At 68.6% G+C, this 57,034-nt stretch carries 56 protein-coding genes and 1 tRNA gene (1 of these 57 only partly in view); 8 read left to right on the top strand and 49 right to left on the bottom strand.

Annotation, left to right across the window (positions count from 1 at the left end):
* Positions 1-100: 100 nt before the first annotated feature.
* Positions 101-1,129: an LLM class flavin-dependent oxidoreductase gene (locus tag QNO09_RS24680; protein WP_283972422.1), complete on the top strand. Its 1,029-nt coding sequence runs from the start codon at positions 101-103 to the stop codon at positions 1,127-1,129.
* Positions 1,130-1,210: 81 nt separating this feature from the next.
* On the opposite strand, the gene QNO09_RS24675 is transcribed toward QNO09_RS24680, so the two are convergent.
* Positions 1,211-1,603 (bottom strand): SCO5389 family protein, encoded by a 393-nt coding sequence (locus QNO09_RS24675; RefSeq protein WP_030246492.1) that lies wholly within the window; start codon positions 1,601-1,603, stop codon positions 1,211-1,213.
* Positions 1,604-1,853: 250 nt separating this feature from the next.
* Here QNO09_RS24675 and nucS point away from each other — a divergent pair, with 250 nt between their 5' ends.
* Positions 1,854-2,525 carry an endonuclease NucS gene (gene nucS / locus QNO09_RS24670; RefSeq protein WP_283972421.1) on the top strand — a complete coding sequence of 224 codons (672 nt, stop codon included), beginning with the start codon at positions 1,854-1,856 and terminating at the stop codon, positions 2,523-2,525.
* Between the two features lie 67 nt (positions 2,526-2,592).
* Here the strand turns inward: nucS and QNO09_RS24665 are convergent, their stop codons facing one another.
* The 3 genes from QNO09_RS24665 to QNO09_RS24655 form a co-directional block, all read right to left on the bottom strand.
* On the bottom strand, positions 2,593-5,100 hold the full coding sequence (locus tag QNO09_RS24665) for an ATP-binding protein (protein ID WP_283972420.1): 2,508 nt from the start codon (positions 5,098-5,100) through the stop codon (positions 2,593-2,595).
* A 268-nt stretch (positions 5,101-5,368) separates the two neighbouring features.
* Positions 5,369-5,692, bottom strand: coding sequence for an STAS domain-containing protein (locus tag QNO09_RS24660; RefSeq protein WP_186284954.1), 324 nt, complete (start codon positions 5,690-5,692; stop codon positions 5,369-5,371).
* A 149-nt stretch (positions 5,693-5,841) separates the two neighbouring features.
* On the bottom strand, positions 5,842-6,690 hold the full coding sequence (locus QNO09_RS24655) for a 3-hydroxyacyl-CoA dehydrogenase family protein (RefSeq protein WP_283972419.1): 849 nt from the start codon (positions 6,688-6,690) through the stop codon (positions 5,842-5,844).
* 423 nt (positions 6,691-7,113) lie between these two features.
* On the opposite strand from QNO09_RS24655, the gene QNO09_RS24650 reads away from it, so the two are divergent.
* Positions 7,114-7,686 carry a cob(I)yrinic acid a,c-diamide adenosyltransferase gene (locus QNO09_RS24650; RefSeq protein ID WP_283972418.1) on the top strand — a complete coding sequence of 191 codons (573 nt, stop codon included), beginning with the start codon at positions 7,114-7,116 and terminating at the stop codon, positions 7,684-7,686.
* A 69-nt stretch (positions 7,687-7,755) separates the two neighbouring features.
* Here the strand turns inward: QNO09_RS24650 and QNO09_RS24645 are convergent, their stop codons facing one another.
* Positions 7,756-8,334 (bottom strand): hypothetical protein, encoded by a 579-nt coding sequence (locus QNO09_RS24645; protein WP_283972417.1) that lies wholly within the window; start codon positions 8,332-8,334, stop codon positions 7,756-7,758.
* Positions 8,335-8,486: 152 nt separating this feature from the next.
* Here QNO09_RS24645 and QNO09_RS24640 point away from each other — a divergent pair, with 152 nt between their 5' ends.
* From QNO09_RS24640 to QNO09_RS24630, 3 genes are all read left to right on the top strand, one after another.
* Positions 8,487-9,680: a sensor histidine kinase gene (locus tag QNO09_RS24640; RefSeq protein WP_283972416.1), complete on the top strand. Its 1,194-nt coding sequence runs from the start codon at positions 8,487-8,489 to the stop codon at positions 9,678-9,680.
* On the top strand, positions 9,677-10,318 hold the full coding sequence (locus tag QNO09_RS24635) for a response regulator (RefSeq protein WP_283972415.1): 642 nt from the start codon (positions 9,677-9,679) through the stop codon (positions 10,316-10,318). The genes QNO09_RS24640 and QNO09_RS24635 overlap by 4 nt, the downstream gene beginning before the upstream one ends.
* Positions 10,319-10,442: 124 nt before the next feature.
* Positions 10,443-12,269: a glycosyl hydrolase family 18 protein gene (locus QNO09_RS24630; RefSeq protein WP_283972414.1), complete on the top strand. Its 1,827-nt coding sequence runs from the start codon at positions 10,443-10,445 to the stop codon at positions 12,267-12,269.
* 99 nt (positions 12,270-12,368) lie between these two features.
* On the opposite strand, the gene QNO09_RS24625 is transcribed toward QNO09_RS24630, so the two are convergent.
* From QNO09_RS24625 to QNO09_RS24500, 26 genes are all read right to left on the bottom strand, one after another.
* A complete protein-coding gene (locus QNO09_RS24625; RefSeq protein ID WP_031140706.1) occupies positions 12,369-12,815 on the bottom strand; it encodes a DUF2550 domain-containing protein in 447 nt (148 codons plus the stop codon).
* Positions 12,816-12,945: 130 nt separating this feature from the next.
* Positions 12,946-13,323, bottom strand: a complete 378-nt coding sequence (locus QNO09_RS24620) for a F0F1 ATP synthase subunit epsilon (protein WP_283972413.1) — start codon at positions 13,321-13,323, stop codon at positions 12,946-12,948.
* A 112-nt stretch (positions 13,324-13,435) separates the two neighbouring features.
* Entirely contained in the window at positions 13,436-14,872 is a 1,437-nt protein-coding gene (gene atpD, locus QNO09_RS24615) for a F0F1 ATP synthase subunit beta (RefSeq protein ID WP_283972412.1), read from the bottom strand.
* Positions 14,873-15,790: a F0F1 ATP synthase subunit gamma gene (locus tag QNO09_RS24610; protein ID WP_283972411.1), complete on the bottom strand. Its 918-nt coding sequence runs from the start codon at positions 15,788-15,790 to the stop codon at positions 14,873-14,875.
* 20 nt (positions 15,791-15,810) lie between these two features.
* Positions 15,811-17,400, bottom strand: a complete 1,590-nt coding sequence (gene atpA / locus QNO09_RS24605) for a F0F1 ATP synthase subunit alpha (protein ID WP_283972410.1) — start codon at positions 17,398-17,400, stop codon at positions 15,811-15,813.
* A 126-nt stretch (positions 17,401-17,526) separates the two neighbouring features.
* Positions 17,527-18,342: a F0F1 ATP synthase subunit delta gene (locus QNO09_RS24600; protein WP_283972409.1), complete on the bottom strand. Its 816-nt coding sequence runs from the start codon at positions 18,340-18,342 to the stop codon at positions 17,527-17,529.
* Positions 18,339-18,887, bottom strand: a complete 549-nt coding sequence (locus QNO09_RS24595; protein ID WP_030246436.1) for a F0F1 ATP synthase subunit B — start codon at positions 18,885-18,887, stop codon at positions 18,339-18,341. The genes QNO09_RS24600 and QNO09_RS24595 overlap by 4 nt, the downstream gene beginning before the upstream one ends.
* A gap of 39 nt (positions 18,888-18,926) precedes the next feature.
* A complete protein-coding gene (locus tag QNO09_RS24590) occupies positions 18,927-19,163 on the bottom strand; it encodes an ATP synthase subunit C-like protein (protein WP_010040161.1) in 237 nt (78 codons plus the stop codon).
* Between the two features lie 78 nt (positions 19,164-19,241).
* Entirely contained in the window at positions 19,242-20,060 is an 819-nt protein-coding gene (gene atpB / locus QNO09_RS24585; protein ID WP_502962342.1) for a F0F1 ATP synthase subunit A, read from the bottom strand.
* Positions 20,061-20,285: 225 nt separating this feature from the next.
* Positions 20,286-20,723 carry a Cg1360 family ATP-synthase-associated protein gene (locus QNO09_RS24580; RefSeq protein ID WP_283972408.1) on the bottom strand — a complete coding sequence of 146 codons (438 nt, stop codon included), beginning with the start codon at positions 20,721-20,723 and terminating at the stop codon, positions 20,286-20,288.
* Positions 20,724-21,020: 297 nt separating this feature from the next.
* Positions 21,021-22,364: an MraY family glycosyltransferase gene (locus QNO09_RS24575; RefSeq protein ID WP_283972407.1), complete on the bottom strand. Its 1,344-nt coding sequence runs from the start codon at positions 22,362-22,364 to the stop codon at positions 21,021-21,023.
* 129 nt (positions 22,365-22,493) lie between these two features.
* Positions 22,494-23,732: a serine hydroxymethyltransferase gene (gene glyA / locus QNO09_RS24570; RefSeq protein WP_283972406.1), complete on the bottom strand. Its 1,239-nt coding sequence runs from the start codon at positions 23,730-23,732 to the stop codon at positions 22,494-22,496.
* A gap of 68 nt (positions 23,733-23,800) precedes the next feature.
* Positions 23,801-24,481, bottom strand: coding sequence for an arsenate reductase/protein-tyrosine-phosphatase family protein (locus tag QNO09_RS24565; RefSeq protein ID WP_283972405.1), 681 nt, complete (start codon positions 24,479-24,481; stop codon positions 23,801-23,803).
* Positions 24,478-25,125 (bottom strand): L-threonylcarbamoyladenylate synthase, encoded by a 648-nt coding sequence (locus tag QNO09_RS24560; protein WP_283972404.1) that lies wholly within the window; start codon positions 25,123-25,125, stop codon positions 24,478-24,480. The genes QNO09_RS24565 and QNO09_RS24560 overlap by 4 nt, the downstream gene beginning before the upstream one ends.
* Before the next feature lie 70 nt (positions 25,126-25,195).
* Positions 25,196-26,041 carry a peptide chain release factor N(5)-glutamine methyltransferase gene (gene prmC, locus QNO09_RS24555; protein WP_283972403.1) on the bottom strand — a complete coding sequence of 282 codons (846 nt, stop codon included), beginning with the start codon at positions 26,039-26,041 and terminating at the stop codon, positions 25,196-25,198.
* 39 nt (positions 26,042-26,080) lie between these two features.
* Complete coding sequence (gene prfA / locus QNO09_RS24550; RefSeq protein WP_062929083.1) at positions 26,081-27,157, bottom strand: peptide chain release factor 1; 1,077 nt, start codon at positions 27,155-27,157, stop codon at positions 26,081-26,083.
* Between the two features lie 108 nt (positions 27,158-27,265).
* On the bottom strand, positions 27,266-27,487 hold the full coding sequence (gene rpmE / locus QNO09_RS24545) for a 50S ribosomal protein L31 (RefSeq protein WP_031140670.1): 222 nt from the start codon (positions 27,485-27,487) through the stop codon (positions 27,266-27,268).
* A 196-nt stretch (positions 27,488-27,683) separates the two neighbouring features.
* On the bottom strand, positions 27,684-28,820 hold the full coding sequence (locus tag QNO09_RS24540; RefSeq protein WP_283972402.1) for an LCP family protein: 1,137 nt from the start codon (positions 28,818-28,820) through the stop codon (positions 27,684-27,686).
* A 207-nt stretch (positions 28,821-29,027) separates the two neighbouring features.
* Positions 29,028-30,815, bottom strand: coding sequence for a trypsin-like serine protease (locus QNO09_RS24535; protein ID WP_283972473.1), 1,788 nt, complete (start codon positions 30,813-30,815; stop codon positions 29,028-29,030).
* 136 nt (positions 30,816-30,951) lie between these two features.
* Complete coding sequence (gene rho / locus QNO09_RS24530) at positions 30,952-33,003, bottom strand: transcription termination factor Rho (RefSeq protein WP_283972401.1); 2,052 nt, start codon at positions 33,001-33,003, stop codon at positions 30,952-30,954.
* Positions 33,004-33,405: 402 nt separating this feature from the next.
* The gene (gene thrB, locus QNO09_RS24525) at positions 33,406-34,335 is read right to left on the bottom strand and encodes a homoserine kinase (RefSeq protein WP_283972400.1); all 930 of its coding nucleotides are present in this window, start codon (positions 34,333-34,335) and stop codon (positions 33,406-33,408) included.
* 343 nt (positions 34,336-34,678) lie between these two features.
* Positions 34,679-35,737 carry a threonine synthase gene (thrC, locus tag QNO09_RS24520; protein ID WP_283972399.1) on the bottom strand — a complete coding sequence of 353 codons (1,059 nt, stop codon included), beginning with the start codon at positions 35,735-35,737 and terminating at the stop codon, positions 34,679-34,681.
* A 6-nt stretch (positions 35,738-35,743) separates the two neighbouring features.
* Positions 35,744-37,036 carry a homoserine dehydrogenase gene (locus tag QNO09_RS24515; RefSeq protein WP_283972398.1) on the bottom strand — a complete coding sequence of 431 codons (1,293 nt, stop codon included), beginning with the start codon at positions 37,034-37,036 and terminating at the stop codon, positions 35,744-35,746.
* 154 nt (positions 37,037-37,190) lie between these two features.
* The gene (gene lysA, locus QNO09_RS24510; RefSeq protein ID WP_283972397.1) at positions 37,191-38,582 is read right to left on the bottom strand and encodes a diaminopimelate decarboxylase; all 1,392 of its coding nucleotides are present in this window, start codon (positions 38,580-38,582) and stop codon (positions 37,191-37,193) included.
* 16 nt (positions 38,583-38,598) lie between these two features.
* A complete protein-coding gene (gene nrtL / locus QNO09_RS24505; RefSeq protein ID WP_283972396.1) occupies positions 38,599-39,930 on the bottom strand; it encodes an ArgS-related anticodon-binding protein NrtL in 1,332 nt (443 codons plus the stop codon).
* Between the two features lie 103 nt (positions 39,931-40,033).
* The gene (locus QNO09_RS24500) at positions 40,034-40,546 is read right to left on the bottom strand and encodes a response regulator (RefSeq protein WP_283972395.1); all 513 of its coding nucleotides are present in this window, start codon (positions 40,544-40,546) and stop codon (positions 40,034-40,036) included.
* 115 nt (positions 40,547-40,661) lie between these two features.
* Here QNO09_RS24500 and QNO09_RS24495 point away from each other — a divergent pair.
* Positions 40,662-40,733: transfer RNA gene (locus QNO09_RS24495), tRNA-Arg, on the top strand.
* Positions 40,734-40,952: 219 nt separating this feature from the next.
* Here the strand turns inward: QNO09_RS24495 and QNO09_RS24490 are convergent.
* The 14 genes from QNO09_RS24490 to QNO09_RS24425 all read right to left on the bottom strand — a co-directional run bounded on the left by QNO09_RS24490 (position 40,953) and on the right by QNO09_RS24425 (position 50,685).
* Complete coding sequence (locus QNO09_RS24490; protein WP_283972394.1) at positions 40,953-41,807, bottom strand: nuclease-related domain-containing protein; 855 nt, start codon at positions 41,805-41,807, stop codon at positions 40,953-40,955.
* Positions 41,808-41,914: 107 nt separating this feature from the next.
* Positions 41,915-43,288: a tyrosine-type recombinase/integrase gene (locus QNO09_RS24485; protein WP_283972393.1), complete on the bottom strand. Its 1,374-nt coding sequence runs from the start codon at positions 43,286-43,288 to the stop codon at positions 41,915-41,917.
* Positions 43,285-43,479 carry a helix-turn-helix transcriptional regulator gene (locus QNO09_RS24480; RefSeq protein ID WP_030246378.1) on the bottom strand — a complete coding sequence of 65 codons (195 nt, stop codon included), beginning with the start codon at positions 43,477-43,479 and terminating at the stop codon, positions 43,285-43,287. The genes QNO09_RS24485 and QNO09_RS24480 overlap by 4 nt, the downstream gene beginning before the upstream one ends.
* On the bottom strand, positions 43,455-44,777 hold the full coding sequence (locus tag QNO09_RS24475) for a replication initiator (protein WP_283972392.1): 1,323 nt from the start codon (positions 44,775-44,777) through the stop codon (positions 43,455-43,457). Before QNO09_RS24475 ends, QNO09_RS24480 begins: the two co-directional genes overlap by 25 nt.
* Positions 44,778-44,908: 131 nt before the next feature.
* Positions 44,909-45,166 carry a SpdD protein gene (locus QNO09_RS24470; RefSeq protein WP_283972391.1) on the bottom strand — a complete coding sequence of 86 codons (258 nt, stop codon included), beginning with the start codon at positions 45,164-45,166 and terminating at the stop codon, positions 44,909-44,911.
* 27 nt (positions 45,167-45,193) lie between these two features.
* A complete protein-coding gene (locus QNO09_RS24465; RefSeq protein WP_261679803.1) occupies positions 45,194-45,388 on the bottom strand; it encodes a hypothetical protein in 195 nt (64 codons plus the stop codon).
* A 16-nt stretch (positions 45,389-45,404) separates the two neighbouring features.
* Positions 45,405-45,596, bottom strand: coding sequence for a mobile element transfer protein (locus tag QNO09_RS24460; RefSeq protein ID WP_261679804.1), 192 nt, complete (start codon positions 45,594-45,596; stop codon positions 45,405-45,407).
* Positions 45,596-45,787, bottom strand: a complete 192-nt coding sequence (locus QNO09_RS24455; RefSeq protein ID WP_086560771.1) for an RING finger protein — start codon at positions 45,785-45,787, stop codon at positions 45,596-45,598. The genes QNO09_RS24460 and QNO09_RS24455 overlap by 1 nt, the downstream gene beginning before the upstream one ends.
* A gap of 18 nt (positions 45,788-45,805) precedes the next feature.
* Positions 45,806-46,462 carry a DUF2637 domain-containing protein gene (locus QNO09_RS24450; protein WP_502962341.1) on the bottom strand — a complete coding sequence of 219 codons (657 nt, stop codon included), beginning with the start codon at positions 46,460-46,462 and terminating at the stop codon, positions 45,806-45,808.
* A gap of 82 nt (positions 46,463-46,544) precedes the next feature.
* Entirely contained in the window at positions 46,545-47,918 is a 1,374-nt protein-coding gene (locus tag QNO09_RS24445; RefSeq protein ID WP_283972389.1) for an FtsK/SpoIIIE domain-containing protein, read from the bottom strand.
* Between the two features lie 5 nt (positions 47,919-47,923).
* Entirely contained in the window at positions 47,924-48,274 is a 351-nt protein-coding gene (locus QNO09_RS24440) for an SCO3933 family regulatory protein (RefSeq protein ID WP_283972388.1), read from the bottom strand.
* Positions 48,275-48,397: 123 nt separating this feature from the next.
* A complete protein-coding gene (locus QNO09_RS24435; RefSeq protein WP_283972387.1) occupies positions 48,398-49,129 on the bottom strand; it encodes a GntR family transcriptional regulator in 732 nt (243 codons plus the stop codon).
* A gap of 62 nt (positions 49,130-49,191) precedes the next feature.
* Positions 49,192-49,656, bottom strand: coding sequence for an ATP-binding protein (locus tag QNO09_RS24430; RefSeq protein WP_261679809.1), 465 nt, complete (start codon positions 49,654-49,656; stop codon positions 49,192-49,194).
* A gap of 288 nt (positions 49,657-49,944) precedes the next feature.
* Complete coding sequence (locus QNO09_RS24425; protein ID WP_283972386.1) at positions 49,945-50,685, bottom strand: GntR family transcriptional regulator; 741 nt, start codon at positions 50,683-50,685, stop codon at positions 49,945-49,947.
* Between the two features lie 143 nt (positions 50,686-50,828).
* Here QNO09_RS24425 and QNO09_RS24420 point away from each other — a divergent pair, with 143 nt between their 5' ends.
* On the top strand, positions 50,829-51,926 hold the full coding sequence (locus tag QNO09_RS24420; RefSeq protein WP_283972385.1) for a DUF1152 domain-containing protein: 1,098 nt from the start codon (positions 50,829-50,831) through the stop codon (positions 51,924-51,926).
* 498 nt (positions 51,927-52,424) lie between these two features.
* Here QNO09_RS24420 and QNO09_RS24415 read toward each other — a convergent pair whose 3' ends face one another.
* The 4 genes from QNO09_RS24415 to QNO09_RS24400 form a co-directional block, all read right to left on the bottom strand.
* Positions 52,425-53,249 (bottom strand): protein NO VEIN domain-containing protein, encoded by an 825-nt coding sequence (locus QNO09_RS24415; RefSeq protein ID WP_283972384.1) that lies wholly within the window; start codon positions 53,247-53,249, stop codon positions 52,425-52,427.
* Between the two features lie 143 nt (positions 53,250-53,392).
* Entirely contained in the window at positions 53,393-55,354 is a 1,962-nt protein-coding gene (locus tag QNO09_RS24410) for an SNF2-related protein (protein ID WP_283972383.1), read from the bottom strand.
* Positions 55,355-55,357: 3 nt separating this feature from the next.
* Positions 55,358-56,695: a hypothetical protein gene (locus QNO09_RS24405; protein ID WP_283972382.1), complete on the bottom strand. Its 1,338-nt coding sequence runs from the start codon at positions 56,693-56,695 to the stop codon at positions 55,358-55,360.
* Positions 56,696-56,722: 27 nt separating this feature from the next.
* Positions 56,723-57,034: the end of a hypothetical protein gene (locus tag QNO09_RS24400; RefSeq protein ID WP_283972381.1), read on the bottom strand. Its footprint extends 1,359 nt past the window's final position; 312 of the gene's 1,671 nt are visible here — the last part of the coding sequence; its start codon lies off the right edge, out of view; its stop codon occupies positions 56,723-56,725.

Genomic DNA, 57,034 nt, shown 5'->3' with positions numbered 1-57,034 from the left:
CAATCCGCAAAATACTCCGCCCGGCCGTGTCCTCGGCACGTGTCAGGCGGTTATGTCGTGCTGGGGAGCTCCGTGTCGGAGCCAAGGAAGCAGGAAAGCAATGCGCGTTGGAAGTTTCGTGTTGGCGGCCCAGTTCCCCGGCCAGGGCGAGGGGGAGGCACTGCACCGGGCGGTCCGTTCGGCCGAGGTGGCCGAGGAGGCCGGGCTCGACACGGTCTGGCTGGCCGAGCACCACTTCGTGCCGTACGGCACGTGTCCGTCGGCCATCACCCTGGCCGCTCTGCTGCTGGGCCGCACCCGCCGCATCCGGGTCGGGACGGCGGTCAGCGTCCTGCCCACCGTCCACCCGGTGGCCCTCGGCGAACAGGCCGCGTTGCTGCACCACACGAGCGGCGGCCGTTTCACGCTGGGCGTCGGGCGCGGCGGCCCCTGGGTCGACCTGGAGGTGTTCGGGGCGGGTCTGGAGGCGTACGAGAAGGGGTTCCCGGAATCCCTGGAGCTTCTGGTGCGGTGGCTGCGCGATTCGTCCGTGGCCGCCGACGGGGAGCGCTTCCGCTTCCGTGCGGTCCCGGTGGTGCCGCGGCCGTCGGAGGCCCTGACGGAAGGACCGGGCCCCGAGCTCGTCGTCGCCTGCACCTCACCGGCGAGCGTGCGGCTGGCCGCCGAGCGAGGTCTGTCGATGCTGCTCGGCATGCATGTGGGGGACGAGGAGAAGGCCGAGATGATCGCGCTGTGGCGGCAGCACGCGCGCGCGAGCGGACGCTCGGCGCAGGAGATCCACGGCGCGTCCCATGTGTCGGCCGGCGTCTGCCAGATCGCGGACCGGCGGGTCGACGCGGCGGAGACGCTGATGAAGGCCATGCCGGGCTGGCTGAAGCAGGGCCTGGAGGCGCATGTCACGGTCGACGGGCGCACGCGCCGGATGCGTGACCCGCTGGCGTACACCGAACTGCTCTGCGGGCTGCACCCGGTGGGCACACCGCGGCTGTGCGCGGACCGGCTGGCGGCGACCAGCGAGCGGACGGGCATCTCCCGCTTCGCGCTGCTCGTCGAGGGCTCCGGAGACCTGGCGGCGACCGAGGAGAACGTGCGGCGGCTGGGCGCCGAGGTGCTCCCCCAACTCGTCTGAGGGCGCCATGGATTCCTGGGGGCTTGCCGCTCCGGTACAGAACTGCACCTCCCGCGTACGGAGCGGCAAGCAAGCGGTACGTCAGCAGTCCCGGAACTCAGGTGACTGGTTCAGCACCTGACTGCGGACCGAGGTGAAACGACCCAGCTTCTCGTCGACCGAGGAGTCAAGCGGGAACACGGCTACCCGGTGGCAGTTCTGGAAGGCCAGACGCACACCGAAGTGCCGCTGCAGCGCGCCGCGTATCGCGTCACTCGCAAGCGCACGCAGCAGCTGGCCGCGTGCCTGCTCGTCCGGCGGAGGCGTCTGGTTGTCGGCGAACGCACCGCCGTCCACCTTCAGCTGGGCCACCAGGGAGCTGATCATCTCCCACGCATAGGGCAGGGAGGTCCGGACGCAGTCGACGAATTCCGCTTCGTCGACCTCGCCTCGCTCGGCCTGTTCGAGTAGGGCCGGTGAGACGTCGAGCGACATGAGTTCTCCTCTCGCACCCCCAACGAGCAGGGGTTGCCTGACAGATAGGGGAGTTCGCGATACCGGACACGCTGCGTACACGCACCGCGACCCCGTTCCTACGGTAAGCAACGGACGGTGACGGCACCAGGAAAATGCGCAGATGAGACACTCCCGGTGAGCACACCATGCACACAATCGGCCATTACTGAACACGTGTTTTCCAGGGCGAATCGCGTGGACAGGTGCCCGTCGAGTAGCGTTGCCGACCATGCGTCTCGTCATTGCCCGCTGCTCCGTGGACTACGCCGGGCGGCTCACCGCCCACCTTCCCTCGGCCCCGCGCCTGATCCTGGTGAAGGCGGACGGCAGCGTCTCGATCCATGCCGACGACCGGGCCTACAAGCCCCTGAACTGGATGTCGCCGCCGTGCACCCTGAAGGAGGGCACCGGCGAGGGAGAAGGCGTCTGGACCGTCGTCAACAAGGCGGGTGAGAAGCTCATCATCACGATGGAGGAAGTCCTTCACGACTCCTCGCACGAACTGGGCGTCGATCCCGGCCTGATCAAGGACGGCGTGGAAGCACACCTCCAGGAGCTGCTCGCCGACCGCATCGAGACACTCGGCGAGGGCTACACGCTGATCCGCCGCGAGTACCCGACGGCCATCGGGCCGGTCGACATCCTGTGCCGGGACGCCGACGGCAAGACCGTCGCGGTGGAGATCAAGCGGCGCGGTGAGATCGACGGCGTGGAGCAGCTCACCCGCTATCTGGAGCTGCTGAACCGCGACCCCCATCTCGCCCCGGTGCGCGGCGTCTTCGCGGCCCAGGAGATCAAGCCCCAGGCGCGCGTTCTCGCGACGGACCGCGGCATCGGCTGCCAGGTCCTCGACTACAACGCGCTGCGGGGCATCGAGGACGACAAGCTGCGGCTGTTCTGACAGCCCGTACGACGACGAGCAGGGCCGGGTCCGTTGCGCGGACCCGGCCCTGCTGTCCGTAGGGGTGTCAGATCACCGTCTCCGAGCCGCTCGGCGTCCCGGTGGCGCTCTGCGACGCGCTCGCCGTGGTGCTCGTGGGAGCGCTCGGCGCCGGGCCGCTGGCCGAGTCGGAGGTGGACGGACTGGTCGTCGGCGGCTCCGAGGTGGGCGGCTCGGAGGTGGGCGGCTGCGAGGTCGGCGGCTCGGACGTCGGAGGCGTGGACGTCGGCGGCTTCGACGTCGCGGGGGGCTTGGACGTCGTGGGCGGCTTCGATGTGGACGGCGGCTTCGAGGACGACGGCGACTTCGACGGTGACGCGGAGCCGCTCGGGTCCCGCGAACCGCTCGGGGTGTCCGTCGGCGTCGGGTCGTCCGACGTGCCGAGTGTGCCGTCCGGGCCGGGGTCCGTCGGGCGGCTGGTCGCCGCACCGGTGTCGCCGCCGCCGTCGTCGTTGGCCGCCGGATCGGCACCCAGGCTGCCGTCACCGACGTCCTGGCTGGCGGACGGGTTGACTCCCACCTGGTCCGACGGCGGGTTCTGCTCGTTTCCGGAGGTGGCGCCGAGCGTCACCACCGTGCCCAGGACGGCGACGAGCAGGGCTCCGGCACCGGCGGACACGAGGTTGCGCCGGGCCAGGCCCTTGAGGCCGCCGCGGGCCGCCCGCGAGGGCGCGGGCGAGCTGCGGTGGGTGACCAGGGCCGGCGAGGCCGGCGGCTGGAGCGTGGGGAAGGCCGCCGGGACACCGCCGGGCGGGGACGCCGACTCCTCGCCGCGGGCGTCGGGCACCTCCTCCCCCGCGGTCGGGCCGAGCCCGAGCGGTGTGCCCGAGCGGTCGGCGACCAGGGCGAGGGCGCGGCGGCCGGCGACGGTGCCGCGCTTGTCGGCGAGGGCGCCGCGCAGGCCGATGGAGGCCTCCAGTTCGGCGCGGGCCCGGTCGAGCTGCCCCCCGCACAGGGCGAGGACGCCGAGCTCGTGGTGGAAATAGGCCTCCTCGGCGACGTCCCCGGCGAGCCGGGCGGCCTCGGCACCGGCCCGCAGGACCCGCTCCCAGGCGCTCCAGTGCAGTCCGGCGGCGAACGCGGGGGCGGCGGTGCGGGCCAGGTGCACGGCCGCGCTCTCCTCGCCCTCGGCGGGCGGGCGGGTGGCCGGTGCGAGAACGGCCAGGGCGGAGAGGATCGCGTCGGCCTCGGCGCACACGCGTTCCGGGGTGACCGAGGGGTGCCCGGCCCACCAGGAGTAGTGCTGGGCTGCGCTGCGGGCACCGGCCTCGGCCTCGTCGGCGTATCCGGCGGCCTCCAGCTGGGCGGGCACGCCCGCCGCGAGGCGGTAGCGGGAGCCGACCGGGGAGACCAGGCCACAGGAGGCCAGTTCGCCGAGCGCGGCGTCCGCGTGGGTGTCACCGACCAGGGCGGGCAGATGCGCCTGGTGCGGGACCTCGCCGCCGAGGGCGACCGCGAACCGCAGCGTGGCGCGGGCGGAGGCGCTCAGCCGGGAGGCGAGCAGCGGCGCGGGCGCGGCGGCCTCGCCGAGCGCGGGCAGCGGCACGTCGTCGCCGAGGTCGTAGGTCTCGGCGGTGTCGGCCGGGGGCGCGTCCTCGAAGACACCGAACTCGTCGACGGCGCCGGTGCCGGCGCGCAGCCGGTCACGTTGCCGCAGCAGGGCGCCGGCCTGGACGAAGCGCAGCGGCAGGCCCTCGGACTCGAACCAGAGGTCGCCCGCCCAGTTGGACTCTTCCTCGGTGAGGGACCGGCCCACCGCGTGCTCCAGCAGGTCGAGCCCGGCCGCGCGCTCCAGCCCGCCGAGGAGGACCTCCTCGACGCCGGCGCCCGCTGAGGGAGCGGGCACGTCCGGGGCGGCGCCGAGCAGGAAGGCGCACTCGGGGGTCGCCTCCAGCAGTTCGTCGAGCGCCGCACCGCCGAACTCCAGGTCGTCGACGACGACGACCGCGCCGATGTCCCGGACGTGGGTGAGCAGGTCGTCCCGGTCCGGGCGGTGCAGCGGGGCGTTGTACACCACGTGGAACAGGTCGTACAGCAGGTCGTCGGAGGTGCGGCCGAAACCGTTCAGGCGGACGACGCCGTCGGGGGCGAGGTCGGAGCAGTCCTCGGCGACGAGGTCGAGCAGGCGGGTCCGGCCTGAGCCGGCCGGACCGGTGAGGCGGGTGGAGCGGCCGCGGGCGAGCAGGCGCACCAGGCGCTCGCGTTCGTCCTGGCGGGCCAGCAACGGCAGGGCGGTACGCGCGGGGCCGGGCGGTACGGGCGGGCGGGCCGCGCGGTCGGCCTCGGCGCGCTCGGCCGCGGTCAGCTTCACGGGCCGCGCGGGCCGTTCGGCGGGCGGGCAGACCTCGATCTCGCTGCCGTCCACGGGGTTGACGGTCAGCAGGAAGTCGCCGGAGACGAGCTGCACGGTGCGGGCGAGCGCCGGCGCGTGCTGCGCGAAGTCGGGTGTGAGGGATTCCCTGGGAGGGCGCTGGCGCGGCACCGGGCCGTCACCGTCGTGGCCGTACTCCTCGGGTCCCCGGTTGTCAGGATCCATAGGTCAAAGCCCCCCAAAAGCGTGTGTGTGCTTGGAAAAGCCCCTCCCGGCCTTGCTGCACACCGCGCTGTCGCTTCTGGTCCGGTCCCGCTCGAAGGGTGTCAAGGCAGCGGGCAGCCGAACCCTAAACCTTCGCACAGTATCTACGACAGTCCGGGGTACCGCGCCGTCCGTAACGTCACGGTCTCGTGAGGATTGTGCGCGTCGCACGATGTGACGACATGCGTCCGGGTCTCCCCGGTCGCCCGGCTCACACCCGTACGAGGCGTCACACCCGGGGAAGCGACTCCACCCCGATGCCTCCCTCGATCGCCAGGATCCGGTGCAGGCGGGTGGCCACCAGCAGGCGCTGCATCTGCGGCGGTACACCGCGCAGCACCAGACGCCGACCGCAGCGGCCGGCCCGCCGGTGGGCCCCCATGATCACGCCCAGTCCGGTGGCGTCCCAGGAGTCCAGTTCGGACAGGTCCAGTACCAGGTCGCCGACTCCGTCGTCGACGGCCGAGTGCAGGACCGTACGGGCGTCCGCCGCGCTCCGGACGTCGAGGCGGCCCCCGACGACCAGCTCGGCGTGGTCGCCCCTGATGTGCATATGCGCTCCCCGTGCGTGCGAATCGTGCTCCGCGTTCCGATGTGGGTGATGCAACCTCTGACTGTGTGGAGGAGTCAGAGGTTGCTTCCTGTAAGCGAACCGATACCGAATTCACCCTGGCGTGTGATGCTGCCGGGGCATGTGCGGATTCAGTGCTTGTAGAAGCCCTGCCCGCTCTTGCGTCCGATGTCACCGGCGTCAACCATCCGGCGCATCGCCTCGGGGGCCGCGAACTTCTCGTCCTGGGACTCGGTGTAGATGTTGTTCGTGGCGTGCAGCAGGATGTCGACGCCGGTCAGGTCCGCCGTCGCCAGCGGACCCATCGCGTGCCCGAAGCCCAGCTTGCAGGCCAGGTCGATGTCCTCGGCGCTGGCCACGCCCGACTCCTGCAGCTTCGCGGCCTCGACGACGAGGGCGCAGATGAGACGGGTCGTCACGAAGCCGGCGACGTCGCGGTTGACGACGATGCAGGTCTTGCCGACCGACTCGGCGAACTCCCGGGCCGTGGCGAGGGTTTCGTCGCTGGTCTTGTAACCGCGGACCAGTTCGCACAGCTGCATCATCGGCACCGGCGAGAAGAAGTGCGTGCCGACGACCCGCTCCGGGCGCTCCGTCGCCGCCGCGATCTTGGTGATCGGGATGGCGGAGGTGTTGGAGGCCAGGATCGCCTCGTCCTTCACGATCTTGTCGAGCGCACGGAAGATCTCGTGCTTGACTTCCAGCTTCTCGAACACGGCCTCCACGACCACGTCCGCGTCGGCCGCGGCGTCCAGGTCGGTGGTCGCGGTGATGCGGGCCAGGGCGGCGTCGGCGTCGTGCGCCTCCAGCTTGCCCTTGGCGACGAACTTGTCGTACGACGCCTTGATGCCGTCGGTGCCCCGCGTCAGCGCCTCGTCGGTGACGTCGCGCAGGACCACCTCCCAGCCCGCCTGCGCGGACACCTGGGCGATGCCGGATCCCATGAGGCCGGCTCCGATGACGGCGAGCTTCCGTGCCACTGTGCGACTCCCCTGACGCGCTGCTTTGTCTGCCTCTCGGGCGGACACTAGCGCTCGTGAGGTGGCATGCGGCTGACTTAGTAACGCGTTTCACGTCTCATGGAGTGAGACCCGTGTCACGTCCCGCAGGACGGACTCGGCGATCCTCCCGGCGGCCTGAGCCGAGGGGATTGCGACCCCAGCGGTCGGAGCGCTATTTCCTTGCGGTTTGCGCTGGTTGGCGCTTCACAGACCGGCCGGCGCCGAGGTCTCCACACCCTGTGACCGCTTCGCATGATGACTCGATACCGACTCGACCGCGCTCCGACGAGACCGCGGGTCCGGCGGTGCCGGTCTCCACCAGAAGGCCGACGTACCAGTGCTTGCCTCCGAGACCGAAGGGTGAGGAGGTGAGCCCATGACGCGAACGTCTAGATTGGCCACATGGTCAATCTGACGCGCATCTACACCAGGACCGGTGACCAGGGCACCACCGCCCTCGGCGACATGAGCCGGGTCGCCAAGACCGACCTGCGGATCTCCGCGTACGCCGACGCCAACGAGGCCAACGCGGCGATCGGCACCGCGATCGCGCTCGGCGGCCTGGACGAGGACGTCGTCACGGTCCTCACCCGCGTCCAGAACGACCTCTTCGACGTGGGGGCGGACCTGTCGACGCCGGTGGTGGAGAACCCCGAGTTCCCACCCCTGCGGGTCGAGCAGTTCTACATCGACAAGCTGGAGGCGGACTGCGACCGCTTCAACGAACAACTGGACAAGCTCCGCTCCTTCATCCTCCCCGGCGGCACCCCCGGCGCGGCCCTGCTCCACCAGGCCTGCACGGTCGTACGCCGGGCGGAACGCTCCACGTGGGCGGCGCTGGAGGTGCACGGCGAGGTGATGAACCCGCTGACGGCGACCTATCTCAACCGCCTCTCCGACCTGCTGTTCATCCTGGCCAGGACCGCGAACAAGGAGGCCGGAGACGTGCTGTGGGTGCCGGGCGGGGAGCGCTGAGGCGCCCCTGAAAGGGGCGCGGGGAACTGCGCGACCGGTGACGACGCTCGGGAAGCCGGGTTCCCGGCCTCAGCGGTCCACCCTCTGCTTCTCGATCGTCGCCCCGGGTTCGCCCTCCGGCGCCTTCCGCGGCCAGATCAGATAGCTCAGCGCGACCAGTCCGTGGATCCCGGCCGCACGCCAGGCCACGTAGCGCCAGCTCTCCAGCGAGGTGACGCGGCTCGGGTCGTCGACGTACCAGATGGCCAGCTGGAGCAGCACGGTCGCGACGACGGCCGCCGTGAGGGTGCCCAGCCACACCGTGCCCTCGTGGCGCGCCCGGGCCATGCCGTAGCGGGGTGGGCCGATCGGTTTCGGGGCGCCGCCCAGCCGGTGGGCCGCGTGGCCGTCGAGCCACTTCACGGTGCGGTGGCCGTGCCCGACGGTGTAGCCGATGTACAGCGCGGCCAGGCCGTGCGTCCAGTTCGGATCCGCACCGTTCTTCAGGTCCAGCGCGGTGGCCACCAGCAGGACGACCTCCAGCAGCGGCTCGCACAGCAGCAGGCCCAGCCCCAGCCGTGGCATGTGCAGCAGGTAGCGGGTGCCCAGGCCGGCCGCCAGCAGCACCCAGAAGCCGATCTCGCAGACGGCGATCAAGGCGACGATCACGGTTCGCTCCTCTCGGTCACCCTTCCAGGCTCCCGGTCGGCACGGCCCGGGTCGTCGTCGCGACTGACGAACCCGCAGTACATCGAAGGATGCAGCCGGGGACCCTCCGCGGGGATCACGCGCAGGGCACGACGGCCGTGTTGGATGGTGACATGGCCGTACGACTCCCCCGTCCCCGGCGTTTCGACGTCTACGTCGCGCTGGGCGGTCTGCTCGGCGGGCTGCTGCTGTGGGGCGTCGGCCTGGCCACCCGGCCGCACACCGAGGCGTACGTCATCCTGCCCGGGCGCTGGCCGCTTCTGCTGCCGCTCGTCGTCATGGCGGGCTGCGAGTTGCTGCGCCGGAGCGCTCCCCGCGCCGCTCTGCTGATCGGCACGCCCGCAATCGTCCTGGACACCGTGACCCAGGGCAACCTGGTCACGATCCTGATGTACACCGATCTGATGTACGCGGCCGTCCTGTACGGCCCGCCCGCGTCGGCCCACCGCATCCCGCGGATCACCGGGCTGCTCTCGGTGGCCGCGGCGGTGGTGCCGTTCGCGATCTGGCGCGAGCCCGAGGCGCTGCTGATCGGCGTGATCACCGGCCTCGTGTCCTTCGGCCCCGCCGCGACCGGCCTGATCGTGCGCAACCACCGCGACGCGGCCGAGGCGGCCTGGCTGCGCGCCGAACAGACCGCGCTGCTCGCCGAGATGGACCGCACCCAGGCGGTCACCGCCGAACGTGCCCGGATGGCCCGCGAGCTGCACGACATGGTCGCCAACCACCTGTCCGCGATCGCCATCCACTCCACCGCCGCGCTGTCCCTCGACGACCCGAAGACCTCTCAGGAGGCGCTCGTGGTCATCCGCGAGAACAGCGTGGAGGGGCTCGCCGAGATGCGGCGGCTGATCGGCATCCTGCGCGACAGCAGCGGCGACGTGGAACCGTCCGCCGCTCCCACGCTCGACGGTCTGGGCGCGCTGGTGGAGGGCGCCCGCACCAACGGCCTCGACGTCACCCTCGACGCCGAACGGAGCGAGGTGCCCACACCCGTCGAGCTCGCCGCCTACCGCATCGTGCAGGAGTCGCTGACCAACGCGCTCAAGCACGCCGCCCCGGGCCGGGTCACCGTGTCCCTCGCCCGGCGGGACGGCTCCCTCGTCGTCAGCGTGACCACTCCCTACGGGGACCGGGACGCCCCGCGCGCCCCCGGCTCCGGCGCGGGTCTGGTCGGCATGAGAGAACGGGTGGCCCTGCTGGACGGCACCTTCGAGGCCGGCCCGGAGGACTCTCCCGACGGGAAGATCTGGGCCGTGCGCGCCACCCTCCCCGTTCACGACACCGTCGAAGGAGACATCGCATGATCCGCGTCCTCGTCGCCGAGGACCAGTCCGCCGTCCGCGCCGGGCTCGTCCTCATCCTGCGCAGCGCGCCCGACATCGAGGTGGTCGGCGAGGCGGCGGACGGCGAGCAGGCGGTGGCACTGGCCCGGGAGCTGCGGCCGGACCTGGTGCTGATGGACGTTCAGATGCCGCGCCTGGACGGGGTGTCGGCGACCCGGCAGGTGGTCGCGGAGCGGCTCGCCGACGTGCTGGTACTGACCACCTTCGACCTCGACGAGTACGTGTTCGGCGCGCTGCGCGCGGGCGCGTCCGGCTTCCTGCTGAAGAACACCGAGGCGGCGGATCTGCTGGAGGCGGTGCGGACGGTCGCGCGCGGGGAGGGGCTGATCGCCCCGGCGGTGACCCGGCGGCTGATCGCGGAGTTCGCGGCGAAGCCCGTCCGGGAGCCCGCGGCCGATCCGGCCGTGCTCGACCAGCTGACCCGGCGGGAGCGCGAGGTGCTGGCCTGCCTCGGCGAGGGCCTGTCCAACGCAGGCATCGCGGTGCGGCTCGACATGGCCGAGGCGACCGTGAAAACCCATGTCAGCAGGCTGCTGGGGAAGCTGGGGCTGCGCAGCCGGGTGCAAGCCGCGGTGCTGGCTCAGGAGTTGGGAATCTGAGCCCGGTTCCGCCCGTGGTGGTCCAGACCTATTGACCGGTGGTCCAGACCTTTCTATTCTCACCGCACCACGAGTGGCGTGAGGCTCAGTCACGCCCCCCACAACTCCATCAAGGAGGCGCAGCATGCGCTTCAGACACAGAGCCGCGGCAGGGTTCGCGACCCTGTTGCTCCCGCTGGCCGGCCTCGTCGGCCTGGCGAGCCCGGCCCAGGCCGCGACGTCCGCCACCGCTTCCTACGCCAAGACCCAGGACTGGGGCTCCGGCTTCGAGGGCAAGTGGACGGTGAAGAACACCGGCACCACGACCCTCAGCTCCTGGACCGTCGAGTGGGACTTCCCCTCCGGCACCTCCGTCACCTCCGCCTGGGACGCCGACGTCACCTCCTCCGGCACCCACTGGACCGCGAAGAACAAGTCCTGGAACGGCACCCTCGCCCCCGGCGCCTCGATCTCCTTCGGCTTCAACGGCTCCGGCACCGGCTCCCCCGCGAACTGCGAGCTCAACGGCGGCAGCTGCGACGGCGGCACCACGGAACCCGGCGACAGCGCACCGAGCGCCCCCGGCACCCCCACCGCCTCGGACATCACCGACACCTCGGTGAAGCTGTCCTGGTCCGCCGCCACCGACGACAAGGGCGTCAAGAACTACGACGTCCTGCGCGACGGCACCAAGGTCGCCACCGTGACGGGGACGTCGTACACCAACACCGGCCTCACCTCCGGCACCGACTACTCCTACTCCGTCCAGGCCCGTGACACCGCCGACCAGACCGGCCCGGTCAGCGGCTCCGTCCGCGTCCGCACCACCGGCGGCACCACCGATCCCCCGCCCACCGGCGACAAGGTCAAGCTCGGCTACTTCACCGAGTGGGGCGTCTACGGCCGCAACTACCACGTCAAGAACCTGGTGACCTCGGGCACGGCGTCGAAGATCACCCACATCAACTACGCCTTCGGTAACGTCAAGAACGGCCAGTGCACCGTCGACGACACCTACGCCGCCTACGACAAGGCCTACACCGCCGACCAGTCCGTCAGCGGCACCGCCGACACCTGGGACCAGCCGCTGCGCGGCAACTTCAACCAGCTGCGCCAGCTGAAGGCGAAGTACCCGCACATCAAGGTGCTGTACTCCTTCGGCGGCTGGACCTACTCCGGCGGCTTCGGCCAGGCCGCGCAGAACGCCGCCGCGTTCGCCAAGTCCTGCAAGGCCGTCGTGGAGGACCCGCGCTGGGCCGACGTCTTCGACGGCATCGACATCGACTGGGAGTACCCGAACGCCTGCGGCCTGACCTGCGACACCTCGGGCCCGGCGGCCTTCAGGACCCTCTCGCAGGCCCTGCGTGCCGAGTTCGGCCCGAACTACCTGGTCACCGCGGCCATCACCGCCGACGGCTCCTCCGGCGGCAAGATCGACGCGGCCGACTACGGCGGTGCAGCTCAGTACCTCGACTGGTACAACGTGATGACGTACGACTACTTCGGCGCCTTCGACAAGGACGGCCCGACCGCCCCGCACTCCCCGCTCACGTCCTACCCGGGGATCCCGCAGGCGGGCTTCAACTCGGCCGACGCGATCGCCAAGCTGAAGGCCAAGGGCGTCCCGGCCAAGAAGCTGCTGCTCGGCATCGGCTTCTACGGCCGCGGCTGGACCGGCGTCACCCAGTCCGCCCCGGGCGGATCGGCCACCGGCGCGGCTCCCGGCACGTACGAGGCGGGCATCGAGGACTACAAGATCCTGAAGAACTCCTGCCCGGCCACCGGCACCATCGCCGGCACCGCCTACGCCCACTGCGGCAGCAACTGGTGGTCCTACGACACCCCGGCGACCATCGCGGGCAAGATGAGCTGGGCCAAGAACCAGGGCCTGGGCGGCGCGTTCTTCTGGGAGTTCAGCGGCGACACCGCCAACGGAGAGCTGGCGACCGCCATCGACAGCGGCCTGAGGTAGCCCGGATCACAGAGAAGTTCGAAGGGTCGTAGACCCTGGGCGACCTTGACGCTCCTCCAGGCTTCGCCCGGGGGACCCCCACCCAGCGGGTGAATGCGGCTACGCCACATTCACCCGCTGTCCGGGCGGGGCCGCCTCGAGCCACGCGAGGAAACCGGTCAGCGCGTCTTCACTCATCGCGAGCTCGAGACGCGTGCCCCGGTGCAGACAGGCCAGGATCACATGGTCGGAGAGCAGCGCCAGCTCCTCCTCGCCCTCCGGCACCCGGCGGCCGGCCACCTCGATCGCGGAACGCTCCAGGACGCGACGCGGGCGCGGCGAGTACGAGAAGACGCGGTACCACTCGACGCGGTCACCGTTGTAGCGGGCCACCCCGTACGCCCAGCCCTTGCCGCTCCGGTCGCCCTCCTCCGGGGTGTCCCAGCGCAGGCTGGCGTCGAAGGTGCCGCCCGAGCGCTGGATCAGCCGGCGGCGCAGGCCGAAGACGAACAGGCCCACCACCACGAGGGCCACCACGATTCCGCACACAGTCAGAGCGAGGACCATCGACACCGACCTCCTCGTCTCCTAGGTAACGGAACGTAAAAATCACCCACATCCGCCTCAGCCGCGGCTGGGTCCGGATCTCTCCGGTACCCAGCCGCGGCTGAGTGACGTCATCACACGGCGGACTGTGTCAGCGCGCCGCCGTCGCGGCCCGCAGACGGACGTCCGCGCGGCGCCGGGCCTCCGCGTCGTCCTCCGCCTTCGCGCGCTCGAGCTCCTGCTCCACGCGCTGGACATCGATCTCGTCCGACAGCTCGGCGACTTCCGCCAGCAGCGAGAGCTTGTCGTCCGCGAACGAGATGAATCCGCCGTGCACGGCGGCGACGACCGTCCCGCCCTCACTCGTACGGATGGTCACCGGGCCCGACTCCAGCACACCGAGCAGCGGCTGGTGACCGGGCATGACGCCGATGTCGCCGGACGTGGTGCGCGCGACGACCAGGGTGGCCTGGCCGGACCAGACCTCACGGTCGGCCGCGACCAGCGCGACGTGCAGCTCAGCAGCCAAGGGTGGCTCCTCGGGTCACCACCCGGCGGGAGTGCCGGGTGTTGGTTACAAGTCTAGTAGGCGTGAATGAGGGGGCGGGACGAACCCCGCCCCCTCATGACGAGCGCGAGGCTCAGGAGACGCCGAGCTCCTTCGCGTTCTTCTTCAGGTCCTCGAGACCACCGCACATGAAGAACGCCTGCTCCGGGAAGTGGTCGTACTCGCCGTCGCAGATCGCGTTGAACGCGGCGATCGACTCGTCCAGCGGCACGTCCGAACCGTCCACGCCGGTGAACTGCTTGGCGGCGTGGGTGTTCTGGGACAGGAAGCGCTCCACGCGACGGGCACGGTGGACGACGAGCTTGTCCTCCTCGCCGAGCTCGTCGATACCGAGGATCGCGATGATGTCCTGCAGGTCCTTGTACTTCTGCAGGACGCTCTTCACGCGCATCGCGGCGTTGTAGTGGTCCGCCGAGATGTACCGCGGGTCGAGGATGCGGGACGTCGAGTCCAGCGGGTCCACGGCCGGGTAGATGCCCTTCTCGGAGATCGGACGGGACAGCACCGTCGTCGCGTCGAGGTGGGCGAAGGTGGTGGCCGGGGCCGGGTCGGTCAGGTCGTCCGCGGGGACGTAGATCGCCTGCATCGAGGTGATCGAGTGACCACGGGTCGAGGTGATGCGCTCCTGGAGGGTGCCCATCTCGTCGGCCAGGTTCGGCTGGTAGCCCACCGCGGAGGGCATACGGCCGAGCAGGGTCGACACCTCGGAACCGGCCTGGGTGAAGCGGAAGATGTTGTCGATGAAGAACAGCACGTCCTGCTTCTGGACGTCGCGGAAGTACTCCGCCATCGTCAGGCCGGCCAGGGCCACGCGCAGACGGGTGCCCGGGGGCTCGTCCATCTGGCCGAAGACCAGGGCGGTCTTGTCCAGAACGCCGGACTCTTCCATCTCCGCGATGAGGTCGTTGCCCTCACGGGTGCGCTCGCCGACGCCCGCGAAGACGGAGACGCCCTCGTGGAGGTTGGCGACACGCATGATCATTTCCTGGATCAGCACGGTCTTGCCGACACCGGCACCACCGAACAGACCGATCTTGCCGCCCTTGACGTACGGGGTGAGCAGGTCGACGACCTTCAGGCCCGTCTCGAACATCTCGGTCTTCGACTCGAGCTGGTCGAACGCGGGGGCCTTGCGGTGGATGGACCAGCGCTCGCCCTCGTGGACCTCGTCGCTGTTCAGCACCTCACCGAGGGTGTTGAACACCTTGCCCTTGGTGAAGTCGCCGACCGGGACGGTGATGCCCGCACCGGTGTCGGTCACCGGGGCCTGGCGGACCAGGCCGTCGGTGGGCTGCATGGAGATGGCGCGGACCAGGCCGTCACCCAGGTGCTGGGCGACCTCCAGGGTCAGCGTCTTCTTCTCGCCCGCCAGCGCCGGGTCCGCGACCTCGACGTGCAGGGCGTTGTAGATCTCCGGCATCGCGTCGACGGGGAACTCCACGTCGACGACCGGGCCGATGACCCGCGCGACGCGGCCCGTCGCCGTGGCCGTCTCAACAGTGGTGGTCATTTATCGGTCACTCCCCGCGGTCGCGTCGGCCAGGGCACTCGCGCCACCGACGATCTCGCTGATTTCCTGGGTGATTTCGGCCTGGCGGGCCTGGTTGGCAAGCCGGGTGAGCGTCTCGATGAGCTCTCCGGCGTTGTCGGTGGCCGACTTCATCGCGCGCCGCGTGGCGGCGTGCTTGGAGGCGGCCGACTGGAGCAGCGCGTTGTAGATGCGGCTCTCGACGTAGCGCGGCAGCAGGGCGTCGAGGACGTCCTCCGCCGACGGCTCGAAGTCGAACAGCGGGAGGATCTCGCCCTTGGGCGCCGCCTCCGCCGCGACCTCGTCGAGGCTGAGCGGCAGCAGCCGCGCCTCGGTCGCCGTCTGCGTCATCATCGACACGAACTCGGTGTAGACGATGTGGAGCTCGTCCACGCCGCCCTCCGCCGTCTCCGTCTCGATGGCCTCGATCAACGGTGCCGCGACCTTCTTGGCGTCCGCGTACGACGGCTCGTCGGTGAAGCCCGTGAACGTCTCCGCGATCTTGCGCTCGCGGAAGTTGTAGTGGGCGACACCGCGGCGGCCGACGATGTAGCTGACGACCTCCTTGCCCTCGGCCTCCAGCTTCGCCGTGAGCCGCTCCGCGGCCTTGATGGCGTTGGAGTTGAAGGCGCCGGCCAGACCACGGTCGCTCGTGAGGAGCAGGACCGCGGCACGGGTCGGGTTCTCCGCCTCCGTCGTCAGCGGGTGCTTGGTGTTAGAGCCGGTGGCGACCGCCGTGACCGCACGGGTGAGCTCGGTCGCGTACGGGGTGGAGGCCGCCACCTTGCGCTGCGCCTTGACGACGCGCGAGGCGGCGATCATCTCCATCGCCTTGGTGATCTTCTTGGTCGCGGTGACGGATCGGATGCGACGCTTGTAGACCCGGAGCTGGGCTCCCATGAGTCAGGTCCCTTCCGTCGTCACTTGCCGGCAGCCGGGGCGTCCTCGCCGAGCAGCTTGCCGTCGGAGGTCTCGAACTGCTTCTTGAACTCGACGATGGCCTCGGCGACGGCCTGAAGGGTGTCGTCGGACATCTTGCCGCCCTCGCGGATGGAGGTCATCAGACCCTGCTCCTTGCGGTGCAGGTAGTCCAGCAGCTCCTTCTCGAAGCGGCGGATGTCGGCGACGGGGACGTCGTCCATCTTGCCGGTGGTGCCGGCCCAGACGGAGACGACCTGGTCCTCGGTGGCCATCGGCTGGTACTGCGGCTGCTTCAGCAGCTCGACCATGCGCTGACCACGCTCCAGCTGCGCCTTGGACGCGGCGTCCAGGTCGGAACCGAAGGCGGCGAACGCCTCCAGCTCACGGAACTGGGCGAGGTCCACGCGCAGACGGCCGGAGACCTGCTTCATCGCCTTGTGCTGCGCGGAACCACCGACTCGGGAGACGGAGATACCGACGTTCAGCGCGGGGCGCTGACCGGCGTTGAACAGGTCCGACTCCAGGAAGCACTGGCCGTCGGTGATGGAGATGACGTTGGTCGGGATGAACGCCGAGACGTCATTGGCCTTGGTCTCGACGATCGGCAGACCGGTCATCGAGCCGGCGCCCATCTCGTCGGAGAGCTTCGCGCAGCGCTCCAGCAGGCGGGAGTGCAGGTAGAAGACGTCACCCGGGTAGGCCTCACGGCCCGGCGGGCGGCGCAGCAGCAGCGACACGGCACGGTAGGCGTCGGCCTGCTTCGACAGGTCGTCGAAGATGATCAGGACGTGCTTGCCCTGGTACATCCAGTGCTGTCCGATGGCCGAACCGGTGTACGGCGCCAGGTACTTGAAGCCGGCCGGGTCGGACGCCGGGGCGGCGACGATGGTCGTGTACTCCAGCGCGCCGGCCTCCTCCAGAGCGCCGCGCACACCGGCGATGGTGGAGCCCTTCTGGCCGATGGCGACGTAGATGCAGCGGACCTGCTTGTTCGGGTCGCCCGAGCGCCAGTTGTCGCGCTGGTTGATGATCGTGTCGACGGCCAGGGCGGTCTTGCCGGTCTGGCGGTCACCGATGATCAGCTGACGCTGACCACGGCCGATCGGGGTCATCGCGTCGACGGCCTTGTAGCCCGTCTCCATCGGCTCGTGCACCGACTTGCGGACCATGACGCCCGGGGCCTGCAGCTCCAGGGCGCGACGGTCTTCGGTCTCGATCTCGCCGAGACCGTCGATCGGGTTGCCGAGGGGGTCGACCACGCGGCCGAGGTAACCCTCGCCCACCGCGACGGAGAGAACCTCACCGGTGCGGGAGACCGGCTGACCCTCCTCGATGCCGCTGAACTCGCCGAGGACGACGCAGCCGATCTCGCGCTCCTCGAGGTTGAGGGCGAGACCGAGGCTGCCGTCCTCGAACTTCAGCAGCTCGTTGGCCATGACCGAGGGCAGACCCTCGACCTTCGCGATACCGTCGCCGGCGAAGGTGACCGTACCGACCTCCTCGCGCGAGGCCGCGTCCGGCTTGTACGCCTGGACGAAGTTCTCCAGCGCGTCCCGGATCTCCTCCGGCCGGATCGTGAGCTCCGCCATCTGGGTTCCCTGCTCTCCTTGTTGGGCCCGAAGTTTCACTTTGGGGGTCTGGGGGCGACCCCCAGGATTCTTCTGCACGGCCCAACCAGGGCCGTCGTAAGTACGTTGTGCCTATTGAGTTGCTGCTCAGCCGGCGAGCCGGCGGCTGGCGTCCTCGATGCGGTCCGCGAGGGAGCCGTTGATCACCTCGTCGCCGACCTGCACCCGCATTCCGCCGAGGACCTCGGGGTCCACGTCCAGGTTGAGGTGCATCGTGCGGCCGTAGAGCTTCGCGAGGGCGGCGCCCAGGCGCTGCTTCTGCGGGTCGCTCAGCGGTACCGCCGAGGTGACGATCGCCACCATGCGGTCCCGGCGATCGGCGGCCAGCTTGGACAGGGACTCGAGTCCCGACTCCAGGCTACGTCCCCGCGGCGCGGTCACAAGGCGCGTGACCAGACGCTCGGTGGCCGGCTGCGCCCTGCCGCCGAGCAGGCTGCGCAGCAGCTCGCCCTTGGCGGAGGTGGTGGCCTTGCGGTCGGTCAGCGCGGCCCGCAGCTCGGTGCTGCCGGAGACGATCCGGCCGAACCGGAACAGCTCGTCCTCGACGTCGTCGAGCTTGCCGGCCTGCTGCGCGGCGGTGAGGTCGGCGGTGTCGGCCAGCTGCTCCAGCGCGTCCACCAGGTCGCGCGACTGCGACCAGCGGGAGCGCACCATGCCCGCCACCAGGTCGGCGGCCGGACCGCTGACCTGGGTGCCGAGCAGACGCCGGGCCAGTTCGGCCTTGGCCTCTCCGGCCTGCGCCGGGTCGGTGAGGACCCGACGCAGCGACACCTCGCGGTGGAGCAGCGCGGTGACGGCGGCCAGCTCGTCGGCGAGCGAGCCCGCGTTCACGGACGTCGAGTCCGTCAGCGCGTCGAGACGCTCGCGTGCGGCTGCCAGGGCCTCGCGGCTCGCTCCGTTCATCGTCCGGCCTCGGCCTTCTCCTCGAGCTCGTCGAGGAACCGGTCGATGACACGGCTCTGGCGGGCGTGGTCCTCGAGGGACTCGCCGACGAGCTTGCCGGCCAGGTCGGTGGCGAGCTTGCCGACGTCCTGGCGCAGCGCGGAGGAAGCGGCCTTGCGGTCGGCCTCGATCTGGGCGTGACCGGCGGCGACGATCTCCTCGCGCTGCCGCTGGCCCTCGGCCCGCATCTCGGCGATGAGGGCGGCACCCTGCTCCTGCGCCTCCTGGCGCAGACGCGCGGCCTCGTGCCGGGCCTCGGCGAGCTGTGCCTTGTACTGCTCAAGGACGCTCTGGGCCTCGACCTTCATGGTCTCGGCCTCTTCGATACCGCCTTCGATCGCCGCGCGGCGCTCCTCCAGAACCTTGTTGATGTTCGGAAGCAGCTTCTTCCAGAAGAAGAAGAACACGATGGCGAAGGCGATGGTGCCGACGAGCAGCTCGGGGCCCGGAGGAACGAGCGGGTTCTGCTCTTCCTCGGCCGCCAGCTGCACCAGGTTGGCGATCACATCAGTGCCTTTCGTCGAAACGTGTCGGTGAGCAGGAAATTACTGACCGAACACGAACGGCATAACGATGCCGATGAGGGCGAGCGCCTCACAGAAGGCGAAGCCCAGGATCTGGTTGGCACGGATCAGACCGGCGGCCTCGGGCTGACGGGCCAGGGCCTGGGTGCCGTTACCGAAGATGATGCCGACGCCGATGCCGGGGCCGATGGCGGAGAGGCCGTAGCCGATGGAGCCGAGCGAACCGGAGACAGCGGCGAGGGTCTCAGTGGCAGCCATGCTGTTTCTTCCTTCTCTTTCACGGACCGGCGGGGGTTGGCCACCGGACGTTCTTGGGACTTGCGGGGCGGCAGGGGCTCAGTGGTGCTCGGCCAGAGCGCCCTGGATGTACGTGCAGGCGAGGAGTACGAAGACGTACGCCTGGACGGCCTGCACGAAAAGCTCGAAGACGATCATGGCCATGGTCATCGCGAAGGAGATACCGGCCGCCGGGATCATCCAGCTGTTGAGCAGGTACCAGGAGGCGACGGTGAACATGACCAGCATCAGGTGACCGGCGAACATGTTCGCGAACAGTCGGACGGCGTGAGTGAACGGCCGGACGAGCAGGTTCGAGAAGAACTCGATGACCATCACGAGCGGCAGCACCGGGCCGAGCGACTTGTCGTAGCCGGTGATGTTCTTGAAGAACCCGACGAAGCCGTGGCGCTTGAAGGTCAGCGAGACCCAGGTGACGTAGACGACCGCGGCGAGAACCGCCGGGTACGCGATGACCGACGACACCGGGAACTGTGCCAGCGGGATCACGGACCAGATGTTCATGATCCAGATGAAGAAGAACAGCGAGACCATCAGGGGGACATACTTCTCGCCCTCCTTCTTTCCGAGGGTCTCGTAGACGATGCCGCGGCGGACGAAGTCGTAGCCGGCCTCGCCGACCATCTGCAGCTTGCCCGGCACCACCTTGGCCTTGCCGAAGGCCGCCCAGAAGAAGCCGATGACAAGAACGGTGGTGATGATGGCGAGCAGCATCACCTTGTTGAACTCGTACCCCCCGACCGTGGCGATCGGCTTGAAGAGGAACGAGTGCAGGCCCGGAGCCGGAAAACCACACCCGTTGTCGGACATGATCCGACAGCTCCAGTCAAAGGCGAGCTGGGTCTGGTCAGCACTCACCGCGGGCTCCTTCGGCGTGACGCATGTGTACGGCAACCTCGTTGTGTCGGCGCGGCGCGCAGCCGCGGATCGGCACCGGACTGGTGTTACGGATGTGAGGGCGGCTGAGGGGCATCGAGCCTCGCGTTCGAGCAGGCGTCAGCTCAGGTGCCCGCGCCCGCGATGCCGCAGTTGGCACCGGACGATAGCAGGAGTTCCTACTGCCCTTTATCGCGCCCCTACTCGTCACGACGACGACCCGGTCTTCGCGGGCTTCTCGCTCTCCTCGGAGTCCGGGTCGATGTAGAAGATCTTGGCCTTCATGTGCGCACGAGCTTGCGCGGCCATCCACACGACGGTCGCGATGACGAGCCCGAGGGCGAACGTCTTCGCGTTGAAGAGAGAGGTGTCCTTGAAGAGGGCGACGAAGATCAGGAGAAGCAGCAACTGGGCGACGTAGAGCATCAGCCCCATGGCCTGGAACAACTGCGGGAGCGTTTTTGCCGTCCACTGGAGGACGTACAGACCGATTCCCATGAAGAGGATGGCCAGCACAGCGCCGACGGCGGCTCCGACAGCTCCCTTGCCTCCGGCCACCACGCCACTGACGGCGACCACAACGGCACCGGCAGCGGCTGTGGGCACAGCGCACTGCAAGAGGTTCCGGGCGTCATTGGACGGCATGGCGGCAACTCCGCTTTCGCAGGGGGCAGGGGTGTCGTCATGGACGAGCGTAGTCCCGGGCTGAGTGGAGTCCTCACGCCAATGGACCGTCGCACTGCGGTCCTTCGGCTCTATCCGGGGGTTCTCGTGAACCGTATCACAAACTATTTGATGCAGTCTTTACCTGGAGGTGTGCGGACCGTCACACATGAGAGTGAACCCGCGCGTCTGAGCGGGAATCTCGCCGACATGTCTGGTATTGGGGCACTTCGCACCCCCATCACCAGCCCACGACTTGGCAATGCTCTCGTCAGATTCTTACCTTGTCCCCGCCTTGCGCCGGTCGGCCATGCGCGAACGGGGGCCGATGGCGGTCGCCCCGTTGACGCCGGAGACCCCGGACACCACGGGAGTGCGGTCCTCGGAGCCGGCTGCGGACTGGTCGGCCGGGGTGGCGGGCGTCGACGCCTCGAGGGAGAGGGCCGCGACCGCTCCGCGGCGCCGGTAGCGCGGCGGCACGAAACGCTCCATCCAGCGCGGGGCGCGCGGCCGGAAGCGCGGCAGCAGAAGCAGCAGGAGACCGATCGCGCTGAGGAGCACGACACCGAGCACGATCCACATCGATGCCGAGTTGACCGAGTAGGCGAGCGCGCCGAAGGCGATCAGCGCCGACCAGAAGTACATGATCAGCACCGCGCGGCTGTGCGAGTGGCCGATCTCCAGCAGCCGGTGGTGCAGGTGGCCGCGGTCGGCGGCGAACGGGGACTGGCCGCGCCAGGTGCGCCGCACGATCGCCAGGATCAGGTCGGCGGCCGGCACCGCGATGATCGTCAGCGGCAACAGCAGCGGGATGTAGACCGGCACCGTCTGGTGCACCGCCTCCTTCTCGGAACCGGCGAACAGCTTCAGCGCATCGGGGTCCACCTGCCCGGTGACGGAGATCGCGCCCGCGGCCAGGACCAGGCCGATCAGCATCGAGCCCGAGTCGCCCATGAAGATCCGCGCCGGGTGCATGTTGTGCGGCATGAAGCCCAGGCACATGCCCATCAGGATCGCCGCGAAGAGGGTGGCCGGGGCGGCGGCCTCGATGCCGTACGAGTACCAGATGCGGTAGGCGTACAGGAAGAACGCCGTGGCCGCGATGCAGACCATGCCGGCCGCGAGGCCGTCCAGGCCGTCGACGAAGTTGACCGCGTTGATGGTGATGACGACCAGCGCGACCGTGAGCAGGGTGCCCTGCCACTGGGTGAGCGCGACCGAACCGACACCCGGGATCGGCAGCCACAGGATCGTCAGACCCTGCACGACCATCACGCCCGCGGCGATCATCTGGCCGCCCAGCTTGATCAGGGCGTCGATCTCGAACTTGTCGTCCAGCACACCGATCAGCCAGATCAGGGCCGCCCCGGACAGCAGGGCCCGGGGTTCGTTCGACGTCTCGAAGACCTGGTTGAGGTTGGTCAGGTGGTCGGCGACCAGCAGGCCCGCGCACAGACCGAAGAACATCGCGATACCGCCGAGGCGCGGAGTGGGCTCGCGGTGCACGTCGCGTGCCCGGATCTCCGGCATCGCTCCGGCCACGATCGCGAACTTCCGTACCGGCCCTGTCAGCAGATACGTCACCGCGGCCGTGACGCAGAGCGTCAGGAGGTATTCACGCACGGGCTTCCCCACAGGTCTCGCTGGCCATCTCAGCCCCACACCCTAGCGATGCGCGCATATGAGTGGGGACTTCCGGGTAGCGACGATGGTTGCACGTTCAGCTGTGCACCCTGATGCGCTTACCCCGACTCAAGCGGGATACGGCGGAAATCGACCGGCCAGCTCCCGCACATCTTCACGCGCTCTCGAGGGCTCCGTCACGCCCCGGAGCACCCCGGCGAGCAGCCCGGCGATCCGCACCATCTCCGCCTCGCCCATGCCCTGCGTGGTGATCGCGGCCGTGCCGAGCCGCAGTCCCCGGGCGTCGCCGTGCGGCAGGGCACAGCAGTCCATGACCAGGCCTGCCGCGGCGAGACGGCCCCGGGCGGTGCGTCCGTCGACGCCGAGCGGCGCCGGGTCGGCGGTGATCAGGTGGGTGTCCGTGCCACCGGTGGTGACGACCAGTCCCTCGGCGGCCAGCCGGGCCGCCAGCACCCGCGCGTTCGCCACCACCTGATGGGCGTACGCGGCGAACGCCGGTGTTGCCGCCTCCCCGAACGCGACCGCCTTGGCGGCGATGGTGTGCATCTGCGCGCCGCCCTGTGTGAAAGGGAACACGGCCCGGTCGACCCGCTCGGCCAGCTCCGCGCGGCACAGGAGCAGGCCGCCGCGCGGTCCCCGCAGCACCTTGTGGGTGGTCCCGCAGACGATGTCCGCGTACGGGACCGGATTGGGGGCCGCTCCCCCGGCGACGAGCCCGAGGGGGTGCGCGGCGTCCGCGATGAGGTACGCGCCCACCTCGTCGGCGACCTCGCGGAAGAAGGCGTGGTCGAGGTGGCGCGGGTAGGCGATCGAGCCGCACACGATCGCCTTGGGCCGGCGCGTGCGGGCCAGGGTGCGCACCTGCTCGTGGTCGATGAGCCCGGACTCGGCGTCCACGCCGTATCCGACGAAGTCGAACCAGCGGCCGGAGAAGTTGACGGGCGAGCCGTGGGTGAGATGCCCGCCGTGGGGCAGGCCGAGCGCGAGGACGGTGTCACCGGGGCGCAGGAGGGCGGCGTAGGCGGCCAGCACCGCCGAAGAGCCCGAGTGCGCCTGGACGTTGGCGTGGTCGGCGCCGAACAGGGCCATGGCCCGCTCGACGGCGACGCGTTCGGCGACGTCGACGATCTCGCAGCCGCCGTGGTGCCGCGCCCCGGGGTAGCCCTCGGCGTACTTGTTGGCCAGCGGTGAGCCGAGGGCGGCCAGCACGGCCGGGGAGCAGAAGTTCTCGGCGGCGATCAGCTGGAGCGTGGTCGACTGCCGCTCCCGCTCCGCGAGCAGGAGGTCGGCGAGCTCGGGGTCCTGGCGGCGCAGGACGTCGGCCTCGATGGCAGGGGTGACCGTCATGGTGGGCTCCGGGCGTCGACGGTGACGTACGACCAATGTAGGCCCGGGGCGTTCGCGGCGCTCGGTCGTTACGTCCGTGCGGGGACGCCCGTGAGGGCCGTGACGACCGGATCGAGTGCCTGGTGTATCTCGTCCCCGATCGACCGGAAGAACGTCAGGGGGGCGCCGTACGGGTCGTAGACCTCGTCGGCCTCGGCGGTCGGCGCCAGGAGCCACCCGCGTAGAGCGGCCGCGGCGCGGACCAGCGCACGCGCGCGGGCGACCACGCCGTCCTCCAGCGGCGGCAGGGTCGCCGGGTCGATGGCCTTGACCAGACGGGTGAACTCCTTGAGCGTGAAGGTGCGTAGACCCGCCGAGTGCCCCATGGAGATGACCTGCGCCCGGTGGTCCCGGGTGGCGGTCAGCACCAGGTCGGCGCGGATCACGTGCTCGTCGAGGAGCTCGCGCCCGGTGAAGCCGGAGGCGTCCGCGCCGAAGTCGGCCAGGACCGTCTCCGCGTGGGCCTCCATGGACGCGCCCTCGTGGCCCCAGGTGCCCGCGCTCTCCACGATGAGCCCACCGCCGAGGATGCCGAGGCGCTCCGCGACGAAATGGCGGGTCAGCCGCTCGGTGATGGGTGAGCGGCACACGTTGCCGGTGCTGACGTGGAGGATGCGGAAGCTGTCGCGCGGAAGTCCCACGAAGGTCGTCGTGATCTCCGCCGCGCTTTCCCCGTTGCCTATGCCACGCCCCGATCCAGGGGCCGTCAATTCGCCACCTCGAGGTCGGGTACGACCTTTCGCAGCTCGTCCGCCGAGAGGGCGCCCGCGCGCAGCAGCAGCGGCACCTCACGGGTCACGTCGACGATCGACGACGGCACGATGCCGGGGGTCGGACCGCCGTCGAGGTAGACGGAGACGGAGTCGCCCAGCATCTCCTGCGCGGCGTCGCAGTTCTCCGGCGCCGGGTGGCCGGTGAGGTTGGCGGAGGACACGGCCATGGGGCCGACCTCGGTGAGCAGCTCGATGGCGACGGGGTGCAGCGGCATGCGCACGGCGACCGTGCCCCGGGTGTCCCCGAGGTCCCACTGGAGGGACGGCTGGTGCCGGGCGACGAGTGTCAGGGCGCCCGGCCAGAAGGCGTCGACCAGTTCCCAGGCCAGCTCGGAGAAGTCCGTGACGAGGCCGTGCAGCGTGTTCGGGGAGCCGATGAGGACGGGGGTGGGCATGTTGCGGCCACGGCCCTTCGCGTCCAGCAGGTCGGCGACCGCCTCCGAGGAGAACGCGTCGGCGCCGATGCCGTACACCGTGTCCGTCGGCAGCACCACGAGCTCGCCACGGCGGACGGCGGACGCTGCCTCGCGCAGACCGGTCACACGGTCGGTCGCGTCGTTGGTGTCGTATCGCCGTGCCATCTTTAGCTGGCCTCCTCGTACACGTGCTGCTGGGATGAAGTCCGCGGGGACCGCGGGGTGCGCGGGGTGCTCACGGCAGGGCCTTGCGGGCCGTGGCGAAACGCGGGCGGTTGTTCAGGTCCGGGTGGTCCGCGGCGTCGGTCCAGCCGCGGTCCTCGGCGAAGATCCACGGAACCTGGCCGCCCTGGGTGTCGGCGTGCTCCACCACCACGACGCCACCGGGGCGCAGCAGCCGGTGCGCGGTGCGCTCCAGGCCGCGGATCAGGTCGAGGCCGTCCTCGCCGGAGAACAGGGCCATGCCGGGGTCGTAGTCCCGGGCCTCGGGGGCGACGTACTCCCACTCGGTGAGCGGGATGTACGGCGGGTTGGTGATGACCAGGTCGACCTGGCCGTCCAGGTCCGGGAAGGCCGTCAGGGCGTTGCCCTGCCGCAGGTCGACCCTGGACCCCTCGACGTTCTTGCGGGTCCATCTGAGGGCGTCCTCGGACAGCTCCACGGCGTGCACGCGCGAGCGCGGCACCTCCTGGGCCAGGGCGAGCGCGATGGCGCCGGAACCGGTGCACAGGTCGACGATGCACGGCTCGACGACGTCCATCGCCCGTACGGCGTCTATGGCCCAGCCGACCACGGACTCCGTCTCGGGCCGCGGCACGAACACCCCGGGTCCGACCTGGAGTTCCAGGTAGCGGAAGTAGGCGCGCCCGGTGATGTGCTGGAGCGGTTCGCGGGCCTCACGGCGGGCGATGACCTCCCAGTAGCGGGCGTCGAAGTCGGAGTCCTTGACGGAGTGCAGCTCGCCGCGCTTGACGCCGTGCACGAACGCGGCGAGCTCCTCCGCGTCGGTGCGCGGCGAGGGCACGCCGGCGTCGGCGAGCCGCTGGGTGGCCTGGGCCACCTCCGCGAGCAGCAGGTTCACGCAAGTCCTCCGTATTACTCGTACGTGCTCGTGCGTGCCTTACGCAGCCGCCAGCTTCGCAGCCGAGTCCGCGTCGACGCAGGCCTGGATGACCGCGTCGAGGTCGCCGTCCAGGACCTGGTCCAGGTTGTACGCCTTGAAGCCGACGCGGTGGTCCGAGATGCGGTTCTCCGGGTAGTTGTACGTGCGGATCTTCTCGGAGCGGTCGACGGTGCGGACCTGGCTGCGGCGGGCGTCGGCAGCCTCCCTCTCGGCCTCCTCCTGCGCCGCCGCGAGCAGCCTGGAGCGCAGGATACGCAGTGCCTGCTCCTTGTTCTGCAGCTGGCTCTTCTCGTTCTGGCAGGAGGCGACGACTCCGGTGGGGATGTGCGTGATGCGCACGGCGGAGTCGGTGGTGTTGACGGACTGCCCGCCAGGCCCGGAGGACCGGTAGACGTCGATGCGCAGGTCGTTGGGGTTGATCTCGACGTCGACCTCCTCGGCCTCGGGCGTGACGAGCACACCGGCCGCGGAGGTGTGGATACGGCCCTGGGACTCCGTCGCGGGCACGCGCTGCACGCGGTGCACGCCGCCCTCGTACTTCATCCGCGCCCAGACGCCCTGGCCGGGCTCGGTGGCACCCTGGCCGCCCTTGGTCTTCACGGCGACCTGGACGTCCTTGTAGCCGCCGAGCTCGGACTCGGTGGCGTCGATGATCTCGGTCTTCCAGCCGACGCGCTCGGCGTACCGCAGGTACATGCGCAGCAGGTCGCCGGCGAACAGCGCCGACTCGTCGCCGCCCGCGCCCGCCTTGATCTCGAGGATGACGTCCTTGTCGTCGCTGGGGTCACGCGGGACGAGGAGAAGCCGCAGCTTCTCCGTCAGCTCCTCGCGGGCCTTCTCCAGCTCCTTGACCTCGGCGGCGAACTCCGGGTCGTCGGCGCCCAGTTCGCGCGCGGTCTCGATGTCGTCGCCGGTCTGCTTCCAGGAGCGGTACGTGGCGACGATCGGGGTGAGCTCGGCGTAACGCTTGTTCAGCTTGCGCGCGTTGGCCTGGTCGGAGTGGACCGACGGATCGGCGAGCTTCTTCTCCAGGTCGGCGTGCTCGGCGACGAGTTCCTCGACGGCCTCGAACATCTTGGGCTCCTGTGAACGGACGGGGGGTGAAGGGCGGGCGACCAAAAACGCCGGTCCCGGAGCGCCCGGTGGAGGGGGCGCGTCCGTGGACCGGCGAATTGAGGCTCGCTACTTCTTGGAGCCGGCGGCCTTGCCGAAGCGGGCCTCGAAGCGGGCCACACGGCCACCGGTGTCGAGGATCTTCTGCTTGCCCGTGTAGAACGGGTGGCACTCGGAGCAGACATCGGCGCGGATGGCGCCGGACTCGATGGTGCTGCGAGTGGTGAACGACGCGCCACAGGTGCAGCTGACCTGCGTCTCGACGTACTCGGGGTGGATGTCGCGCTTCAAGGTGTCTCCTAGGTTCGGGAGGGCGCCGGGTCGCCGCCGCGGGATGCGGGAGCGTGAACCGGAGCCGACGTACCAGTCTGCCAGGACTGGGGCCTACTCCCAAAACCGGGGGTTGCCGGTGTTTGTTCCCCGCGGGCCGCACGGGGCCGGTCGCGCCCACGCGGCGGAGCCGCACATCGATACGGCCCCGCGGCCCCTACGGGGCGCTGACGACGCCCTTGGCTTCGCCCGTGGCCGATCCGGACGTCGCCGACTTCGGGATCGGCCTGTCGTGCTCCAGCGCCTGCCAGATCCGGTCGGCCTTCTTCTCCCGGAGCAGGACGCGGTTGGGGTCGGCCGGGTCGTAGGCCACCGGCATCGTGATCATGTGCAGGTCGGACGGGCTGATGCCCTGGAGGCCGTGGGCGAAGGAGGCGAGCTTGTTGACCGAACCGAGGTCGGAGTCGGTCGTCACGGCCTTGGTCGCGGTTTCCGCGAGGTCGAGCAGCTTCTTCGGGTTCGAGAAGACGCCGACGTCCTTGATCTGGTGGACCAGGGCCTTGATGAAGGCCTGCTGGAGCTGGATGCGGCCCAGGTCGGAGCCGTCGCCGACGCCGTGTCTGGTGCGGACCAGGCCGAGGGCCTGCTTGCCGTCCAGCGTGTGGGTGCCGGCCTTCAGCTTCAGATGGCTGTCGGGGTCGTCGATGCTCTTGGTGGTGGTGATCTCGACGCCGCCGAGGTCGTCGATGAGTTTCTGGAAGCCGGAGAAGTCGACCTCCAGATAGTGGTCCATGCGCAGGCCGGTGATCGACTCGACGGTCTTCACGGCGCAGGCCGCCCCGCCGGTGGTGTACGCGGAGTTGAACATCACGCTGCGGGCGGCGGGGTGCTCGTCGCCCTTGGTGTCCGTGCACGAGGGGCGGTCGATGAGGGTGTCGCGCGGGATGGAGACCACGCTGGCCTTCTTGTGGCCCTCGTAGACGTGCACGATCATCGCCGTGTCGGAACGGGCGCTGCCGTCGTCGGTGCCGCCGCCGAGCTTCTTGTTGCCGCCGGCGCGGGTGTCGGAGCCCAGGACGAGGATGTTCTCGGAGCCGTTGTCGGCCTTCTTGGGCCGGTCCGTGCCGAGGGCCTGGTCGATGTCGACGCTCTTGAGGTTGTCGTTGAGCGCGAAGTACATGTACCCGGCCCCGACGCCGCCCAGCACGACGATGCCCGCGGCGGTCCACGCCGTGATCATCAAGCCCTTGTGACGCTTCTGGGACTTGCGGCGCCGGCCCTTGCCGCGGTGACGTGCTCCGTCGGTGCCGGTGTCGCCCGGTATGCCCGGACCCGGCGTGCTCTCGGCAGACATGGACTCCTCAGCTCTTCTAAGGTCGGTTACCCCCTGCGCTCAGTGCCAGACGCGGCCGGAGAAGACCCTTCCTCGCACTATCGTCGCTCCGCCTGGTCAGACGGCGAAACCCGGGGAAGGGTTGCACGACGCACTGTGCCCACCGTGTGGAACGGTGGGCACAGTGCGTGTTCGTCACTGCGGGGTGAACCCCGCTCACCTGCGGTTTCAGCCGAAGATGTCGTACTGCTTGAAATCGGTGCCGACGGACTTCCTTGTGGCGAAGATCTCGCTGGTCCCCTTGCCCGTGCCCGCGTACAGGTAGAGCGTGCCGCCGGGGGTGCGGGCCAGGAAGTCGGCCTTGCCGTCGCCGGTGACGTCCCCGGGCGCGTCGAAGGCGTTGTAGCCGCCCCACGTGCGCACCTTGACCCGGGCCGAGAAGGCGCCCGAGCCGGCCTTGCCGGTGCCCTTGTAGAGGTACAGGTAGCTGCCCGACCTGCTGCGGGCGATCAGGTCGGTCTTGCCGTCCCCGTTGAAGTCGCCCTTGCCGCGCACGGAGTTGTACTGGTTCCAGCCGGTGCCGACCTTCACGCGGGGCGCGAAGGTGCCGTTGCCCTTGCCCGGGTAGATCCACAGGGCGCCCGCCGAGTCGACCGAGAGCAGGTCGGGCAGGTAGTCGCCGGTGACGTCACCGGGGGTGATGATGCGGGTGCGGCTCTTCCAGTTGTCGGCGATCCGCTTGGTGGACCAGGTGCCGCTGGAGATGACGTAGTGGGTCCGGAAGACGTCGCCGTCGCTGCTGCGCCGGTAGACCAGGTCCTGGTAGCCGTCGCGGTCGAGGTCCGTCTGCAGGACGACGTTGACGCCGTTCCAGTCGCCCCAGGACTGGCGGGCGGCGAACGACGTGCCCTTGGAGTCCTTGGAGTAGCCGGTCTTCGTGGAGGCCTTGCGCACCCAGAGGTCGGCCTTGTGGTCGCCGCTGATGTTGGTGTCGTCGAGGCGCGGGTAGGCGGCGCCGACGTAGGAGCTGACCTTGGCGAAGACGCTGTAGGCACCCTTCGCGACGCAGTCCGTCACGCCCCAGGACACGACACCGACGATCCGGTTGTTGACGACCAGGGGGCCGCCGGAGTCGCCGTTGCAGGCGGAGACGGTGCCGGCGTCGCTGCCGGTGGCGGGCTTGCCCGCGCAGACCATGTGGCCCTTGACGAAGTCGCTGCCGTACGCGCCGGAGCAGGTCGTGTCCGACTGCATGGGCAGCGTGGCCGTCTTCAGCGTCTCGGAGATGTCTTCGCTGGTGGAGCTGGTGCGGCCCCAGCCGTAGACCTTGGCGCTGGTGCCGGCCTTGTACGAGGTGGTGTCGCCGGACGTGGTCATCCGGATCGGGGTGGCCTTGACCGGGACGGGCAGGGTCAGCACCGCGATGTCGTTGTCGATGGTCGTCGCGCTGTACGACGGGTGGTTCCACTGCCGCCAGACGCCGGTGACGGTGCCGCCGTGCAGGTCGGTGCCGTCGGCCGAGGGCAGCTGGGCGGTGCCGGTGACGACGGCGCCGTTGGCCTTCCAGTTGTAGCCCTTGACGCAGTGCGCGGCGGTGAGGATTTTCGTCGGCGCGACGACGGCGCCGCCGCAGAAGAAGCCGATGTCGTCGCCGGTGGTGGAGGTGCCCCGGTCGTCGTAGTAGTGGAGCTGTGTCATCCACGGTGCCGTGCTGATGGTGGTCTCGTTGCCACCGATGACCTTCGGGTCGATGCTGCCGGCGACGGTGCCCGCGGTGAGCGCGGCCTTGCTCGTCCTGCCGGCGACGTCGTCACCGGCCATGGCGCCCGCGACGCGCTTCTCCAGCTCGGCGAGCGACGGCGAGCTGGTGACGGGCTTGACCGTCGGCTGCGGCAGCGGGGTGGCCGCACCGGCGGACGTCGTCAGCAGCGCGCCCGCCACGGCGGCGGCGACACCGGCCGCGGCGACGGGCAGTGCGATGCGTATCCGGCGTCTGTGCCGACCGCCCCCGGGCATGGGTGTACCCACGTATGTCCCCCCTCGGGATCACAAGTTCGAAGAGAGCGTGATCCTACCCGCACACCAGCAGCACAAAGGGCCGCCCCGGTTCGGGAGCGGCCCTCTTGTGCGGTTCCTACCGGATCGACCTGCCTCAGTCGCCGTTGCCCGGCGTCGGGGTGGTCTTCTGGATCTGCATCAGGAACTCGGCGTTCGACTTCGTCTGCTTCATCTTGTCGAGCAGCAGCTCGACCGCCTGCTGCTGATCGAGGGCGTGCAGCACCCGGCGCAGCTTCCAGACGATGGCGAGCTCGTCGGGGGCGAGCAGGATCTCTTCCTTGCGGGTGCCGGACGCGTCGACGTCCACCGCCGGGAAGATGCGCTTGTCCGCGAGCTTCCGGTCGAGCTTGAGCTCCGCGTTGCCGGTGCCCTTGAACTCCTCGAAGATGACCTCGTCCATGCGGGACCCGGTGTCCACCAGCGCGGTGGCGAGGATGGTCAGCGAACCGCCGTCCTCGATGTTGCGGGCCGCACCGAAGAAGCGCTTCGGCGGGTACAGGGCGGTCGAGTCGACACCACCGGACAGGATGCGGCCGGAGGCCGGGGCGGCGAGGTTGTACGCACGGCCCAGGCGGGTGATCGAGTCGAGCAGCACGACCACGTCGTGCCCCAGCTCCACCAGGCGCTTGGCGCGCTCGATGGCGAGCTCGGCGACCGTGGTGTGGTCCTCGGCCGGGCGGTCGAAGGTCGAGGAGATGACCTCGCCCTTCACCGACCGCTGCATGTCGGTGACCTCTTCCGGACGCTCGTCGACGAGGACGACCATCAGGTGGCACTCGGGGTTGTTGTGGGTGATCGCGTTGGCGATCGCCTGCATGATCATGGTCTTGCCGGTCTTCGGCGGGGCCACGATCAGACCGCGCTGGCCCTTACCGATCGGCGCGACGAGGTCGATGATGCGGGTGGTGAGGACGCCCGGGTCCGTCTCCAGGCGGAGGCGGTCCTGCGGGTACAGCGGCGTCAGCTTGTTGAACTCCGGTCGCCCGCGCCCGGATTCGGGTGCCATGCCGTTGACGGAGTCCAGGCGCACCAGCGCGTTGAACTTCTCGCGCCGCTCGCCGTCCTTGGGCTGGCGCACGGCACCGGTGATGTGGTCGCCCTTGCGCAGGCCGTTCTTGCGGACCTGGGCGAGGGAGACGTACACGTCGTTCGGGCCGGGCAGGTAGCCGGACGTGCGGATGAAGGCGTAGTTGTCGAGGATGTCCAGGATGCCCGCGACGGGGATCAGGACGTCGTCCTCGTTGATCTGCGGCTCGGAGGCGATGTCGTCGCGGCCACGACGGCCCCGGCGGTCGCGGTAGCGGCCACGACGCCCACGCCGGCCGCCCTCGAAGTCGTCGTCGTCCTGCGGCTGCTGCTGGCCGCGGTCCTGACGGCCGCCGCCCTGGCTCTGCTGCTGGCCGCGCTGGCCGCCCTGCTGGTCGTCGCCCTTGCCACCGCGGCGGTCGCGGTCGCGGTCCCGGTCACGGTCCCGCCCGCGGTCGCGGCGGTCGCGGCGACGGCCCTCGCCGTCACCGGCGTCGGACTTGGCCTCGTTGCTCTGCGACTGCTGCGGCGACTGCGTCTCGGCCTTGGAGTCGTTCTTCGCCTCGGCGACGACGGTCTCCGTGGCGGAAGCCGGGGCTCCGGCCTCGGCGGTGGCCCGGCGACGGCGGCGCTCGGGCGCGTCGTCTCCTCCGCGCTCGTTCTCGCTCGACCGGGAGGCGCCTCCGGCGGGCTGGCCGGGGATCTCGATCTGCTGCTGGGCGACGGCCTTGTCGGCCTTGTCCGCGGGGGCCTGGGAGGCCTCCTTCGCGTCCGCCTTCTTGTCCGCCTTCTCGGCGTTGTCGCCCGTACGGGTCCGCGAGGTGGCGCGGCGCTTGGGCTTGGTCTCGGCGGGGGCGTCGGCCTTGGCGGCCGGAGCGGCGCCGCCGGACGCCTGCGCTTCCTTGATGACCTCGATCAACTGGCTCTTGCGCATACGCGCGGTGCCCCTGATGCCGAGGCCGGATGCGACCTGCTGCAGCTCGGCCAGCACCATGCCCTCGAGGCCGGTGCCACGGCGCCGCCGGGAGCCGGCACCGCTGGCAGGCGCGGAGGCGTCCGTGGCGGGCGCGGCAGCGGTCTCCTCGACACGTGCGCCCATCAGATCGGTGGTGTCGCTCACGAAGGGTCCTTCCCTGGAGCGGACGTCGGCCTGTCTGGCTCGGCGACCGGTTGTGCTGTCCGGCTTCGGTCCGTGTGGTGTGAACCGTGCCGGGGCGGTGGTCCGCCTAAGCGGCGGAGGAATCTGGTGATGGCGCTTCCTTGAGCCGTGGCACCCAGTGTCAGTGTCACGCGGCGTGGTCGCACCGGTTCCGGAGCATGCCCTGCGCCCCGCTCAATGTCCTTGTACGGCGTACGGTCCGACGTACGGAACACAGTGCGGTTTGGGGGGCTCCCGGAAGAATGTCTGTCCCGGACGGGGACACGAGGCACCTCGCCATGGTGGGGTCGGGTGCAGACTTGAGGTTAACACTACCGGATCCAACAAACATTCCCCCTCTCGAAATCCGGCAATCGCGCGCTTTCAGATGTCACCGGGGGTCGCGAGCGGCAGGACGCTCGCGCCCTGCTGATCGAGGCGCAGCCGGTTCGCGGCCCAGTCCGCGCCCGCCAGGGCCTCGACCTTGTCGGCGGTGTCCGCGTCGGCCAGCGCCATGACCGTCGGTCCGGCCCCGGAGATCACCGCGGGGATGCCGTCGCCCCGCAGCCGCTCCACCAGTGCCGCGCTCTCGGGCATGGCGGGGGCGCGGTACTCCTGGTGCAGACGGTCCTCGGTGGCGGGCAGCAGCAGTTCGGGGCGTCGTGTCAGGGCCTCGACGAGCAGGGCGGCCCGGCCGGCGTTGGTGGCCGCGTCGACATGCGGCACGGTGCGCGGGAGCAGCCCGCGCGCGGTTTCGGTGAGGACCGGCTTTCCGGGAACGAAAACCACCGGAACGATGGAATGCGAGGGCTCCATCCTGATCGCGCGCGCCGCGCCGCCCTCCATCCAGGACAGCGTGAAACCGCCGAGCAGGCACGCCGCGACATTGTCGGGGTGGCCCTCGATCTCGGTGGCCAGCTCCAGCAGCGCGGCGTCGTCGAGCTTGGCGTCGGCGCCTATCGTCACGGCGCGGGCGGCGACGATCCCGGCGCAGATGGCGGCCGACGAGGAGCCGAGGCCCCGGCCGTGCGGAATGCGGTTGGCGCAGACGATCTCCAGACCGCGCGGCTGCCCGCCCAGCAGGTCGAACGCGGTGCGCAGGGAACGTACGAGAAGGTGCTGCTCGTCGCGCGGGAGGGTCTCGCTGCCCTCGCCCGCGATGTCGATGTGCAGCCCGGAGTCGGCCACCCGGACGACCACGTCGTCGTACAGACCCAGCGCGAGGCCGAGGGCGTCGAAGCCCGGGCCGAGGTTGGCGCTGGTGGCGGGGACGCGCACCCGGACGGCGGCGGCACGGAACGCTGGACCGGCCATCGCTCGATGACTCTCCTTGAGCTGCGGTGATTGTCGAATGACGTTCAGTGGACATTCGATGCCGTACGAGAACCCTGGGGGCCGCTGCCCGGCCGCGGTGGCCGGCCGTTGTCCCGGCCGCGGAGACGGCACGGCACCGTGCTCCCTGCGGAGGCATATGCGGCGGGCGGGTTCAGTACAGCCTATCGAAGGAAGGTTCTGTGGCGACATAGGGCGCACAGGAGGCGCACGATGCGTGTCGTAAGCCCCCTGTGCACCCCCCGTAGGGAACCTCCCCCGGCGAGCGCCGTCTTACGCCGGACCGTGCCGGGCGTAGCACCGGCGCTCGGTGCATACCCGCACGTCAGGCCAGGCCGAGGCGCTCCGCCGCGGTCGCCGCGTCGACGGGTACGGTGACCGGCTGCGGGGCACCGGCGACGGCCCAGTCGGGGTCCTTCAGCCCGTTGCCGGTGACGGTGCACACGATGCGCTGCCCCGGGTCGACCTTGCCCTGCTCGGCCGCCTTCAGCAGACCGGCGACGGACGCGGCGGACGCCGGCTCGACGAAGACGCCCTCCTGCGACGCCAATAGCCGGTAGGCGCGCAGGATCTCACGGTCCGTCACCTCGTCGATGGAACCGCCCGACTCGTCCCGCGCGGCGAGCGCGTACTGCCAGGAGGCCGGGTTGCCGATGCGGATGGCGGTGGCGATGGTCGAGGGGTCCTTGACGACCTCGCCGCGCACGATCGGGGCGCTGCCGGAGGCCTGGAAACCCCACATGCGGGGGGTACGGGAGGCGATGCCGTCGGCGGCGTACTCCTTGTAGCCCTTCCAGTAGGCCGTGATGTTGCCCGCGTTGCCCACCGGCAGGACGTGGATGTCGGGCGCGTCACCGAGCATGTCCACGATCTCGAAAGCCGCCGTCTTCTGACCCTCGATACGTACCGGGTTGACGGAATTGACCAGCGCCACGGGGTAGTTGTCGCTCAGACCGCGCGCGAGCGTGAGGCAGTCGTCGAAGTTGCCGTCGACCTGGAGGATCTTCGCGCCGTGCACGAGGGCCTGGCCCATCTTGCCGAGCGCGATCTTGCCCTGCGGCACGAGCACGGCGCAGACCATCCCGGCCCGCACGGCGTACGCGGCGGCGGAGGCCGAGGTATTGCCGGTGGAGGCGCAGATGACGGCCTGCGCGCCCTCCTCCTTGGCCCGGGTGATGGCCATGGTCATACCGCGGTCCTTGAAGGAACCGGTCGGATTCGCGCCCTCCACCTTGAGGTGGACCTCGCAGCCCGTGCGCTCGGAGAGCACCTGCGCGGGCACGAGGGGCGTGCCGCCCTCGCGGAGCGTCACGACCGGCGTGCTGTCGGATACCGGCAGCCGGTCCCGGTACTCCTCGATGATTCCGCGCCACTGGTGGGTCATTGCTGGTTACTCTCCTTCAACCCGCATGATGCTGGCGACACCACGCACGGTGTCGAGCTTGCGCAACGCCTCGACGGTCCCGGTGAGGGCGGCGTCGGACGCGCGGTGCGTGACGACGACGAGGGAGGCCTCGCCGTCCTTCCCCGATTGGCGAACCGTATCGATCGAGACTCCGTGCTCGGCGAAGACGGTCGCGACCTGGGCGAGAACACCCGGTTTGTCGGCCACGTCGAGGCTGATGTGGTACCGCGTGACCACGTCACCCATCGGGGACACCCGCAGCGCGGCGTAGGCGGACTCGCCCGGTCCGGTCGTGCCGCTGAGCCGGTTGCGGCAGACGGCCACGAGGTCGCCCAGCACGGCCGAGGCAGTGGGGGAACCGCCTGCTCCGGGGCCGTAGAACATGAGCTGCCCGGCGGCGTCGGACTCGACGAACACGGCGTTGTAGGCGCCCCGGACGGAGGCCAACGGGTGGCTCAGCGGGATCATCGCGGGGTGCACCCGCGCGGTGACGGACTGCCCGTCCTCGGCCCGCTCACAGATGGCGAGCAGCTTGATGGTGCAGCCCATCTCCTTCGCGGAGGCGAAGTCGGCCGCGGTCACCTCGGTCATGCCCTCGCGGTAGACGTCGTCGAGGCGCACGCGCGTGTGGAAGGCGATACCGGCCAGGATCGCGGCCTTGGCGGCGGCGTCGAACCCCTCGACGTCGGCGGTCGGGTCGGCCTCCGCGTAGCCCAGGGCCGTGGCCTCGTCGAGGGCCTCCTGGTACCCGGCGCCCGTCGAGTCCATCTTGTCGAGGATGAAGTTGGTGGTCCCGTTGACGATGCCCATCACCCGGTTGATCTTGTCGCCGGCGAGGGACTCGCGCAGCGGCCGGATCAGCGGGATGGCACCGGCGACGGCCGCCTCGTAGTAGAGGTCCTTGTCGTGCTGCCCGGCGACGGCGTGCAGGGCGGCCCCGTCCTGGGCGAGCAGCGCCTTGTTGGCGGAGACCACGGAGGCGCCGTGCTCGAAGGCGGTGGTGATGAGGCCGCGGGCGGGCTCGATGCCGCCGATGACCTCGATCACGACGTCGATGTCGCCGCGTTTGACGAGGGCGGTGGCGTCGGTGGTGACGAGCTCGGGAGCGATGCCCTCACGCACCTTGTCGGGCCGCCGTACGGCCACGCCCGCGAGTTCCACCGGGGCCCCGATCCGGGCCGTGAGGTCGTCGGCGTGCGTCGTCATGATGCGCGCCACCTCTGAGCCGACCACTCCACAGCCCAGCAGCGCCACCTTCAGCGGACGCGTACGCATCATCCGACCTCGTTTCCTCTTCACCGTCTACGGTGCCACCAGTCTCACTCACCGGACGGGGGTTTCTGCCCCCGGTCCGGATCGTGAGACATCAATTTCATTTCGCGGGGGCGACAGGCAGGAGATCTTCCGCCGCCCGTCGCTCACGCCTGCTCACTCAGCCGACGTCGAGACGCAGCAGGTCCTCCTCCGTCTCCCGGCGGACGATCACCCGGGCCTCGCCACCGTCGACGGCGACGACCGGCGGGCGGAGCACGTGGTTGTAGTTGCTGGCCATCGACCGGCAGTACGCGCCGGTGGCCGGTACCGCGACGAGGTCACCCGGCGCCAGGTCGGACGGCAGGAACGCGTCCTTGACCACGATGTCCCCGCTCTCGCAGTGCTTGCCGACGACGCGGGCCAGCATCGGCTCGGCGTCCGAGGTGCGGGAGACCAGCGCGACGCTGTACTCGGCGTCGTACAGCGCGGTGCGGATGTTGTCCGACATGCCGCCGTCGACGGACACGTAGGTGCGCAGCCCGTCGAGCGGCTTGACGGTGCCGACCTCGTACAGCGTGAACGCGGTCGGCCCGACGACGGCCCGCCCCGGCTCGACGGAGATACGGGGCGTGCGGAGCCTGGCGGCCTCGCACTCGCGCGTGACGATCTCGGTGAGTGCCTTCGCGATCTCGTGCGGCTCGCGCGGGTCGTCGTCACTCGTGTACGCGATGCCGAGACCGCCGCCGAGGTCGATCTCGGGCAACTCGACGCCGTGCTCGTCGCGAACGGCCTTCAGCAGCGAGACCACCCGGTGGGCGGCGACCTCGAACCCGGACATGTCGAAGATCTGCGACCCGATGTGGCTGTGGATGCCGACGAGCTCCAGACCGTCGAGCTGCAGCGCCCGCCGCACGGCCTCGGCGGCCTGCCCGCCGGCCAGCGGGATGCCGAACTTCTGGTCCTCGTGGGCCGTGGCGATGAACTCGTGGGTGTGCGCCTCGACACCGACGGTGATCCGGATGAGCACCTTCTGCCGCTTCCCGAGGCCCTGCGCGATGTGGGCGACACGCACGATCTCCTGGAAGGAGTCGAGCACGATGTGCCCCACACCGGCCTCCACGGCCCGGGCGATCTCGTCGACGGACTTGTTGTTGCCGTGGAAGGCGATGCGCTCGGCGGGCAAGCCGGCGGACAGGGCGGTGGCCAGCTCACCGCCGGAGCAGACGTCGACGTTCAGCCCTTCCTCGTCGAGCCAGCGCACGACGGCACGGCAGAGGAACGCCTTGCCGGCGTAGAAGACGTCGGCGTCGGCCCCGAAGGCGGTGCGCCAGGCCCGCGCGCGAGCCCGGAAGTCGGCCTCGTCCAGGACGTAGGCGGGGGTGCCGAACTCCTCGGCGAGCCGGGTGACGGGAATCCCGCCGACGGTCACGACACCGTCCTCGTCACGCGCCACGGTCTGGGCCCACACCTTGGGGTCCAGCGCGTTGAGGTCGGCGGGCGGAGCGGAGTAGTGGCCCTCGGGAAGGACATCGGCGTGACGGGGCCCGGCGGGGTGTGCGGAACGGCTCATGATCTGTACGTGTCTCTCAGAGATGGTCGGGAGCGTCGATGCCGAGCAGGGACAGGCCGCCGGCCAGCACCGTCCCGGCGGCTTCGGCGAGCGCGAGCCGGGCACGGTGGGCGGCCGAGGGTTTCTCCTCACCGAGGGGCAGCACGGTGGGGAACAGGGGCATCGCGGCATCGGCGACAGCGAGGAGGTGCCGGGCCAGGCGGTCGGGGGTGTGATGCGTGGCGGTGGCGGCGAGCACGCGGGGATGATCGCCGAGTACGGCGAGCAGCGCTTCCGCTTCGCTCACGGGACCGGGCTCGGGGTGGAAGCCGAGGTCGGCGGCGTTGCGCAGGAGGGCCCGGGTGCGGGCGTGGGCGTACCGGACGCGGAAGAGGGGATTGCTCTCCCGCTGGACGAGGTGATCCCCGGGGATCCGGGGCCGGTCATGGACGGCGGGGTACAGCAGAGCCCAGCGGCCGGCGTCCCGACCGAGGAGCAGGGGGTCGGCGGGGGCGGGGGCGGGGCGGAGGGTGACGGGGCGGTCGATGACGGGGCGCTCGGCATCCCGGCCGAGGGGCACGGGATCCGCGGGGCCGGGAACGGGGCGGTCGATGACGGGGCGCTCGGCATCCCGGCCGAGGGGCACGGGATCCACGGGGCCGGGAACGGGACGGACGGTGACGGGGCGCTCGGCATCCCGGCCGAGGGGCACGGGATCCGTGGGGGCGGGAACGGGACGGACGGTGCGGGGGTGGTCGGTGACGGGGCGGTCGGCGAGCGCGTGGGGCCGCTCACCGGCGCCGCGGTCCACGGCGAGCACGGACTCCCGCACAGGGGCGGGACGCACCACAGGGGCGACGGCGTCCGCGCCGACGAGGGACTCCCACTCGGGGGCGGGACGTCCCTCACACTCCACACGAACGGCATCACCCTGGCTGCGCACCACACGGGCGACGGCGTCCGCGACGACAAGGGCACGCACCTCCGCCGGGCACAGGAGCCGGACGATGTTCCCGCTGAACTCCCGGGCGTGGCCGTAGGACCGTCCGCGCCGCAGGATCTCCTCGACGAGGTCGGCGGCGGCGGTGCGCTCGAGGCTGAAGTTGAGGAACCCGGGCCCGGTGACGACGACGTCGTCGATGCGCTGCTCGTCCACGAGCCGCGCCCGCAGGATCTCGGCCACACGGTGCGGCGGCTCACCCGCGGCACGGGCCAGCTGGAGGGCGATGCTGGTGGCGTAGTCGCCGCAGCCCCCGGGGCCGGGCGGAGTGACCACGGCCCGCTCCGGCACGGTCACGCTGAGCTCGCCCTCGTCGACAGCGCGACGCACGGCGTGCAGCACGGTGCGGGAGAGCTCGACGGGGGTCACGGGACAAGCGTATGGGAGGAAGGGGGTGGGTATGCGAGCCGGTTTCGGCACGGTCCGCGATATGGACGCGACGCCCGTTGTGGGCTGCGGAGGTCCCACCCGCCTACGGCACGGCGGGCAGATCCACTTCCTTCACCTGGGCGCCATCGCCGCCGACGCCGGGACCACCGCCGCACTCCCGGCCCCCGCCTCGGGCCCGCTCGACCAACTTTCCCACCATGTGCACGAGTTCGGCGGGCTCGAAGGGCTTGGCGAGGAAGGCATCGACGCCCACCTCGAGCCCGGCCTCGATCTCATGGTGGCCGCAGGCGCTGATGATGGCGAGGGGCACGTCCCGGGTCCGCGGATCGGCCCGGAGCCGAGCGGCGGTCCGGAGCCCGTCCAGTCGCGGCATGACGACGTCGAGGGTCACGACATCGGGCCGCACCTGATGCACGACTTCGAGACACTCGGCACCATCGGCCGCGGTCACGACCTCCAGCCCCTCAAGCTCGAGGTTGACCCTGATCAACTGCCGGATGACCTTGTTGTCGTCCACAACAAGCACCCGGCCCGACGCGCCTGGCACAACTCGAGAGTAGGTCGGCCCCGGCCATCGCGTCCCGGTTTTCCCCACTTCCACCCCGCACGAACGACCCGCACCCCTGCCCCTGACAGCGGAAACCCGTTCATGACCACCCCGAGGGAGCTGGTAGTGTTCTACCCGTCGCCGCGAGCAACGCGACGAACACGCCCCCGTAGCTCAGGGGATAGAGCAACGGCCTCCGGAGCCGTGTGCGCAGGTTCGAATCCTGCCGGGGGCACCCTGTATGAGGTGCCTAAAGACCCCGTCATCAGCGGAAACGCTGAGTGCGGGGTCTTCGCGTATGTGCAGGCGTGTGCGGCCCGGAGCGGCCGTATGTCGGGGGCTGTGGACGAGGCGTGGACGGGATCTTGGAGCATCGCCGCAGGTGACGTCCGCAAAAGGACGGGAGCCCGCAGTAGCCAGGGGAACGCCCGGCACCCCTCTGCGGGACACGGGCTCAAGCCTTGCTCCAGGCCTGGCGATGGCGAGCGACGCTGTACACCTGCTCTACCTGCTCGGCGGTCAGCACCCCTGAGAGCGGGGCCAGAGCCGATACTTGGCGCTCCTGGTACACCCGGACGTTGAGTTGCGTGGCAACCACCTTGAGGTCGGCGACGCCGACAAAGACAAGTACTGGCTCGACCGGCACGGGAAAGTCGCAGTAGTGCTCAAGCACCCGGACGACTCGCTTGGCCTCCGCTCGGCTCTTACGTGCGTAGGGCGCCGGCTTTCCGTGATCGACTTTCACAGCATCGTCGCCGACCCATACGGCCCTGTTGTGGTGGTGCTTCGTATTGATGCTGAATACCCCGCCGGGCCCGATCAGCAAATGATCGACATCCACATTGTTGGCGAGCGGGATGGAATGCAAGACCCGCCACCCGCGCCGCGCCAAGCGGTTCAGCTCGGCTCCCACTCTCCTCTCCCCCGCCAGACCCTTACGCCACGAGTCCCACTCCGTGGGGCGCCGCAGAAGCAATGAGACGACTCGCTCGATGAGGCCTGGGCCGGACTCGGCGAGCAGATCACGGAGGGATTCACCGGGACGGTTGGTGGACAAGTCGTCTGCCGGCGTCAGAGGCGGCAGCAACGGGCGGGCTTCAGCTTCAAACGCCTCCTGTGGCGAGACCGGCTCAGGACTGTCCCGTAAGTGGTGCGTCAACACGACGATCACGTCGTCGCGATACTCGGGGACCAAGACCGTAATGTCCCCCGTCCTCACGTCCACCCAGCCAACAGCAGTGCCATCCGGCAGGTTCGCGTACAGGCGATCATGTCCGTACCGCTTCCAGCGCGTGACCTTCAGCTCCACGAGCCCCCCTCGTCTGATCTCCACTCGAAAGCGTCGCAGCAGGTAGGGCTCAAGACGAGAGAGGCCCCGGACAAGATGCCCGGGGCCTCGGTGGAGTGCAGCGCGCCTCACTCGTATTCGCGAAGTAGGTCCTCGATGCGCCGGTTGGCGACGTCCTGCCGCCCGTCGAGGCACTTGGCGTAGCGGGTCAGCAGGACCTCCACGCTGTTGCCGGCGCGCTCGGCCACCTCGGTGGGGTCGACACCGGCGTTGAGCCACGTCGACAGCGCCGAGTGCCGGAGGTCGTACGGCCGACTCGCGAGCGGCGAGGCCGCGACGGCCGGTGGAAGCGCGAGGAGCCGAGCTTCCTGCCACACGCGGTAGTAGGTCGAGGACGGGACGACCGAGCCCTTCTCGCTGAAGAACAGCCGTCCGTCGTCCGCCGTGCCGAAGGTGGCCAGGTGCTCGCGGAGCACGGCTACGAGGTGAGGCGGGATCGGCACCCGCCTCACGTCCTCGGTCGGCCGGTTCTTCAGCCCGCGGTCGTCATGGGTCTTCCCCGAGTCAGTCCACTGCTTGCCGACAGACGGACGGGTCCGGTGGAGCAGCGCCGAGCCCCAGCCCTGCTTGGGAAGCTTCAGGTCCGTCTCGACTAGGCCCACCGCTTCCGCCGGCCGCAGGCCACCGAAGTACATGGCAGCGAACAGACCCACGAGGCGACGACCACGAGCACGCCGGTACCCGCCCACGTAGGAAACCGCCGCCAGGAGGTTCCGTGCCTGCTCCGGGTTGGCGACAACCCGCGGATCGACCTGGGTGGACACCTTCGGCTTCTGCCAGCGGACAGCCGTGATGGGGTTCTCACGCAGCTCCCCCAGGTCGACGGCGTAGTTCGCGGCATTGACAAGCGTCCGACGCTTGCGCCGCACGGTCTCCGCCGCTGCTGCCGTGCCGTCGAGCTTGAGCTTCAACGAGTCCAGAACCGTGCGAGCCGTGGCCGCTTCAGCGAGATCGGCGAGCGGCCGGGATGCCTTGGACACCCAGTGGAGAACGTTCCGCACGTCGTCCGGAACTTCTCGTTCATCGGGTCCCGGCAGAACGAAGGCCCAGTTTCGCAGTGCTCTGCGGATTTCCTCGTCGGATGGTCGTCCGGCGCGCTCGTCGAGGAGTCCCAGCGTCACGCTGGTGAGGGCTTCGTTGATGCCGTCCCGTGTGTTGGGGGCGGCATGAGGCCATTTCATGGCGAGGTACCTGAGGGCGAAGGCGTACCACGACACGGCTGACTTCTTCTCTTCCATCGAGGCCGGGAGCCCCGACTCCGTGTCGAACTCCTCGCCGTCGCGCATGGCACGCATGAGCTTCGTGCGGTAGTGGTCGGCGAGTGCCTTGGTGCGGAAGGACTCCGAGAAGACATTGCCTGCGACGGACCAGCGGACACCATACGAGGGCGTTTTGGTGTCCCGCTTACGGACTCCCCAGACCTTCACATCGAGAGACTTCACGCCGCTTCCTCCAGCTGTCGCAGCCATGTGTTGAAGTCACTCCGCCAAACCCGCAGCTCTCCGTTGGGCAGCTTGAATGCGGCTGGCCCGTACCCCAGTTCTCGCCAGCGGTAGAACGTCCGACGGGAGACACCGCCCAGCTCATCCAGGACTTGGCGAACGGTCATCAGCTCGTCGCGGCGGGCGTCCATGTCGGTTCTCCTTCCGTTCCGGCGGCGGGTTCGAGGGACGCAGCGAGCCAGGCCTCGCCGTTACTCAGGCCGGTTCCGGCGAAGACCCAGTGGGCGAGGACGAGCGTGGTTTCGCCCTCATTCAGGTCGGTGGCCGAGACCGCTTGGGCACGGCGCCATTCGGCCCGGGCGTCACGGAGAGCGCCGAGGGTGGTGGAGTAGCGGCGGGACTTGGTGGAGAAGTGGCCGCGGAAGCCGAGCATGTGGGCCCAGGCCCGCAGCCGGAGGTCTGCCAGTTCGGGGCGTGCGCCGAGGCTCCAGGCGGTGCGGATCATGTGGCGGGCATGGTCGCTGATCCGGGCCTGTGCCAGCTCGGCGAGGAAGCGGAGCGGGCGGTCCAGAGTGCCGGTCGCGGTCTCCGCACCTTTGGTGGCGTATTTGGCGATGTACGCGGCCACGGCACGCTCGGTCAGCTCCTGGCCGTCGTCGAAGTCGGCGGAGCGGATCGTGCGGACGTCGAGTTGGCGGCCGAAGGTGAAGGTGTGAGACCGGCCGTCGACCTCCGGTCCGGTGACGCGTGCGGCGGTGGTCGCGGCGCGGATGGCATCCGTCAGCAACTCGGCCGTCGCCCAGGCCGGAGGCGATGTGTCGCCGCCTTCCGGTCCGTCGAGGCGGATGACCGCGTGGAAGTGGACGGCGCCGCGCTTCTGGTACTCGGCAACCTTGGCGAAGGAGATGCGCGCGTGGTCAGCGAAGGCGCGTTGGGTGAGCCCGGCGCGCTTGGCGACCTCACGGCGGAGGTAGATGGAGAACCGGCGCCAGAGGGCCCCTGCGTGGGCGTTCCAGAGCACGGCCGCTTCGTAGTCGTACCTCTCGGGGTCGAGCGGTGTGCCCAGGGCGGAGTCTGACTCGGAGTGGCGCGTGCCGCAGCGACATTTCCGGCCGCTGGACGGTCGGTTGTGGACCGGGCCGAAGCTCGGGGCGGTGAAGGTGGCGAAGACGCGCGGGTGCGTGCCGACCTGTTCGGGGGTGCCTTTGCCGCCCCGCAGTCCGGCGGTGATCAGGTGGTAGGTGTCGCGGCGGTAGGTCTCGGCGCAGGCGGCGCAGCGGGTGGCACGGCGGTTGTTGCAGCGGACGAGAAGTCGGCCGGCGGGGAGGTTGGCGGAGTCCAGGTGGTGCAGGACGTTGCCGATCTCGCCGGTTGCCGTGTTGACCTCGTACTCGGTGCGGTGGCCGTCGAGGCGCACAGGGTGCGTGCAGCCGCCCAGGCCGGAGAGTTGGCGGGCCAGTTCGGACATGGTGCCGAGGGAGGCCAGCATGGAGAGTTCCGCCAGCGGGGGCGGAGTCTGCCGGGTGATGATGGGTCTTCCTTTCGGCTGTCTTGGCAGTTGGGAGGGACGGCCCCGGGGCGGCGGGATGCTTGGCGGCTTGTTGCCGCCCCGGCGGCCGGTCAGCGCTTGTTCGCGCCAGTGATCAGGGAGCGCAGGACGACGGCGGCGATGGCCACGGACACGGCCGAGATAGCGACCGCCGCCAGGAGCGCGGTGAGGACGACGCCGACGACGACCACGGCGGCGACCGCACCGACGCCGACCCCGACGTAGGGGGCGACCGGACGGCCGGCGGAGAGTGCCGGAGCGTGGTTCTGCGGGATGTGTGTGGTGATGCTCGGGACGTGCTGTGTGTCGGGCAGCCTGGGGCGGAACATGGCAGGTCTCCTGTCGGTCGCGGGTTCTCAGTCGCGGGTGCCGTTGACGACGTCGACCCCGGAGCGGGTGCCGGACTCGATGGCAGGGGCGAGGAAGGTGTAGGAGAGCCAGAAGCCGAACAGTGCGATCACGACGGCGACCCAGAGACGGATGCCGAGGAACTTGATCGCGGCCCAGGCGATGACGCCCAGGACGAAGACGAGCGGCAGTGAGACGGTCACGGGATCTCCTCGGCGGTCAGCGGACGGAGCAGCGGTGAGTGCGGGCGGCCAGCTCGGCGGCGGCGCGGCTGTCGTAGTCCGTGGAGAAGCCACAGCGCGGAGCCGTGCAGGCGGCGGTGTGCTTCTCGCGGCCCCGGCCGTCGTAGTAGGTGGCGACCTGGACGGGGCCGATGCGGACGACCTTGCGGAAGCGGCGGTTGGAGGGCATCAGGTGGTCTCCTCTTCGGTTTCGCCGGTGAAGTCGGTGACGTGGTCGGCGAGCCAGCGCAAGATCTCGTCGCCCTCGTAGCTGTCGGCGGCGAGGATCACGGGCTCTGCGATCAGCACGGCTTCGGTGAGTCGGTTCTGGCGGGTCAGCTCGGCGGCGCGCTTCAGCGCGCGGAGCGTGGACGGACGCAAGGGGGAAAGTCCTCCGGGTCAGGTGAGTTGGGTAGCGATGGCTTCGGCGAGCGGCATCGGGACACCGAGCCGGGCGCGAAGTGTCGAGGTGTCGATGTCGGTTCCGGTCCGGGTGCGGTGTTCGTCGGCGACCTTGCGGGCCAAGGCGACGAGCGCGGGCGGTGCCGGGGACGGCGACGGCGGACCCGACTTCGGCTCGGCGGCGGGCAGTACGGCCGCTGCTGTGGGTGGTTCGGCTTCTGCGGGAGTGGGTTCGGGGGCTGTATCCGTCGAGGGCGGCTCGGGTGTCGTCGCCGGAGTCTCGATCGACTTCGGCGATCCGTGGGTAAGGAGCGTGCCGCCGAGGAAGGCGACCGCGGGCCAGCCCGCGACGAGAATGCGCAGCCAGGCCGGTACGTCGTCGAGGTCGAGCAGTCCGGCGGTGGCGACATTGGCGCCGAGGGACGCGACCAGCGCGACGAGGAACCAGCACCACCCGGCCGCTTTCGCCTCACCGGAACGGAGCCGCCGCCAGGCAGCCACCAACAGCAGATCGACGGAGACCGGATAGGCCCACGCCTTCCAGCCGTCCTGTCCGGCCGCTGAGGCGAGGTCGTGCAGGTGGGCGAAGGACAGCGCGGCGGCGATCACTGCTTGAACGAGCACGGCGTCAACGCGGACAGGCAGGGTGCGCACGGCGCGACTCCTTCCGGTTGCAGGCATGGGCGGGGTAGGGACTTGGCGCGGGACGGCCGCGCCGACCGTGGGATCGGGGTGGTTACTCGGTGACCGGCGCAGGAGCGGCCACGGGCATGGGCTCCTTCACTGGCACGGGCGGGACGTACGGCCGGAAGGGCGTGAGCGCCGGTACTTCCGGGGCGAGGTGTGCCGTCTCGCGGCAGGTGGCCGCAGCGTCGGCGAGGGACAGGTACGGGGTTCGGATGCGGGACCAGCCGCCGGATGTGTCACCTACGACCGCGAGGCCGGGCAGCTCGGCGGCGATGGAGCAGGCCGCGTAGACCGCTTCAGGGGCGATGTCGCCGAGCGCCATCTTGGCGGAAGCTTCGTCGTTGACACGGTGGCAGACCCGACCCGTGAGCTGGGCCCGGAGCATGGTCGCGCCCTTGCCGAGCTCGGCTCCGAAACGCTGCCCGCAGACCTCCAGGTAGATGCCGGCCGCGCGGCCGAGTTGGGCGAGGCGGATGAGCTGGGTGACCATCTCGTCCCGCCGCTCTTCCTCCTTCCTTGTGGCGACGAGAAACAGTTCGGCCACCTCGTCGACGAACAGCACGATGGGCGCGGGGCGTTCCTGCTCAGGCAGGCCCCAGATGTCCGAGGTGATCTCCTCGTCCGGGGTACCTGGTGCGATGCCCTGCCGGGCCTTGATCAGGTCGTAGCGGTCCTCCATTTCCTTGACCAGCACGGGCAGCAGCTCGGCAGCCTGTTCCGGGTCGGTCGCCAGCGCGGAGAGCCGGGGCGCGAACGGCGCCAGCTCCACACCGCGCTTGCAGTCGATCCCCACGAGCGCCACCGACTGAGCGGCCAGCGCGGCAATCAGGCTCCGCAGGAACATGGACTTGCCCGACAACGTGGCGCCGAGCACGAGTTCGTGAGGTACGGCCCGGTAGTCCCGAACAAAGGCAGTGGCGTCTTCTCGCAGAGCCACCGGCACTCGCAGCGGACTTGAGACGGTCCGTCGAGGCATCCGCACCTTCCGCAGAACGTCGAAGCCGACGAGCCGCAGTTCCACGACTCCGGGCTTCACGTCCCGGACGTACACGGCGTGAACGCCCCAGGCATGGCGCAGCCGTTCGGCCGAGGCCGCCACGTCCGCAGGTTCCTGCCCCGGAGCCAGCCGAAGCCGGAGCCGCAGACCGGTCGAGGTGGGCCGGATCATGCCCCGACGAGGGGGCACCGGACGGATTTCACGGCGAGTGGTCGCCTTGACGGCCAGTGCCCGCCACCGGGACGGCTCGACCGTCAGACCGCACGCGTCCATGGTCGAGGAGTACGAGGCCAGCAGCCGGGCCACCGAGACCGGCAGTCCGACCGTTGACCAGTACGCGGCCGGGTGAGCGTGCCGGGCGTAGGCCGCGCCGCCTATCGCAGCGAGCGATCCGCCCAGCTCGGCCCACGTCACCAGGTCCGTCACGGCGATCAGCCCGCCTCAGCCATCGGAAAGGCGCCCGGAGCCACAGCGGTGGCCCGGTAGGCAATGCCGTGCCGCTGCTGACCGTTGAAGACGCTCTCCCACGGCCGAGCCACGAGCCCCGGCAGCGCGACCGGAGCCCCGAGCGTCAGCCCTTCAGAGACACCGCTCTCGGGAACGGTGACCTTGATCAGCGACGACTCTCCCTCCTCGATGTAGACCACGCCGATCGTCATCAGTGCCTCGCCACTCACGGCATCCTTGGCGATCTCACCGGTCTGCCGGTCGCGGACCTTCGGCGCCGGAGCTTCGGTGAGCAGGATCGTGGCGGTCGAGGCGTCAATGCGGATCACACGCACAGAGATTTCTCCTTCTGGGTCGATCAACTCGCCACCTGACAAGTTGACTTAGCAAGTTCAAAACTAGAGATGACAGGTTGACTTGTCAAGTGGAGTTCCGAGTGAACTCGCCTGGATCAGGCGTCAGTTCAAGCGGTAGGTGTCTTCGAGCTCATGCAGATCAGCAGGAAGCAGCACTTCAGAGACTTGCAGCGCCTGCCCGGAGACATCGCACGCAATGACCAAGACGCTGAGCACAGGCACACCGTTCGGCAGGCCGCCCAGAAGTTCAGCTTCGCCACTCTCCGCCAGTCGAGCCGAGATCCGCTCCGTCACATGGTCAAAGCGGACCTTCTGCCGGGCCTCCACGTGCTCGCGCACACTGCCGCTCAAGGCTTCCGCACTCGCCAACTCGGTGCCCTCGACCAGGCCGGCGGGAAAGTACGACGAGACCAACTCGACCGCTTCGCCGTCCTCCTCCACCAGAAAGCGACGCATAAGGACCTCGGCCCGCTTCGGGAGCCCGAGCGCAGAGGCGACCCGCTCCGGAACAGGGACTTCGCCGACCTCCACCAGGCGCCCCGGGGCCTGCGACTCGTCGCGCTCCAGGACCTCTAGCCCCCGCCGACCTCTCTGCTCCACAACCTCCGGACGCCCCCGGACGATCGTGCCGTACCCCTGCCGGGACTCCAGCCAGCCGTCGCGCTTCAGCAGCTCCAGCGCCCGTACGACGGTGGGACGGGACATCCCGAAGGCTTGCACCAACTGGTTTTCGCTGGGCACCCGGGTGCCGGGCGGGTACGTGCCGTCCTCGATGCGGCGCTGGATCGTCTGAGCTAGGCGCACATACTTCGGTGCCGCCACTTCATACGCCATGAACGCCGCCTGTCGGGATTGGCCAAGTCAACTGGTCAACCAGACTAGCGACAACTGGAGCGTCAGAACAGGATCGGAGTGAAGCCCTCGCTGGACGGCCACGCGCCGGCCACGTCGCAGGAGACCATCGTCCCACCGAAGCGGCTAGGCCCGGAGTGCCACGACTCGGCGATGGAGTCGACCAGGAGCAGGCCGCGACCGTGGGCGTCGTTGGCGTCTGGCCGCCGCATCTGAACGTTCGCAGGGAAGCCCGGGTTGTGCACCTCGATCCGAAGCGACGTCTCCACGCGAAACCACTCAACGCGCACCACCCAGGACTCATCCGCCCGCCCATAGAGAATGGCGTTGGTGACCAGCTCGGAAATCATCAGCGCGCAGTCGTCGATCGAGCAGGACGGGTTGTACGGGGCGAGGAACTTCCGGAACCAGTACCGAGCCCGAGGCACGGACTCCGCGACTGGGTGCAAAGTCATGGCACCGAGTCGCGGCCACTCCTCAGAAGGAAAGCGGTCGATCGTGTAGGCCATCCGCGCTCACTCCTTGCCGCTGCCGTCACAGTCGAGGCAGCGCCGTTTCGATGTGACACGGTGGCGATCGTTGGCCGTGGAGAGCGCCAGAGCCGTACGGGAGCCGACGCGCTTCCAACCGCGCCCACGACAACCCCGGCAAGCTAACCGCGCACCCTCGTCCGGCCGCTGACTCGTCACCCGTGACCCCTTCCAGCCCAAGTGGCCTTAGCCACTTCCTGGATAGTGGCATTAGCCACTTCGACTCCGCAACCCGTTCGCCGTAACTAGCGGGACCTCACCGCACCATCAGGTGAGCGGGTAGCCCTGCTCGAAAGCCCAGCGATGCGGCGGGTACGTGGCTTCGGCGAACTCCAACGGCCGGTCCTGGAGGTCGAAGACGACGTGGTGGACGATCAGGACGGCCGAGCCGGGCTCCAGTTGAAGGTCCACGGCTTCTTCCTCGGTGGCACCCCGCGCACACATGCGATCCTCCGCGTAACTGCCTTGCCGCCCCGTCATGTTCTCGACGTACATGAGCGTTCCCTCTTGGATGCGCTCCGGCTCAAGCAGCTTCGGCGCACGGTGGCCGACATCCGGAGCGAACCACGAGGTAGACAGCGTGATCGGCCCGTCCTGATTGTTGGTCACGCGCCGCCGATGCACAGCGCGACGATCCTTGACCAGGCCCAACCCCTCAGCAACGTGAGCCGGCGCCTCCATCCAACCGGTCGAGGTGATCACCGCGTACTCACCGGGCGTGTAGATCTTGCCGGTCTGCCGAGCCCGCCCGTACAACTCACGCGCTCGCCGGTTGACCTCCAGGCTCCGCACGTACGTACCCGACCCCTGACGCTTCTCGACGAGCCCCTGGTGGCTCAGCGCCTCCAACGACCGTGCAGCCGTGGGCCGGGACACCTTCCAGTCCGCCGCCAACTGCCGTTCAGACGGGACCTCGTCCCCCGGCCGCAGGTCACCCCGAAGAATCTGATCGCGGATGTAGTGCGCGATCTGGAGATACTTCGGCTGAGCCTCCTCGATCTGTGGCATCAGTCCTCCTCACCCAACGTGGGCTCCAGGTGAGTAGTCGGAAACCCCGCTACCGGCCTGAGGCCGATTCTCGATACAAGTGGCTATGGCCTCTAGCCACTATAGGGTGAGTGGTCAACCCCGTACCCCGTAGGCTGAACCGCATGAAGCGGTTGATCGTCGCAGCAGGAGGAGGGGGCGACGCAGTCGCCGCCGCAATGCTTCACGCCGCCCTCTACGGCGACGAGGACCAGGCGGTGATCCTCACGTACGCGTGGGACCGCCTTTTGATCGACCCAGTGCCGGGCCCCCGAAGCCCAGATAACTTCACTGGCCTCAAACCGCTCACCCCAGCTGTCCGGGCAGTGCCGGCCGAGGCCCGCCCGATCGCTCCGGCAGGCTCCACCCTCCCACGACTCGCGGCGGAGCTCCCGCACACGATCGCACTGATCGACCCGCGCCACGGAGTCGAGGGCATCACACACCAACTCGAAGAGCTGGTAGGACACTTGGCTCCGGAGTCGATCGACCTCCTGGACGTGGGCGGCGACATCCTCGCCCGAGGCGACGAGCCGACGCTGAAGAGCCCGCTTGCCGACGCCGTCACGCTCGCTGCGTGCTGCCAGGTGAACGCAACGATCCGTCTCCTGGTGACAGGACCCGGACTTGACGGTGAACTACCTCTCGACGAATTGCACAACATGCTTGGCCCGCTCGTCCACACCTTCACCGCGAAGGACGTTGAGCCGATCAGCTCGGTCTTGGAGTGGCACCCGTCCGAGGCAACCGGAATGCTGGCAGCGACAGCCCGAGGCGTACGCGGCACATGCGAGATGCGAGACGTCGGCCTCCCAGTCCCCCTCACCGACGAAGGCCCCACCGTCCATGAGGTTGACCTGGACGAGGCACTGAGCCGCAACCAGCTGGCCCGCGCCATCCTGACGACCGCCTCCCTGGACGAGGCAGAGGCACACAGCCGTGAGATCTGCGGCTACTCGGAAATCGACTACGAGCGCAACAAGGCCGCATGGCTCAAAGACCAGCCACCGGTGCAGCTCGCCCCTGAGGCCGTACTGTCCCAGCTCGACCAGTTCGAAGCCGGGGCCCGGAACCGCGGAGTTACCCACACAACGTTCCGCCGCATCACCGAGGCGTTGAACCTCAACGGTTCACTACGCGAGGACCTACGCCAACTGCTGATCAGCAGCCATCCGGAGCAGTACGAGGCGCCCTTGTGGCGCATCACATCCACTTCTGAGTAACAACCTTCTCTACGGGTTCAAGGCGGCTCGCTCCGCTCCCCGCGCGCGGCCCGGCCCCCGACCGGGCCTGCGCTCCTGTCTCCGCCCCGCTCCAGCCCGGCCGGCGCCCGTGCCGCGCTCACTAGAGCGATTCGCCACCTGGGGGCAGAGAAGGGGTACGTCGTGGCTGGGGCGGTCGGCTCCGCGGTACCGAGCCTTCACCCCCACACCGCCTACGCAGACGGCCTAACTCAACTCGACGTCACAGACTTGGCAACGTGGTTGAGGCCGGTGGGAGTGCAGCGAGACACACGCGCGCCTGATCGGTCGGCGTGCCCGCCGTCGTGGCTGGCTTTCGTCGGCTGAGGCACAGACGATCTCCTCGACGAAGCACCGGCAGAGGGGGCACCCTGCGGCCTTGACTCGGTCATTGAAACTCCAGCCCAAAGCCGCTCCACCGACCGCGAAGCGTAGGGCAATCGCTGACGGATAGACAGGAGTCATACAGGGCTTTTCAGCCTACCGGCCGCTAGGACCCGAACCATCCGAGGCAGTCACCAGATATTGCGTTGGGACCGCAGAGAGGCGCCCGGAGACCAACAGGTCATTGAGGCCGCGAAATATCAAGGGATAACCATCCTTTGCCAGCCTTTCGTACTCCTCCTTAAGGGGCGCCTTCAATGACACCCCACCCCAGAAATGCACTTCATAATCGGATCCACACCGGCGAGCCACTTCCAATTCGTTGGGACTAAGGAAGAAGCGCACCACCTTCTCGGCGCTAGCTTTTACCTCGATTCGACGCTTCGGCATAAAGTTTAGGTCTTCAATATCGTAACCCAATGACTCATCATCTCTCGCTACCCAACGCACCTTTCCGGGGTCATCAGCCTTGCTTCGGCAATACCGGTAGCTGAAAATTTCACCCCTGTTACCCATATCCTTTCGATGATCCACTTCAGGCACGGAGGGCGGCGGTAGCAACGACCAAACATCGCCGATCTCAGTAACCAATTCGGCGGACACTGTCAATTCATCTGCCAGCGAGACAGGTTGCCCGAAACGGCGCAGAACACCAATCAGTTGAGGTGCAACCTTGATCGCCACTTCTGCTGGGCAGACCAGAGACTGGTCGTCATTTATTGCGCTGACCTCTAGAAGTCGACTGGCCTGGGCGGCAAACACTCCAGACCGCACCAGCGCCAAGCCCAAGAATTTACCGCCCGTACGATGATCTTGAGTGGCTACTTTGCGGCCAGCCTTGGTCAAGCGAAGCCATGTCTCTTCAGTTTCTACAAGACCCGCTTGCATCAAGACGTCAAGAATTTGCGGCACGTCACCCATAGGACCCCCGCAACCACGCCAGAGGTATAGGTGAGCCTTCCGAACGTCCATCCCCGGGGGCGGATATCGTCGGATGCTTGAGAGCACTAGAGGCAGCCGATCAACTCGTACAGCGGTCAGCCAGCTACCCCAGTCGCGCGAACTCACTCGCCTCGCCCCAACAGGTAGCGCAACAACGACTCAAGATCAGCCTCGGTTCCCTCGGCATCCACCGCAGGCTCGTCCGAGAGATTAATCGGAAGTAGCTCGGCACCTTCCAGTAGCTGCTGCATTCGTCGGGCCTTAGATGCTAGAGAGTTCTCAACCAATGCATCGACCGTATCGCGCCCGTTCAAGCGAGCGTCAATGATGTGGACATTCACAGTAACATCGGGAGGCAATCCCAATCGATGAATCCGGTCAATGGACTGCAAGAACATAGCGCAGTCGTAGGTCCGGTCCAGGTAGATTGCATTGTGGCACGAACTGTGCAGTGAGATAGATTCAGAGCACGAGGCCGGATTCGTGATAAGAACTGCGGGGCCCTGCTCTCGCAGGAATCTCTCGATCACTGACTCACGGGTATCCGCATCTCCCGGCACCTCGGCTTCCAGACTGCTGCCAGCGTGCAGTGCATCCCGACCTGCTGGCACGCGCCCATCGACCTGGTAGCAGGGGATATTCAGGCTCTCACTCACGAGAATGCGAAAATGATCCAAGTTAGGAACGAAGTTACTCCAACAGACGACCTTTTCCCCTCGGTCGGCGATGGACTTAATCAAGTCAATAGCCGCGAGTGATTTCGCTGGCAGTTCACCAGATGATCCATAATCTGCAAGGCGCTCCATCAACGTTGGAGAGGAGTCATCCATCTGAGGGAGCCGAAAGTAGGAATCTTTAGAGGAAAACGTCAACGGGTTGGCCGCAGCCTGCAGGAGACGTATCGGACGCCCTCGGCGGAGGCTATCAATCTTGTCTTTCCACGTTGCAGCGTCCTTGATTCTCTGACGGAAGCGATTTTCAATCAGTTCGTAAATTTCGGCTTGCGTTCCCGTTAGCTCAGCCGAGTGATGATGAATTCGGTACGGCGGAAGCCCTAGGGCAACTTTCGGAGTCCTGGACACGAAAGGCATAACGTTGCGTACGACTTCGTCGAAATCGCTATCAATACGGGCCGCGAAGGCATCCCTGGTGCCAGTAAGCTGACCATCTGGCCACAAGATATTGAGTTGTGTGTAGAGATCCTTTCCGGACTGCGGCATAGGGGTACCCGAAAGCACCATGCGCACAGTGGCTCTCTTCGCTAGCTCAACTAGCGCTGGTGCCCAAACTCCACCCTTGAACCTCTTCACCCGGTGTGACTCGTCAACGATCAGCATGACGTTATGGCGCTTGAACAAGTCAAGCAGCGTCAGCTGATCTGCAGCCGCCGTTGGGTAGCTCAGCAGCAACAAGTCCCTAGGCTTTGTCTGCTGGTAGATGGCTTGCCGCTGACGCGCCGATCCTCGGACCCTTCGAGCCTTGATCAATGAGCCAACGGCGATCCGTGTTTCCTTCTCCCAAGGATCAAAGCATGCCAGGGGGCCGACGACTACGAGAAGGTCAATAGTTCCCGTTTGGAGATGGGTGACTGCCGTAGCGAGGGTGGTTGTCGTCTTGCCTGCGCCGGGAACTGAGAAATTACCGACGTTGATCGCGGTCAGGGCGTGTGCCACACCCACTCTCTGATGCTGCCGAAGCTTGCGATTACTTGACCAGCCGAAGCTCTGCATTGCCGAGTCGACACGCGAGAAGTCGTAGCCGGCGTCCCCTGCTTTCTGCTTCTGAGCCGCATCCCTTGTGCGCGCGAAACTGACTCGGCGCTCTAGCTCTGAACTGACCGTTGTCTTAACCTCGCCAGCGCCTTCAGCCTCGTAGCCATTGGCGAGTAGCCAGTCATAAATCTTTAGAACCAGCGCAGGGTTGCTCAGTCGCCGACGTGGGCACAGGTAGCCGCCATCGCGCACGGTGGCCCCGAGGATACTACGGAAAAACAGGCGAGCTCTACGATCACCAGCTAGTACGGCGCCGCGGACGAAGACAGCGTCGTCCACAAATTCTAGTGAGACTTTCTTTGACTCGGTCATGAATTATTCCGCCGACTCGACCAGATGCCTATTCGCATCAACCCACTCGACTATCCTCCCAAGACTCTTTCGAACTGCCGAGCTGTCGTCGCCTGTCGAGGCTGCGCTTAGCCGATCTCCATCGGTGAGTACCTCAAGACGATTCCAGACCTCTTGCAGGACCTGAGCGACGTCGTCCTGCTGAGATGCCGAAAAACCGTCGATAGCCAGGTCGATGGCGGTACTGACCTCAACCTTGGGATAATTAGCAACGTCAGGACCAGGTCCCTCGCCGTCAGTATCCGTTTCGTCGTCACTGACACCCACATCAAAGAGAGTGGACGGCTGTGGGTTTGAGAGAGTCGGCCCGGCTGTCGTGTCCCAGCTGGCTTCAGCCTCCGCCACCGTTGATGCCAACTTGTCGAACCGCGTTCTGTCCGACTTGAACATCGCGCGGATCATGCGGATATCCAGGTGCCCCTTACCAGAACGGACGGCAGCAAAGAGAGTCTGCAGGATTTCGGCGGCCTCCAGAGGATACTGCTCTTCGACCTGCATCATCATGCGGCCAATATCCCGGAAGCGTTCCAAGGTCTTCAGCAGTCGATGATACTGTCCAGGCTGTTCTGAGTCTTCGAGAAAAAGATCCATATACTTGACCGCGAACAAGTCACGAACAACTTCTCCCTTAGACTTCTCAACCATGCTCTGAAGTTGGCCGGCAACGGTTTCGATGTTCTCACGGTCATGCCATTGAATCTCCCGCATCTCCGCAGCCTCACGGAGAGCCAGGAGGTAGTCAATATCGTTGTACCGAACCTTGAAATTTTCCGTCAGCTGCTCGCGCTGCTCCATCTCCAGCAATGACGGCTCGTCGATCATGCTTTCGGGAAGGATGATCGCCTCGACCACATCAAAACTGGAGGAGCCAAACTCCGTCTGCAGCCTCTTGATCATAGAAAGGCGGCGATTGCCGTTGCGGACGGTCCCATCTGGCCTAATCCAGAGCGGAGATTCCTGCTTTCGCAGTACCCAGTCGTTTTTGAGGGCTTCATAGTTGCCGCTGGGCTTCCCAACTACCCTATCGCCCTCAACTCTGTGAGAGACGTCCAGAAGAAGGGAGGCGATGGACAGCTCGTCAACTGGATTATTCTCAGGGTCGAGTTCCCGCCCTAGATGCTCTTGCGCCCACATCTTCTCCGCTCGAAAGCGGCGGTTATCCGCATTCAATAGCAGCGCATCTACAGGTACCTCGTAGACCGCGAAATCCTTCCACCCGCCCTGCACCCAGATTCGGGCGCTGCGCTCAACAGGCTTCTTGCGTTCGTCAATGTAGTGGATGCGCTCTTTCGAGTTACGCATGATCCCCCCAGCGGCATTTCGGCGAACTTAAAAAACTTTTGCGAAACGCGGTTTCGCCATTTCTAGTGCGAACGTAAAGTTCCGAACGTCTGCATCATTCACATCTAGCGGCGCCATGTCGGAAACCCAACCCTTGGCTGTATCTTCAAGCTTATGCTTGACCGTATCCCTGTTGGGTCGGCAGACAACGATGACATCCCACTCACAATTTCCGGGATTGCTGTGGTGGCCCATGTGTCCATCACTTCGCACGGGCCAGAGCCTTGTCACCGCGAGCTGTGCAAAGTCCAAGGCCAATCCCACTGCCTCCCACGCATCGGGATTAGCCGAGTGGTAGGT

Source organism: Streptomyces sp. 378, assembly GCF_030124145.1.
In the GTDB taxonomy this organism is placed as follows: Bacteria; Actinomycetota; Actinomycetes; order Streptomycetales; family Streptomycetaceae; genus Streptomyces.
Note: the sequence above shows the minus strand (reverse complement) of the source record. Positions and strands in the feature narration are given on the sequence as shown.

Coding starts and splice junctions, on each gene's coding strand:
- QNO09_RS24680 (WP_283972422.1), top strand. CDS start 101: ATGCGCGTTGGAAGTTTCGTGTTGGCGGCCCAGTTCCCCGGCCAGGGC.
- QNO09_RS24675 (WP_030246492.1), bottom strand. CDS start 1,603: ATGTCGCTCGACGTCTCACCGGCCCTACTCGAACAGGCCGAGCGAGGC.
- nucS (WP_283972421.1), top strand. CDS start 1,854: ATGCGTCTCGTCATTGCCCGCTGCTCCGTGGACTACGCCGGGCGGCTC.
- QNO09_RS24665 (WP_283972420.1), bottom strand. CDS start 5,100: ATGGATCCTGACAACCGGGGACCCGAGGAGTACGGCCACGACGGTGAC.
- QNO09_RS24660 (WP_186284954.1), bottom strand. CDS start 5,692: ATGCACATCAGGGGCGACCACGCCGAGCTGGTCGTCGGGGGCCGCCTC.
- QNO09_RS24650 (WP_283972418.1), top strand. CDS start 7,114: ATGGTCAATCTGACGCGCATCTACACCAGGACCGGTGACCAGGGCACC.
- QNO09_RS24640 (WP_283972416.1), top strand. CDS start 8,487: ATGGCCGTACGACTCCCCCGTCCCCGGCGTTTCGACGTCTACGTCGCG.
- QNO09_RS24635 (WP_283972415.1), top strand. CDS start 9,677: ATGATCCGCGTCCTCGTCGCCGAGGACCAGTCCGCCGTCCGCGCCGGG.
- QNO09_RS24630 (WP_283972414.1), top strand. CDS start 10,443: ATGCGCTTCAGACACAGAGCCGCGGCAGGGTTCGCGACCCTGTTGCTC.
- QNO09_RS24625 (WP_031140706.1), bottom strand. CDS start 12,815: ATGGTCCTCGCTCTGACTGTGTGCGGAATCGTGGTGGCCCTCGTGGTG.
- atpD (WP_283972412.1), bottom strand. CDS start 14,872: ATGACCACCACTGTTGAGACGGCCACGGCGACGGGCCGCGTCGCGCGG.
- QNO09_RS24610 (WP_283972411.1), bottom strand. CDS start 15,790: ATGGGAGCCCAGCTCCGGGTCTACAAGCGTCGCATCCGATCCGTCACC.
- atpA (WP_283972410.1), bottom strand. CDS start 17,400: ATGGCGGAGCTCACGATCCGGCCGGAGGAGATCCGGGACGCGCTGGAG.
- QNO09_RS24600 (WP_283972409.1), bottom strand. CDS start 18,342: ATGAACGGAGCGAGCCGCGAGGCCCTGGCAGCCGCACGCGAGCGTCTC.
- QNO09_RS24590 (WP_010040161.1), bottom strand. CDS start 19,163: ATGGCTGCCACTGAGACCCTCGCCGCTGTCTCCGGTTCGCTCGGCTCC.
- QNO09_RS24580 (WP_283972408.1), bottom strand. CDS start 20,723: ATGCCGTCCAATGACGCCCGGAACCTCTTGCAGTGCGCTGTGCCCACA.
- glyA (WP_283972406.1), bottom strand. CDS start 23,732: ATGACGGTCACCCCTGCCATCGAGGCCGACGTCCTGCGCCGCCAGGAC.
- QNO09_RS24560 (WP_283972404.1), bottom strand. CDS start 25,125: ATGGCACGGCGATACGACACCAACGACGCGACCGACCGTGTGACCGGT.
- prfA (WP_062929083.1), bottom strand. CDS start 27,157: ATGTTCGAGGCCGTCGAGGAACTCGTCGCCGAGCACGCCGACCTGGAG.
- QNO09_RS24540 (WP_283972402.1), bottom strand. CDS start 28,820: ATGTCTGCCGAGAGCACGCCGGGTCCGGGCATACCGGGCGACACCGGC.
- QNO09_RS24535 (WP_283972473.1), bottom strand. CDS start 30,815: ATGCCCGGGGGCGGTCGGCACAGACGCCGGATACGCATCGCACTGCCC.
- thrB (WP_283972400.1), bottom strand. CDS start 34,335: ATGGCCGGTCCAGCGTTCCGTGCCGCCGCCGTCCGGGTGCGCGTCCCC.
- thrC (WP_283972399.1), bottom strand. CDS start 35,737: ATGACCCACCAGTGGCGCGGAATCATCGAGGAGTACCGGGACCGGCTG.
- QNO09_RS24515 (WP_283972398.1), bottom strand. CDS start 37,036: ATGATGCGTACGCGTCCGCTGAAGGTGGCGCTGCTGGGCTGTGGAGTG.
- lysA (WP_283972397.1), bottom strand. CDS start 38,582: ATGAGCCGTTCCGCACACCCCGCCGGGCCCCGTCACGCCGATGTCCTT.
- QNO09_RS24480 (WP_030246378.1), bottom strand. CDS start 43,479: ATGGACGCCCGCCGCGACGAGCTGATGACCGTTCGCCAAGTCCTGGAT.
- QNO09_RS24475 (WP_283972392.1), bottom strand. CDS start 44,777: ATGCTGGCCTCCCTCGGCACCATGTCCGAACTGGCCCGCCAACTCTCC.
- QNO09_RS24470 (WP_283972391.1), bottom strand. CDS start 45,166: ATGTTCCGCCCCAGGCTGCCCGACACACAGCACGTCCCGAGCATCACC.
- QNO09_RS24460 (WP_261679804.1), bottom strand. CDS start 45,596: ATGCCCTCCAACCGCCGCTTCCGCAAGGTCGTCCGCATCGGCCCCGTC.
- QNO09_RS24435 (WP_283972387.1), bottom strand. CDS start 49,129: ATGGCGTATGAAGTGGCGGCACCGAAGTATGTGCGCCTAGCTCAGACG.
- QNO09_RS24430 (WP_261679809.1), bottom strand. CDS start 49,656: ATGGCCTACACGATCGACCGCTTTCCTTCTGAGGAGTGGCCGCGACTC.
- QNO09_RS24425 (WP_283972386.1), bottom strand. CDS start 50,685: ATGCCACAGATCGAGGAGGCTCAGCCGAAGTATCTCCAGATCGCGCAC.
- QNO09_RS24420 (WP_283972385.1), top strand. CDS start 50,829: ATGAAGCGGTTGATCGTCGCAGCAGGAGGAGGGGGCGACGCAGTCGCC.
- QNO09_RS24415 (WP_283972384.1), bottom strand. CDS start 53,249: ATGGGTGACGTGCCGCAAATTCTTGACGTCTTGATGCAAGCGGGTCTT.
- QNO09_RS24410 (WP_283972383.1), bottom strand. CDS start 55,354: ATGACCGAGTCAAAGAAAGTCTCACTAGAATTTGTGGACGACGCTGTC.
- QNO09_RS24405 (WP_283972382.1), bottom strand. CDS start 56,695: ATGCGTAACTCGAAAGAGCGCATCCACTACATTGACGAACGCAAGAAG.